This window comes from Paenibacillus sp. FSL K6-1096 (genome assembly GCF_037977055.1).
GTDB lineage: Bacteria > Bacillota > Bacilli > Paenibacillales > Paenibacillaceae > Paenibacillus_AQ.
The window spans coordinates 3,575,631-3,633,301 of sequence record NZ_CP150274.1; the positions used below are offsets into that span (position 1 = coordinate 3,575,631).

Annotated in this window: 59 protein-coding genes and 2 pseudogenes (2 of these 61 cut by a window edge); 19 read left to right on the top strand and 42 right to left on the bottom strand. The window is 48.8% G+C overall.

All coding sequences use genetic code 11. The features are described 5' to 3' along the window. The 6 genes from MHI24_RS15860 to MHI24_RS15885 all read right to left on the bottom strand — a co-directional run. Positions 1–171, bottom strand: the start of a protein-coding gene (locus MHI24_RS15860) for a Type 1 glutamine amidotransferase-like domain-containing protein (RefSeq protein WP_340026552.1). It extends 492 nt beyond the left edge of the window; only the first 171 of its 663 coding nucleotides appear in the window; it begins with the start codon at positions 169–171; its stop codon lies off the left edge, out of view. A 21-nt stretch (positions 172–192) separates the two neighbouring features. After that, a complete protein-coding gene (locus MHI24_RS15865) occupies positions 193–360 on the bottom strand; it encodes an HTH domain-containing protein (RefSeq protein WP_340026553.1) in 168 nt (55 codons plus the stop codon). A gap of 5 nt (positions 361–365) precedes the next feature. Continuing rightward, complete coding sequence (locus MHI24_RS15870) at positions 366–1,574, bottom strand: TerD family protein (protein WP_340026554.1); 1,209 nt, start codon at positions 1,572–1,574, stop codon at positions 366–368. 74 nt (positions 1,575–1,648) lie between these two features. Continuing rightward, complete coding sequence (locus tag MHI24_RS15875; protein WP_340026555.1) at positions 1,649–2,587, bottom strand: alpha/beta hydrolase; 939 nt, start codon at positions 2,585–2,587, stop codon at positions 1,649–1,651. 99 nt (positions 2,588–2,686) lie between these two features. Continuing rightward, positions 2,687–3,463, bottom strand: coding sequence for a TetR/AcrR family transcriptional regulator (locus tag MHI24_RS15880; protein ID WP_340026556.1), 777 nt, complete (start codon positions 3,461–3,463; stop codon positions 2,687–2,689). A gap of 83 nt (positions 3,464–3,546) precedes the next feature. Then, a complete protein-coding gene (locus MHI24_RS15885; protein ID WP_340026557.1) occupies positions 3,547–4,077 on the bottom strand; it encodes an endonuclease V in 531 nt (176 codons plus the stop codon). A 114-nt stretch (positions 4,078–4,191) separates the two neighbouring features. Here MHI24_RS15885 and MHI24_RS15890 point away from each other — a divergent pair, with 114 nt between their 5' ends. Then, complete coding sequence (locus tag MHI24_RS15890) at positions 4,192–4,674, top strand: hypothetical protein (protein ID WP_340026558.1); 483 nt, start codon at positions 4,192–4,194, stop codon at positions 4,672–4,674. Positions 4,675–4,728: 54 nt separating this feature from the next. On the opposite strand, the gene MHI24_RS15895 is transcribed toward MHI24_RS15890, so the two are convergent. Beyond that, entirely contained in the window at positions 4,729–5,823 is a 1,095-nt protein-coding gene (locus MHI24_RS15895) for an L-dopachrome tautomerase-related protein (RefSeq protein ID WP_340026559.1), read from the bottom strand. Positions 5,824–5,954: 131 nt separating this feature from the next. Between MHI24_RS15895 and MHI24_RS15900 the strand changes: the two genes are divergently transcribed. From MHI24_RS15900 to MHI24_RS15920, 5 genes are read left to right on the top strand one after another with little or no spacing between them, the layout of a single operon-like run. Further along, positions 5,955–6,197 (top strand): spore gernimation protein GerQ, encoded by a 243-nt coding sequence (locus MHI24_RS15900; protein WP_340026560.1) that lies wholly within the window; start codon positions 5,955–5,957, stop codon positions 6,195–6,197. 13 nt (positions 6,198–6,210) lie between these two features. Next, entirely contained in the window at positions 6,211–6,597 is a 387-nt protein-coding gene (locus tag MHI24_RS15905; RefSeq protein WP_340026561.1) for a spore coat protein, read from the top strand. Beyond that, a complete protein-coding gene (locus tag MHI24_RS15910) occupies positions 6,594–7,730 on the top strand; it encodes a zinc-dependent alcohol dehydrogenase (RefSeq protein WP_340026562.1) in 1,137 nt (378 codons plus the stop codon). The genes MHI24_RS15905 and MHI24_RS15910 overlap by 4 nt, the downstream gene beginning before the upstream one ends. A 31-nt stretch (positions 7,731–7,761) precedes the next feature. Further along, entirely contained in the window at positions 7,762–7,962 is a 201-nt protein-coding gene (locus tag MHI24_RS15915) for a hypothetical protein (protein ID WP_340026563.1), read from the top strand. 11 nt (positions 7,963–7,973) lie between these two features. Beyond that, complete coding sequence (locus tag MHI24_RS15920) at positions 7,974–8,270, top strand: spore coat protein (protein WP_340026564.1); 297 nt, start codon at positions 7,974–7,976, stop codon at positions 8,268–8,270. A gap of 70 nt (positions 8,271–8,340) precedes the next feature. Here the strand turns inward: MHI24_RS15920 and MHI24_RS15925 are convergent, their stop codons facing one another. The 5 genes from MHI24_RS15925 to MHI24_RS15945 form a co-directional block, all read right to left on the bottom strand. Continuing rightward, complete coding sequence (locus MHI24_RS15925) at positions 8,341–9,108, bottom strand: ABC transporter permease (RefSeq protein ID WP_340026565.1); 768 nt, start codon at positions 9,106–9,108, stop codon at positions 8,341–8,343. Further along, positions 9,109–9,879 (bottom strand): ATP-binding cassette domain-containing protein, encoded by a 771-nt coding sequence (locus MHI24_RS15930; RefSeq protein ID WP_340026566.1) that lies wholly within the window; start codon positions 9,877–9,879, stop codon positions 9,109–9,111. Between the two features lie 102 nt (positions 9,880–9,981). After that, a complete protein-coding gene (locus tag MHI24_RS15935) occupies positions 9,982–10,647 on the bottom strand; it encodes a TetR/AcrR family transcriptional regulator (protein ID WP_340026567.1) in 666 nt (221 codons plus the stop codon). A gap of 155 nt (positions 10,648–10,802) precedes the next feature. Further along, entirely contained in the window at positions 10,803–11,135 is a 333-nt protein-coding gene (csaA, locus tag MHI24_RS15940) for a chaperone CsaA (protein ID WP_340026568.1), read from the bottom strand. 265 nt (positions 11,136–11,400) lie between these two features. Further along, positions 11,401–11,715, bottom strand: coding sequence for an NUDIX hydrolase (locus MHI24_RS15945; RefSeq protein WP_340026569.1), 315 nt, complete (start codon positions 11,713–11,715; stop codon positions 11,401–11,403). Between the two features lie 86 nt (positions 11,716–11,801). Here MHI24_RS15945 and MHI24_RS15950 point away from each other — a divergent pair, with 86 nt between their 5' ends. Then, positions 11,802–12,401, top strand: a complete 600-nt coding sequence (locus MHI24_RS15950) for a hypothetical protein (RefSeq protein ID WP_340026570.1) — start codon at positions 11,802–11,804, stop codon at positions 12,399–12,401. 115 nt (positions 12,402–12,516) lie between these two features. Here MHI24_RS15950 and MHI24_RS15955 read toward each other — a convergent pair whose 3' ends face one another. Together MHI24_RS15955 and MHI24_RS15960 are read right to left on the bottom strand one after the other, a co-directional pair. Next, on the bottom strand, positions 12,517–13,359 hold the full coding sequence (locus MHI24_RS15955; protein ID WP_340026571.1) for an alpha/beta hydrolase: 843 nt from the start codon (positions 13,357–13,359) through the stop codon (positions 12,517–12,519). Positions 13,360–13,788: 429 nt separating this feature from the next. Beyond that, positions 13,789–15,411 carry an amidohydrolase family protein gene (locus MHI24_RS15960; RefSeq protein ID WP_340026572.1) on the bottom strand — a complete coding sequence of 541 codons (1,623 nt, stop codon included), beginning with the start codon at positions 15,409–15,411 and terminating at the stop codon, positions 13,789–13,791. A gap of 140 nt (positions 15,412–15,551) precedes the next feature. Here MHI24_RS15960 and MHI24_RS15965 point away from each other — a divergent pair, with 140 nt between their 5' ends. Then, entirely contained in the window at positions 15,552–16,109 is a 558-nt protein-coding gene (locus tag MHI24_RS15965; RefSeq protein ID WP_340026573.1) for a TetR/AcrR family transcriptional regulator, read from the top strand. A 90-nt stretch (positions 16,110–16,199) separates the two neighbouring features. On the opposite strand, the gene MHI24_RS15970 is transcribed toward MHI24_RS15965, so the two are convergent. The 3 genes from MHI24_RS15970 to MHI24_RS15980 are packed head-to-tail and all read right to left on the bottom strand — an operon-like array spanning position 16,200 to position 18,346. After that, positions 16,200–16,895 carry a transglutaminase family protein gene (locus MHI24_RS15970; RefSeq protein WP_340026574.1) on the bottom strand — a complete coding sequence of 232 codons (696 nt, stop codon included), beginning with the start codon at positions 16,893–16,895 and terminating at the stop codon, positions 16,200–16,202. 41 nt (positions 16,896–16,936) lie between these two features. Further along, entirely contained in the window at positions 16,937–17,701 is a 765-nt protein-coding gene (locus MHI24_RS15975) for an AraC family transcriptional regulator (protein ID WP_340026575.1), read from the bottom strand. 15 nt (positions 17,702–17,716) lie between these two features. Continuing rightward, entirely contained in the window at positions 17,717–18,346 is a 630-nt protein-coding gene (locus MHI24_RS15980) for a nitroreductase family protein (RefSeq protein WP_340026576.1), read from the bottom strand. 111 nt (positions 18,347–18,457) lie between these two features. Between MHI24_RS15980 and MHI24_RS15985 the strand changes: the two genes are divergently transcribed. Continuing rightward, a complete protein-coding gene (locus MHI24_RS15985; RefSeq protein ID WP_340026577.1) occupies positions 18,458–18,820 on the top strand; it encodes a winged helix-turn-helix transcriptional regulator in 363 nt (120 codons plus the stop codon). Between the two features lie 922 nt (positions 18,821–19,742). Here MHI24_RS15985 and MHI24_RS15990 read toward each other — a convergent pair. The 4 genes and pseudogenes from MHI24_RS15990 to MHI24_RS16005 all read right to left on the bottom strand — a co-directional run bounded on the left by MHI24_RS15990 (position 19,743) and on the right by MHI24_RS16005 (position 22,258). Beyond that, the gene (locus MHI24_RS15990) at positions 19,743–20,180 is read right to left on the bottom strand and encodes a hypothetical protein (RefSeq protein ID WP_340026578.1); all 438 of its coding nucleotides are present in this window, start codon (positions 20,178–20,180) and stop codon (positions 19,743–19,745) included. A 222-nt stretch (positions 20,181–20,402) separates the two neighbouring features. Further along, on the bottom strand, positions 20,403–20,774 hold the full coding sequence (locus MHI24_RS15995; protein WP_340026700.1) for a putative quinol monooxygenase: 372 nt from the start codon (positions 20,772–20,774) through the stop codon (positions 20,403–20,405). After that, positions 20,757–21,716: pseudogene (locus tag MHI24_RS16000) on the bottom strand (WYL domain-containing protein); the annotation flags it as partial. The gene MHI24_RS15995 and the pseudogene MHI24_RS16000, both read right to left, overlap by 18 nt. A 44-nt stretch (positions 21,717–21,760) precedes the next feature. Next, positions 21,761–22,258 carry a DinB family protein gene (locus MHI24_RS16005; protein ID WP_340026579.1) on the bottom strand — a complete coding sequence of 166 codons (498 nt, stop codon included), beginning with the start codon at positions 22,256–22,258 and terminating at the stop codon, positions 21,761–21,763. A gap of 219 nt (positions 22,259–22,477) precedes the next feature. Here MHI24_RS16005 and MHI24_RS16010 point away from each other — a divergent pair, with 219 nt between their 5' ends. Beyond that, positions 22,478–23,581, top strand: a complete 1,104-nt coding sequence (locus MHI24_RS16010) for an IS4 family transposase (RefSeq protein ID WP_340020563.1) — start codon at positions 22,478–22,480, stop codon at positions 23,579–23,581. 9 nt (positions 23,582–23,590) lie between these two features. Here MHI24_RS16010 and MHI24_RS16015 read toward each other — a convergent pair whose 3' ends face one another. From MHI24_RS16015 to MHI24_RS16025, 3 genes are all read right to left on the bottom strand, one after another. Beyond that, positions 23,591–23,908: a DUF2834 domain-containing protein gene (locus tag MHI24_RS16015; RefSeq protein WP_340020564.1), complete on the bottom strand. Its 318-nt coding sequence runs from the start codon at positions 23,906–23,908 to the stop codon at positions 23,591–23,593. Positions 23,909–23,942: 34 nt separating this feature from the next. Beyond that, positions 23,943–24,383 (bottom strand): hypothetical protein, encoded by a 441-nt coding sequence (locus MHI24_RS16020; RefSeq protein WP_340020565.1) that lies wholly within the window; start codon positions 24,381–24,383, stop codon positions 23,943–23,945. 181 nt (positions 24,384–24,564) lie between these two features. Next, a complete protein-coding gene (locus tag MHI24_RS16025) occupies positions 24,565–25,509 on the bottom strand; it encodes an MBL fold metallo-hydrolase (RefSeq protein ID WP_340020566.1) in 945 nt (314 codons plus the stop codon). 188 nt (positions 25,510–25,697) lie between these two features. Between MHI24_RS16025 and MHI24_RS16030 the strand changes: the two genes are divergently transcribed. Then, positions 25,698–26,111, top strand: a complete 414-nt coding sequence (locus MHI24_RS16030; RefSeq protein WP_340020567.1) for a MerR family transcriptional regulator — start codon at positions 25,698–25,700, stop codon at positions 26,109–26,111. A 139-nt stretch (positions 26,112–26,250) separates the two neighbouring features. Here MHI24_RS16030 and MHI24_RS16035 read toward each other — a convergent pair whose 3' ends face one another. Next, a complete protein-coding gene (locus MHI24_RS16035) occupies positions 26,251–28,494 on the bottom strand; it encodes a U32 family peptidase (protein ID WP_340020569.1) in 2,244 nt (747 codons plus the stop codon). 123 nt (positions 28,495–28,617) lie between these two features. After that, the gene (locus MHI24_RS16040) at positions 28,618–29,073 is read right to left on the bottom strand and encodes an EVE domain-containing protein (RefSeq protein ID WP_340020571.1); all 456 of its coding nucleotides are present in this window, start codon (positions 29,071–29,073) and stop codon (positions 28,618–28,620) included. 177 nt (positions 29,074–29,250) lie between these two features. Here MHI24_RS16040 and MHI24_RS16045 point away from each other — a divergent pair, with 177 nt between their 5' ends. Further along, positions 29,251–30,093 carry a sialate O-acetylesterase gene (locus MHI24_RS16045; RefSeq protein WP_340020572.1) on the top strand — a complete coding sequence of 281 codons (843 nt, stop codon included), beginning with the start codon at positions 29,251–29,253 and terminating at the stop codon, positions 30,091–30,093. A gap of 113 nt (positions 30,094–30,206) precedes the next feature. Here MHI24_RS16045 and MHI24_RS16050 read toward each other — a convergent pair whose 3' ends face one another. After that, on the bottom strand, positions 30,207–30,644 hold the full coding sequence (locus MHI24_RS16050; protein WP_340020573.1) for an RloB domain-containing protein: 438 nt from the start codon (positions 30,642–30,644) through the stop codon (positions 30,207–30,209). Between the two features lie 216 nt (positions 30,645–30,860). Continuing rightward, positions 30,861–32,204, bottom strand: a complete 1,344-nt coding sequence (locus MHI24_RS16055) for an ATP-binding protein (RefSeq protein WP_340020574.1) — start codon at positions 32,202–32,204, stop codon at positions 30,861–30,863. Between the two features lie 505 nt (positions 32,205–32,709). Between MHI24_RS16055 and MHI24_RS16060 the strand changes: the two genes are divergently transcribed. Continuing rightward, entirely contained in the window at positions 32,710–34,485 is a 1,776-nt protein-coding gene (locus MHI24_RS16060; protein WP_340020575.1) for an RNA polymerase sigma factor, read from the top strand. Next, entirely contained in the window at positions 34,482–35,615 is a 1,134-nt protein-coding gene (locus tag MHI24_RS16065; protein ID WP_340020576.1) for an extracellular solute-binding protein, read from the top strand. The genes MHI24_RS16060 and MHI24_RS16065 overlap by 4 nt, the downstream gene beginning before the upstream one ends. Before the next feature lie 41 nt (positions 35,616–35,656). Here the strand turns inward: MHI24_RS16065 and MHI24_RS16070 are convergent, their stop codons facing one another. From MHI24_RS16070 to MHI24_RS16080, 3 genes are all read right to left on the bottom strand, one after another. Then, entirely contained in the window at positions 35,657–36,343 is a 687-nt protein-coding gene (locus tag MHI24_RS16070; RefSeq protein ID WP_340020577.1) for a CD3324 family protein, read from the bottom strand. 11 nt (positions 36,344–36,354) lie between these two features. Continuing rightward, positions 36,355–37,059 carry a hypothetical protein gene (locus MHI24_RS16075; protein WP_340020578.1) on the bottom strand — a complete coding sequence of 235 codons (705 nt, stop codon included), beginning with the start codon at positions 37,057–37,059 and terminating at the stop codon, positions 36,355–36,357. 320 nt (positions 37,060–37,379) lie between these two features. Then, positions 37,380–38,312, bottom strand: coding sequence for a chlorophyllase (locus MHI24_RS16080; RefSeq protein WP_340020579.1), 933 nt, complete (start codon positions 38,310–38,312; stop codon positions 37,380–37,382). A 270-nt stretch (positions 38,313–38,582) separates the two neighbouring features. On the opposite strand from MHI24_RS16080, the gene MHI24_RS16085 reads away from it, so the two are divergent. From MHI24_RS16085 to MHI24_RS16095, 3 genes and pseudogenes are all read left to right on the top strand, one after another. Beyond that, positions 38,583–39,203 carry a TetR/AcrR family transcriptional regulator gene (locus MHI24_RS16085; protein WP_340020580.1) on the top strand — a complete coding sequence of 207 codons (621 nt, stop codon included), beginning with the start codon at positions 38,583–38,585 and terminating at the stop codon, positions 39,201–39,203. A 101-nt stretch (positions 39,204–39,304) separates the two neighbouring features. Further along, positions 39,305–39,448: pseudogene (locus tag MHI24_RS16090) on the top strand (hypothetical protein); the annotation flags it as partial. An 83-nt stretch (positions 39,449–39,531) separates the two neighbouring features. Beyond that, complete coding sequence (locus MHI24_RS16095; protein ID WP_340020581.1) at positions 39,532–40,626, top strand: NADH:flavin oxidoreductase; 1,095 nt, start codon at positions 39,532–39,534, stop codon at positions 40,624–40,626. A 96-nt stretch (positions 40,627–40,722) separates the two neighbouring features. On the opposite strand, the gene rlmH is transcribed toward MHI24_RS16095, so the two are convergent. From rlmH to MHI24_RS16135, 8 genes are all read right to left on the bottom strand, one after another. Continuing rightward, positions 40,723–41,202: a 23S rRNA (pseudouridine(1915)-N(3))-methyltransferase RlmH gene (gene rlmH, locus MHI24_RS16100; protein ID WP_340020582.1), complete on the bottom strand. Its 480-nt coding sequence runs from the start codon at positions 41,200–41,202 to the stop codon at positions 40,723–40,725. A gap of 127 nt (positions 41,203–41,329) precedes the next feature. After that, positions 41,330–42,508: a DUF4179 domain-containing protein gene (locus MHI24_RS16105; RefSeq protein WP_340020583.1), complete on the bottom strand. Its 1,179-nt coding sequence runs from the start codon at positions 42,506–42,508 to the stop codon at positions 41,330–41,332. Between the two features lie 47 nt (positions 42,509–42,555). Beyond that, entirely contained in the window at positions 42,556–44,637 is a 2,082-nt protein-coding gene (locus tag MHI24_RS16110) for a M56 family metallopeptidase (protein ID WP_340020584.1), read from the bottom strand. A gap of 2 nt (positions 44,638–44,639) precedes the next feature. Then, complete coding sequence (locus MHI24_RS16115; protein WP_340020585.1) at positions 44,640–44,765, bottom strand: hypothetical protein; 126 nt, start codon at positions 44,763–44,765, stop codon at positions 44,640–44,642. Positions 44,766–44,830: 65 nt separating this feature from the next. After that, complete coding sequence (locus tag MHI24_RS16120; RefSeq protein ID WP_340020586.1) at positions 44,831–46,009, bottom strand: DUF4179 domain-containing protein; 1,179 nt, start codon at positions 46,007–46,009, stop codon at positions 44,831–44,833. Between the two features lie 43 nt (positions 46,010–46,052). After that, positions 46,053–48,149, bottom strand: coding sequence for a M56 family metallopeptidase (locus MHI24_RS16125; protein ID WP_340020587.1), 2,097 nt, complete (start codon positions 48,147–48,149; stop codon positions 46,053–46,055). Further along, a complete protein-coding gene (locus MHI24_RS16130; RefSeq protein ID WP_340026701.1) occupies positions 48,146–48,553 on the bottom strand; it encodes a BlaI/MecI/CopY family transcriptional regulator in 408 nt (135 codons plus the stop codon). Before MHI24_RS16130 ends, MHI24_RS16125 begins: the two co-directional genes overlap by 4 nt. Positions 48,554–48,794: 241 nt before the next feature. Then, on the bottom strand, positions 48,795–51,350 hold the full coding sequence (locus MHI24_RS16135; protein WP_340026702.1) for an S-layer homology domain-containing protein: 2,556 nt from the start codon (positions 51,348–51,350) through the stop codon (positions 48,795–48,797). A gap of 252 nt (positions 51,351–51,602) precedes the next feature. On the opposite strand from MHI24_RS16135, the gene MHI24_RS16140 reads away from it, so the two are divergent. Next, entirely contained in the window at positions 51,603–53,948 is a 2,346-nt protein-coding gene (locus tag MHI24_RS16140; protein ID WP_340020588.1) for an AraC family transcriptional regulator, read from the top strand. 11 nt (positions 53,949–53,959) lie between these two features. Further along, entirely contained in the window at positions 53,960–55,609 is a 1,650-nt protein-coding gene (locus MHI24_RS16145) for an extracellular solute-binding protein (RefSeq protein WP_340020589.1), read from the top strand. 31 nt (positions 55,610–55,640) lie between these two features. Here MHI24_RS16145 and nikE read toward each other — a convergent pair whose 3' ends face one another. The 3 genes in view from nikE to nikC are tightly spaced (at most 20 nt apart) and all read right to left on the bottom strand, a layout consistent with a single transcriptional unit that may run on beyond the window. Continuing rightward, positions 55,641–56,477: a nickel import ATP-binding protein NikE gene (gene nikE / locus MHI24_RS16150; RefSeq protein WP_340026703.1), complete on the bottom strand. Its 837-nt coding sequence runs from the start codon at positions 56,475–56,477 to the stop codon at positions 55,641–55,643. A 20-nt stretch (positions 56,478–56,497) separates the two neighbouring features. Further along, positions 56,498–57,322 (bottom strand): nickel import ATP-binding protein NikD, encoded by an 825-nt coding sequence (gene nikD / locus MHI24_RS16155; RefSeq protein ID WP_340020590.1) that lies wholly within the window; start codon positions 57,320–57,322, stop codon positions 56,498–56,500. 19 nt (positions 57,323–57,341) lie between these two features. Further along, positions 57,342–57,671: the 3' end of a nickel ABC transporter permease subunit NikC gene (gene nikC, locus MHI24_RS16160; protein WP_340020591.1), read on the bottom strand. It continues 501 nt past the right edge of the window; only the last 330 of its 831 coding nucleotides appear in the window; its start codon lies off the right edge, out of view; its stop codon occupies positions 57,342–57,344.

Here is a 57,671-nt window from a genome sequence, read left to right on the forward strand (position 1 = left end):
CCAAGTCCATTCTGGAATATCAGCAAAATCAATCTGTTCCCCTTCGCAATTAGACAGCTCAGCGCTAATCATCACCAGCGATTGCCGGTCCTGAATATCCTCATGCAGCCACCCGGCCAGCCTGTCTGGTAAGCAATGATTAAACCAACTGAAATAGTAGTGAGTGTTCAAAAGTTATGGCCTCCAAAAGAATTAATTTGCCGCTGGACGCTGCAACCGGTATGCCGCTTCGCTGATTTTCTCAATATCCCGGTAGATCGTCCGCAAGGATACCTCGAAATGCTCGGCAAGCTCCTTGCCCGTCACCAGCCCTTTACCGGAGATAATCAGCAGCATAGAGAGCAATCGGTCAACTCGCATGATCCCTATTTATAATCATTTAAGGGCCCCTGATCCATGATCACTTCTACCATATTGGATTCCCCTACCTTAAGAATCGGCCTATATTCTGAATTCGGCCTGCTGTAAAGCTCCAGCGGACTTATGATTACACCATTTGGCGTATTATGAAGTATTCCGGGTACACAGGTATAAATCTTATCGTTATTATTGGCATTCTTCGCGGATATCGTAACAGAGGTTCCATTATGATTATCTATACTCATGGACACCTTATATCTGTAGAATGAACCGGTTCCATTGGATTGCGCTGAATAAACTACAGGAACAACGGCAAGAATATCATCTCTTAGTCTTAACTTGATGACCTCTGTTTTCTTTGATTTTTTGCCTCTCCCCACATCGCCCATATGTTCCACTGTACCATTGCCATAATTTTTGAGTGGAGGTACTCCCCTCGCCCCAAACATAGCTACATCAATCTGCTCTTCAGCCTTAGTGTAGACTAGAGCATAAATGTCATAATCCGTTCCAGTCTCCCAAGATACAGTAGCCGTAATTTCCGGTGTTTTATCTATGATAACCGGCTTCTGCCCTTTATCGAGATTGATCTTACCCTTTACCTTCTCAAGGTTGATGGACATAGCCGGAACAGGCTCTTTTGCTACAGGCTCTTGAATAACCTCAGGTTTGGAAGGTTGACATGGCTCATCCGCTTCAACCTCAACACCATAGTTTTGGCATAACCCTTCAAGCCCGGAATCAAATCCGCGCCAGATTGATTTCACCTTGGTCTGACCGTTCCTTAAATATAATTCCAGAACTACAATTCCATTCTCATTCGTGAAGCTGGATGGTGATAGCTGAATAACCGTATTGTGCGTACATATCTCTGCTGCCAAATTCTTCACATTCGCAAATCCCGTGCTGTTATCCTCTGTCAGAGTTACAGCTATTTTTGTGATACCTTCAGGGACCTTACCCATGTCGAAATTAAGCTTATAAACCTTGGTATTCCCCACCTGCTCAGATGGTAAAAGCGTAGCTACACCCGTGGAACTTGTGGGCTGATTATAGAAGATGATTCCGCTGTCTCCCTGCACCTTATCCGCATCGGTTAAGAGGAAAGCTGTTAAAGAAATGTCTACCAGAGTAGAAGTTTCGTGGCTAATCGTAATGCTGCCTTGTTCGGCACTTAAAGTTGTATTGGCTCCCATTTGCAGAAATTGATTCACTTCAACCACTCCCATCCATTTAATGGCTCGTGCTGTCTCAATTATATTAACACAGGGAGGAAATACTTGGGATGTCATAGACCGCGATCATTTAGTGTATCTACGGCCTTTATCACCTCTTCCGGCTGATTGTGCGGAATCATATGCGCCGCAGCGGGCAGCACCTTAAGCTCAGCATGAGGTAATATTCCGTTAAGCTTAAAGCTATGCTCCTTTGTCGGGAAAGGATCTCGTTCACCAACCAGAATAACCGTGGGAAGATGGATGCTGGAGTATCGTTGCTCCATGTATTCTGCTGCCGGGACGAATTGAAGCACATCCTCCCGGTTCGCTCTGAATTGCGCCGGCCTCAGCCACAAGGCATACACCTCTTCCTCATAACTTGCCGGCACAGGTTCCGGCGCAAAGGTGGCCTTCATTGTGCTTCGCACCATGATTTTGCCAACCAGGGGGAATAAAATGTTCATCACCAGATGACCCACAACAGGCATCATCACCAACCGGGAGAGGGGATCTCCCTTTTCTGCAGGATACCCTTCCTTAAACAACCCGCCCGCCACCGTGACAACCCCTGCCACTTGTTCGGGATATAAAGATGCATACATTAACACCAATAGCGCGCTCCAGGAATGGCCGACCAGAACCGGCTTCTCTACACCCATTTCCTTAAAGGCCATATGGAGCCATTGTGCCTGATCCATAAGGGTAAACGGAGCTTTCCCGTTCTGCGGGCGCTGGCTATAGCCATATCCCGGGCGGTCCAAAGCTAACGTGCGGTATCCGTTGGATGCCCCAAGCTTCATTACCTTGCAAAAGTCATTGCCGCGAAGAACTCCCCCATGCAAGAAAACAATCGGCCTCCCTTCACCCTCTTCCAGGTAATGTACTCGAAGGCCATTGACCCTGACAAACTTCCCCGCCGGGGGGAACCGGCTTTCCCTTTTCTTGTAGCTATAGCGGTTGTATAGATATAAGACAAGTAGCAATACCAACACGATGATAACGATCAGCACAACAAACAGCCTCCCTCAAATTGTGATATCAACATACTAATAAGTATGTATAAGTTACAACATAGGGCTTCAATCCTCTCACAGATGAAGCCCTAATCCTTACGCTATGGTTAAGCTGCTCCAGAGCAATTGCGCGATATCCTGCGCAATTTCCTCTATTCCTCTATCCCGGGGCTCCATAAGCAAGGGGAGCACAAGGCCGCTAAGAATTGTTTGCACGTATACTGCCAATGACTGCGCCTGCATATCTTTTCGGATGATCCCCTGCTCTTGGAGACTTTGGAACAAATGTATGATGGTCTTGTTAAATTCCTCAAATAACCGGCCGATCTTCTCCCGGGTATCAGGCTCACGGCTCAAGGTATACACATCAAAGAACAATAAGGACCGCCGCGGCAACAAAATACCTTCCTCCATATGCCTCCGTAACCATGCGGCCAAGGCCTGCACCGGGTCCTTTGACTGGACAATCTCCTGAATCTGCCTTGGAAGCACCGCCGCCTGCTGTTTCAGATTCCGCTCACATACAGCCAGGTATAAATCATCCTTGTTGGTGAAATGCCAGTAGACCACGCTCTTCGTTTGCCCCGCTTCAAGTGCGACCTGATCCAGGGTTGCGCCGGAATATCCATGCATGGCAAATACCCTAATCGCTGCATCCATCACCCGGGTACGCGTATCGGAATGCAGCTCCCCTTGTTGCTGCTGCCAGCGGGACAGCAGCTCCTGCAGTTCCTCTTTGCCGCCCACATGTCTTCTCACGGTTGTCCAATGGACATCTGCTCTTTTGGCGATACTGGAGTAGCTGATTTGGTCCATGGGATACTTGGCAGCAAGCTCCTCAACAGCCCGCATAATCTTGTCATAACTGCTCATGGCGCCTTCATCCCTTTAACCATATATATAATAAAAACAAACTTGTCGGTATGCGTTTATTATATTCACTGCTGGTCTTTATGTCAATTTTGCGGCAGTTTATCTCCGGCTTCCTTCGTATGCTTATCCAGCAGTTTCAGCAGATAGGGGAACCGATAATCTCCGTACATCCTCTGTATGTGCCGGGCAGCGGCGGCTAACTCCATGCCAATAGAGGTGATATACAAAGGCTTGGTGCTGGTGCCCCGGTAAATCTTTTTAACGAACGCCTCATTGTCGTTGTCGTGAAAGGCATTCTTGGCAACACCGATCACTGGGATTCTTCCTGAAAAATTGGTGTACACATAATGTCCGAGCCCCGGCTTCCCCTCTTGGTCTAAGTACACGTAGCCGTCAACCACAATGGTGTGTATTTGGCTCATATCCGTAAGCTTCAGCAGCTCCTGTATGCAGGGAAGCTCCCGTTTGTAGAAAGAACCAGGTTCGTATGCCTGAGGGTTCTCTGTATACGACACGATGATGTCCAGCGGTGTAGAGTCTTCCCAGTTTTGAAAGATAACCCCCACCGATTTTGCCTGATTCTCTTCGTAATACACATCGACTGCAATAATCATGGGTAGTAATCACAGCCCTTTCCTTTAAGACTGATCCAATATAATATAAATAATAGAAAATAATTGGAAACCGTACAAGATGTTAAATTCGGAATAGGCCTCAGGAGGATGGAAATGAAAGTCATCAATACATTCGTGGTTATTGTTGTTATAGTTGCTATTGCGCTTCCGGTATATATATGGAAGGAAGCAAAAAGCTCTGTCTCTCACAAAAATCAATATGAGCATAATTGGCAGCTGCAACTACCTTCCAAATTCAAGGAGCTTGATCAATATACAAACCAAGGGGGATTTCGCGGGGAAGGAACACGTTATACTATTTTTAGAACGGAAGAAAAACAATTGTCTTCCATATTAAAGCCATACAGTGGAAGAAAGGTGATTGAACAATATTCCGGGGATAGTCTTCATGATAATGAAAGAGATATTCAAAAATATGTTGAGGATACATTACTGAGTTTAGATGTTCCTGAAGATAAAGTGCCAGATTTTAATGGAGTATATTCGTGGCAAGACTTCAATTACGAATCTGACCGATTAGTTGTCCTCTATTTTCCTAATAAGAAAATCTGTTATTTTGTGGAGGATTTAAGATAAAGAGCTGCCCCTAACAGCCATTTCCCGGCTTCTGGGGCAGCTCTCTTTGTTTTACTAAAAGGTAGGAGCCGGCAACTCGCCTATATTCATACGAAGTAAACTATAAGGCTTCTGCCGCAGGTCCTTGCCATAATGAAATCTGGGCTGCCGATTTAATTGGTTCACGATGAAATACAAGCATTGATCGGGACCAATAGAGAACGTATCCGGCCACAGAATTCTCGGGTCATGAGCAATGGTTTCCATGATTCCGTTCGGCAAGATTTTGCGGATACTATTGTTTTCATAGTCGCCCGCGTACACATTCCCTTTCGCATCGGTAATCATTCCGTCTGAAGCGCCTTTTTCTCCCCAATACTGCACATAAGGCTGTAAATTCATATCAGGTATGTTGAGGTCTCTTAGGACTTCAGTTGAAATCGAGTATAGATCGCGACTGGACAGAGGGCAGTAATACAACATCTGGCCGTCCGGGGAGATCGCTATACCGTCGGATGCCAATTGGAAGGGAGAGGTGGACCCGTCCGGGTTGCGGTTGATCAGGATTTTGCCTTCCACCTTCGGTAAGAAATAGGGGTCGGGTGAAGTGGAGTATGCTCCATTTAACCTTCTCCAGGCATGACCGGTCTCTAAATCAACGACAATAATCGCTCCGGGTCCCCGGGAAGATGAATCTGTGATATACGCATACCCTGCCCTACCCGCACGGAAATCAAACCGGACATCATTCAGATAAGTCGTGGGCAGTACAACCTCTTCAGTAAATGTAATTACGCTTCTTATGGAATTCGTATTTAAATCTACAGCAACTAACTTCGCTCCTCCGGGGATGGGCTCTGAGAAATTAGGAGCTCCGGTATCCAGTACCCACAGCGTTCCCCTTCCATCCGCAACAACACTTTGGACACTGATGAAGGATGTTGTGATATTCGATTGGTTTACCATGTTAGCCTCTAAACTGGGATAAGGCTCTAATGCGCCGTTAACGATCTCAGCCACCGTAAATTTAACGTCATCCCCCCATTTTGGAAAGCAAATGAAAATACGCCCGGTTTCCGAAACAGTAACCCCTGTAGGCATGGCTCCGTAAAATAAAAAAACCGCTTCAAACTTACCGAAAAAACGTTCACTCGGCAGCTTTACTTGCATGATATCCTCCTTAAAGGTCCGAACTGCTATCACCCATATATATGCCAGAAGGCGCTGTCCCAGTCTAGAATAGAAAACCAATACGCAGGAAAATCTAACTCCGATGAAAGAAAGGAAGGGATAGTGACTCAATGAATATGCCAACACTAGCGCCACATGAATCGATGGAGCTGCATGAAGCGTTAAACTTCAAAACACTCTGCCTCGCCAAGTCCAAACTAATGCAAGGCTTGGTCTTTGACCAAGAGCTGAAAGCGTTAATGCAGAAGGACGTCCTGATCTCCACGCAACAGATCGCTGAACTCCAGGCCATCTACGCAAGAGCTCCTTTCCAGGCACCTGTACCGAATAGCCCGACACCTATCACTCATTAAAAGGGGAACGCCAATGAACACCGATTATTTAGACCCGATTAACTCACTAAATATGCCGGAGATGGCAGATATGACATTTGCCATGGACTTCCTTATTCGTGCCAAGGAAGGTGTGCGAAATTTGTCCATCGCGCTGACGGAGACGGCTTCTCCCGATGCCAGAGCGCTGCTGCGCAATCACCTTATGCAGGGAATTGCCCTGCACCAGGAAATCTCGGAGCTGATGATCCGCAAAAAGTGGTTCCATCCTTATGAGCTCAACGAACAGTACCAGCTCGACCAGCTATCAGCGAAAAACACGGTGATGATCGGGCAAATGAATTTGTTCCCGGGTGACACGTCGCGTAAAGGGATGTTCGACCGGACCCCAGATGAACACATTGGAGGACACAACGCATGAAGGCAGTAACGTACCAAGGGATTAAGAATGTAGTGGTCAAAGAGGTGCCGGACCCCAAGATAGAGAAGCCGGACGATATGATCGTAAGAATCACAAGCTCCGCCATATGCGGCTCGGACCTCCACCTGATTCACGGGATGATCCCTAACCTTCAGGAGAACTATGTTATCGGGCATGAACCCATGGGGATTGTAGAAGAAGTAGGCCCCGAAGTGACCAAGGTTAAAAAAGGCGACAGGGTGATCATCCCGTTCAACATCGCTTGCGGAGAATGCTTCTTTTGTAAGAATCATCTGGAGAGCCAATGCGACAATTCTAACGAACACGGAGATATGGGTGCATATTTCGGCTACTCCGGAACCACCGGCGGGTATCCTGGCGGGCAAGCCGAGTATCTACGGGTTCCGTATGCCAACTTTACGCACTTCAAGATTCCCGAAGACTGCGAGCATCCGGACGAAAAGCTAAGCTTAATTGCCGATGCCATGACGACCGCATTCTGGAGCGTAGACAACGCCGGCGTCAAGAATGGAGATACGGTTATCGTGCTTGGCTGTGGTCCGGTCGGACTGCTGGCCCAGAAATTCTGCTGGCTGAAGGGAGCCAAGCGGGTCATCGCCGTTGACTATGTGGATTACCGCTTACAGCATGCGAAGCGGACCAACAATGTGGAAATTGTAAACTTTGAACAGGACAAGAACATTGGCAACACACTCAAGGAAATGACCAAAGGCGGAGCCGATGTCGTGATTGATGCGGTAGGAATGGACGGCAAGATGAGTGATCTTGAATTTCTGGCCAGCGGGATGAAGCTGCAGGGCGGCACCATGAGCGCATTGGTCATTGCATCGCAGGCTGTCCGCAAAGGCGGGACCATTCAAATCACCGGGGTATACGGAGGACGCTATAACGGATTCCCTCTCGGCGACATCATGCAGCGCAACGTGAATATCCGCTCCGGACAAGCCCCGGTCATCCACTACATGCCGTATATGTACGAGCTTGTCACATCCGGCAAAGTGGACCCTGGAGACATTATTACTCACGTCATTCCGCTCAGCGAGGCCAAGCGGGGTTATGAAGTGTTCGATACCAAAACGGATGATTGCATCAAAGTCATCTTAAAGCCTTGAATATGGACAGATACACGGGAGGACAACCTGAATGAATTCTAATTACGCTTTGCATGAGCTGCTTGAGGTCCATGAAATAGCTGCGTTTAAGACGGTTTGCTTAACGAAATCTCAGACCATGCAAGCTCTGGTAACCGACCCGGAGCTTACGCAAATTTTGCAGCAGGATGCCGCATTGTCACAACAGCAGCTTCAGGAGCTCAGTGGAGTGCTGTCTAAAGTAACTGTATAGGAGATAAAACAATGAACCCAATAGTAGAACACATGACTGGTATGAATACGCTGACCGATGAGGTAATTGCAATGGACCTGTTGATCAACGCCAAGAGCGGTGTCAGAAGCTACGCCATGGCTGTGACGGAATGTGCCACCCCCGAAATCAGGGAAATCCTGATGAAACAACTAAGCGAAGCTATTAATTCCCACGAAAAGATAACAGACTACATGATGCAGCGGGGCCTATATCACCCCTACCATGTTCAGGAGCAAATTCAGCTGGATCTGAGAAATATTCAGACCGCGATGAATATTCCGTCCTGACGCCCTAGTCACCAACAAACGCGCTAAACCATCCTGGTTCAGGCGCGTTTGTTGATTTTAGCGGACCTCCTCACCCCTGCCTTTTATACGCCTTCATTGCGAAAATATAAGCCACAATCATAATTCCAACGCACCACGCAAGCGCGATCCAGATATCATTGCCCACCGGCTGACCCGACAGCAATGCGCGGATGGCTTCCACGATCGAGGTTACCGGCTGGTTATCGGCAAAAGCACGAACGGCCTTCGGCATCGAATCGGTCGGTACAAAGGCCGAGCTGATAAACGGCAGGAAGATTAGCGGATAGGAGAACGCGCTTGCCCCTTCCACCGATTTGGCGGACAGTCCGGCAATCGCCGCGATCCAGGTTAGGGCAAGTGTGAACAGCACGAGTATACCGGCTACGGCAAGCCAGGGCAGAACGCCAGCTGACGAGCGGAAGCCCATAAGAAGCGCTACGATGATGATGACGGCAAGAGAAATGACGTTAGATACCACCGAGGTCAACACATGCCCCCACAGTACGGTGGAACGCGAAATCGGCATGGTATGGAACCGCTCAATAATCCCCCGTTGCTTATCCAGGAACAACCGGTAAGCTGTATAGGCCACTCCGCTTGCAATCGCAATCAGCAGGATACCAGGCAGCAGATAGTTCACATAGTTATCCGTACCGGTGTGGATGGCGCCGCCGAACACATAGACGAACAGCAGCAGCATCGCAATCGGAGTGATGCAGACCGTAACGATGGTATCCATGCTGCGGAAAATATGGCGCATCGAACGTCCGAGCATAACCCCCATATCGCTGAAAAAATGTTTCTTTACCGTTTCCATTTACATTGCCTCCTTGTTGCCGATGATGGCGAGGAATATTTCTTCTAGTGTTGGCTGTTTCTCAACATACTCCACCTTTGCCGATGGGAACAGCTTCTTAAGCTCCTGGAGCGTGCCGCTGGCGATAATCTTGCCCTCGTGCAGGATGGCAATTTGGTCGGCAAGCTGCTCAGCTTCCTCTAAATATTGCGTGGTCAGGAATACCGTTGTGCCGCCTTCCGCCAGCTCCTTGACAATTTTCCAGACCTCAATACGGGCCTCCGGGTCAAGTCCGGTAGTCGGCTCGTCAAGAAAAATAATCTGCGGTTGCCCCACCAGGCTCAAGGCGATGTCGAGTCTGCGGCGCATACCGCCCGAGTACGTAGCTGCCTTCCGGTCTGCTGCATCCGTCAAGCCGAAGCGCTTAAGCATATCATCCGCAATCTTACGCGGATTTTGGAGATGACGCAGCTTGGCAAGCATGATCAGATTTTCCCGGCCAGTCAGAACCTCATCCACCGCAGCGAATTGCCCGGTCAGACTGATCGACTGCCGCACATGGTCCGGCTTGGATGTAACATCGAAGCCGTTAACCGTAACACTGCCGCTGTCCGGCTTGAGCAGCGTGGTAAGGATTTTGACAGTGGTTGTCTTGCCTGCTCCGTTCGAGCCAAGAAGAGCGAAGATACTGCCCTGTTCCACCTCGAAATCTACGCCCTTTAGGACATGAAGCTGCTTGTAGGTTTTTTGCAGTCCTTTTACTTGAATGGACTTGGTTTGCACAGTTTTCATTGGGTAACCTCCCGTTTTGTATTAAGTGACTATCCTTTTGATTAGTTGTACATACCTACCGTTGGTATTAATAAGGGGAAAAATAAGCTGCCTTGCGGCAGTTTATTTTTCTATCCTGTCTTCCCTGGCTGACAAACGAAGCAGCTCCTCGAATCGTTGAATCATTTGCTCCTCGAACAGGTCAAGCCCCAGCCCTTTCAGCATTTCATCAAAAAGCCTTAACTTGCGCAGCAATGTCTCGGGCGTAGCTGGGATGACCGCCGGGCTCAGCCAAATGTTGGTGAGAACCATCAACGCCTCGCTCAGCTCCCTTGGATAGTCGGTTTGAATGGAGCCGTCCCGGACACCCTCTTCGATAATGGGCTGGATATATACGGGTACGGCTTTTTCAATAATATTCTCAATCTGTGCCGCCAGCAGCTTCGGATTGCGCAGAAGGTTCGGCGCTGCTGTGGCCAAGTCATTCTGGGCGGGATTGTCGAGCGAGACGCGGGAAATCTTGCGGAGCTTCTCCAGGCCGTTCAGCCTCTTGTCGTCCCGGACACCGGACAGCATCTCGTCAACATCTTTGAACAAATGGTCAGTGACAGCCTGCAAGATCTCCTCTTTCGACTTGAAGTGATGGTATATTGCCCCTTTAGTGAGCCCGCCCAGCTCGTTGATGATATCCTGAATAGAGGTCTGCTCATACCCTTTTTGCATGAACAAGTTATGAGCCACAGTTAGGATTTGGTTGATTGTTTCTTCAGGGTATTTATTTCTTGCCATTCCCTCTCCTCTTTCATACATACGGTTGGTATGTAAAGAATATATCCGATTCCTCTATCGATGTCAACCCCCAAATAAAATGCCTGGCAGCCTATCCCTTTTGTTTCCTTTCCCAATCACAACACAAGGAATAGGCAGAGGCAAATTCAGTGATTTTACGCAATAGGAGTACCATTAGGGAGTTCAGTATCCGGCTTCAACAGAATAACATCTCCTTTTTCCGGGACTCCTCCCAAGACCAGTACCTCCGACTTGAAGCCCGCAATGCGCCGGGGAGGAAAGTTGACGATGGCTATAATTTGCTTCCCTACAATTTCCTCAGCCTTGTAACGCTTCGTTATTTGTGCACTTGAGGCTTTCATCCCGATCTCGGGTCCAAAATCAATCTTGAGCTTGATCGCCGGAATCTTTGCTTCCGCAAAAAACTCCGCCTCCATAACCGTTCCGACACGAATATCCAGTGCTGCGAAATCATCGATCGTTGCCAAACGTGTGGCCTCCTCTACTCCATTCTTTGGTTTACTGCGCTGGGCGGAACGGCTGCAGGAGCCGAATCCACCAGAACTGCGAGATGGGCTTCATACCTCTCTTTGCAGCTTGACGCTACAATCGGACGTTGTTGTGGTAGTATACTCTATGAAATTTACAAAGCCTTTAAAGTTCAAGTAAGCTTCATACCGTAAGCGGATGGCTGGCAGGGTAATGAAATCCAGAACATTCTCCTTGGCCACCCATCTGCAAACACTGGTTTCATTAGAAGTTGCTAACTCTCCACCCACAGCTTTGCACACAAAATACAAACATTACCTTCGTTGGAACATCAGTTACTCCATCATACCACTTATGAACTGCTGTATTTGAGATAACATTGATTAAATGGCTGACAGTGGCGTCTATTCCACTTTCCTCTTTGATTTCACGTATCACGCCATCCATAAGGTTCTCTCCAATTTCAGTTATCCCGCCAGGATACACCCAGCCATCATCATGGGCTTTTACCAATAGGATATTCCCCTTCCCATCCTCAACAATTCCACCTGCCGACACAATATGCGTTGGAAATGCCATTTTGCAACCTCCATTATGAAGTGATTGAAGCGCTCCAGAGAATGATATAATTTCAGTATTCTGCTGGATACGATTGGAGTGACGAAATGAAAATCCTTATTACTCAACCCCGGTTAGAACAGACCATTAATCAACTTGAGAATGAATTACGGAACAACAACTCTGCAGATATAGCGATATTCCCAGAAGGGTACTTGAATGAGAATGTTGAAGCAGCATGTGCTTTGGCCAAACAATTTAATATCATCCTCATCGGTGGCTATCGGAGAATGAATGATAGACCGAAGGATAGAGCCATTATTATCGATCGTTCAGGGACGGTTATACTGGATAGAATAAAATATAGCCCCACATCCTTTGTCGAGGTAGAAGGACTAACCATGGGTCACATTCTGTGTGATGAATTAATTGTTCAAGGAATTAAGAGCGAAAGCGAAACAAATATAGATTTAGTGGTCCACCCGATTGGTGTAGGAATGTTTAGTGAAGAACAATTTCAGGAGTGGATCGATAAAGCCCGGAAAATTGCAATCACTTATCATACGATGATCATTGGTACGAGTCACGCAGACGGCTCCTACGGCGATACTGGCATATCCATACCCATTTCATATTGCTTCGATAAGAATGGAGAGGAGATTTTCATCGCTAAAAATGACGTTCGATCCCGGCTATTGAATACTTGAAAGCTTCCACATGGGGTAACAAAACTATTATTTCTGAATTGATTTATCTTCAAAAGAAGACCACCGCAGTAATCGGCGGCCTGGTTCGCGGTTACTGCGGTGGTCATCATTTATTTTATTTTTGTATTGAAGTGTGCTTCGCTAGCGAATCCATTACAATGTCCCAGTCATCGTAATGAAGCTCATGTCCGGTCCCCTCCAATGCCAGTAGCTTGGAACCCGGAATTTCGTTAGCCAGGTTGGTTCCATGTACAAAAGGGATAATAGGGTCCTCTGTTCCATGTATAATCAAAGCGGGCACACCGATTTCCCCCGTTCTGACCAGATAGGATTCACCGCCAGACAGCAAGGCGTGATTAGTCATACTAGCCGGGTTTGTACTCCTTGTAAATTCTTGTTTAGCCAATAAGCTAACCTTATTCTCGTCGAAGCGATGTTTCGAGCCTACGAGAATTTTGGATCTGTCCACCGCATACCTGACTACCGATTGTTCGTTTGTCCAGTCAACGGCCTCCATATTCGAGAAAAACTCCATAACCTTCTCCTCCATCGGAGGGAGCTGCGGGGCAAAATTGGACGTGGACAGCAGGGTAATCGTTAGCACTCTCTCCGGATGCCTCAGCGCTATCATTTGAGTCAACATACCGCCCATGGACATGCCGACGATATGCGCTTGCGCAACCTTATAGGCATCCAATACTCTAATGGCATCATCCGCCATATCTTCAAACGTATAATCCGGTTGACCCGGTGTACAGGTTGTTGAACGCCCAACATCCCGGTTATCGTAACGAATGACAAAACGGCCTTCCTCCGCCAGGCGCTGACAGAATTCCTCTTCCCACCAAATCATTGAGGATTGAGCCCCCATAATCAATAAAACGGCCGGCTTATCCTGCTCTCCAAAGCTGTCCGTACATAATTCAATTCCATCTATCCTGATGAATTGTTCGTTCATATCGAATCCCTCCAAAGGTCTGTAATAAAAGAAAAAAACACAGGCTATTGGCCTGTGCATATATAATCGAATAAGAACTGGAGAGCCAAGCTACCACTGTCCTCCAATACATATAACTAAATAGGGTTACCGTGAAGGCAAACCATTCTTCGATTATTATGCACACTAAATAGCCTTAAACCACTATTTATTCCCTTGTGCAAAAAATATCGAAGAATTAGTTTAGCACACGTAACCCCTCCGTTCGTATCAGTTAAGTGTATGCTAGCATGGGATAAAGTTGGATGTCAACATTTAAAGATCACGGCTGTTGGGGACCATAACGCTCGCGGCTGCTACAGGCATTAGGCAGAAGCTATAAGCCTTGAACCGGCTGGCAATTGAGGTAACTTCTCAACAACGTTACTGATCAATGGGCCAGCCCCGTTTTTATTCAGCGCTCATGTCTTCCTTAATGGCATCTAGTCCGGTCTTATCGTGATAGGCACCGGCACGTACAACAGCATGAATCTTATGAAGATTTTGTACACTCTCTATAGGATTTGCATCCAGGAGTACAAGATCAGCATTCTTACCTGCTTCTACAGTGCCCATATCATCCAAACGTCCCAGGAACTCAGCCCCGTTAAGGGTAGTCATCTGGAGAACATGAAGAGGTGAAATATCCGCTTTCTCAAGCTCGTCAAATTCCTGATGTATAGAGTTACCGGCATCACGCCAAATATCTCCGCCGCCGCCATCTGTACCAGCCAGCATCTTAACGCCTTCCGAATCGTAGGTCCTTACCAGTTGCAAATAAAGATCGTAGAGCTCCTGCGAAATGGACTCACTCCCATTAGCAAAGAGACCGGCATGTATACGGATTAGAGTTGGGGTTTGCCATGTGTTGTTGTCAACAAATAGATCTGCAAGCTGGATTGCCTTTTCTGCACTATAAGTATCAATTAATTGTTGTAGTTGTGCCGGATCCTTTTCCCCTCCTGAGGTTTTAATGGCCGCATTCATAACTTGTGTGTTCACAAAATTTTGAAGCCCCTTGATCTTCATGAGTTGAACGAAGATTGGATTTGCCGTAATTGAAGGAACCGCGGTTGCCTTTGCTCTTAAGCTCTTCTCGTCAGTTGAGGCAGAGATCAGGGCCCCGTGGTTAATTCCAAAGTGTTCGACGCTGCGGATTCCATTTTCCGCCGCCATTCTTAAGTCCATGTCAGGGAGCACATGTCCGACAACCGGAATATTTAGTTTCTTCCCCTCCGCCAGAACGGCATTAAATACATCCGGCAGAACGCCCCCTATTTTAATAAAGTCCGCCCCTTCCTTTTGCTGCTGGCGGACATAATCCACGGCAACCTTAGGCGTGGGTGCATTCATCGGCGTTAGGACATCACCAGGCATCGAGAGCAGTGCCGGTTGATCCGTAGAACTGGTAAAAGCGCCGGATCTCCATTCCTTCAGAAGCTCTGGTGAACCGCTCATCTGTCTGAATCCGGTCACGCCATTTGCCAGCAACAGACTCATCGCATCTGAGGTGTGCTCCTCCCCGATCATATGCATATGCATGTCCAGGTACCCGGGAACCGCATACTTTCCGGTAGCATCCACAACCTTCGTGTCCTTGTCCGCTTTGATGCTTCCAGCCGGAGCAATCTCTGTGATCTTCCCCCCGGCAGACAGAAGGCTCACGTTAGAAGTTAAATTACCCGTGCGCGTATCCACAACCGTTACATTGTTCAGCAAAAGCTTATAAGAAGCACTGGGCTGTTCCAGGTTCACAGCGGTGTAAGGTTGAATCTCCACCGGAGGCTGGCCGGCAAACAGACCGCCCCATGCGATGACCAGCGCTAAGATCCAATACAGCGGGACTCGCCAGCCATACCAGAATTTTGTTCTTCTCAGCATAATAAGCGAGCCGGCGCAAGCAGCCAGAATCAGATACGCATACCAGCGTTCATCACTGCTGATCATTAACACCAGAACGATTCCGAAAAGAATCACTGATAACATCACAAATCCAATAAAATTTAGAAGCTTGCGTTCTGTTTTGTGCTCCATGGTGTTCCCTCTCTCTATCCGTATTTATACTTCATATGATCGGCCACAGCTTGCTATAAAACTTTATATTGTGATACAAATGTATCATATATTATAGTGAAAACAATACGAAACCGAGAAGTGGAACAGGAGCGATGGTAATGTATCGCATTGGCAAGGATAAGCGGAAAATAAAGTCTGCCCAGCTCGTCTGCATAGGCATGGAACAATTGATGACAATCCGGGATTATAACGACATCTCTGTCACGCAGATAATCAACGCATCCGGCGTCGGAAGAGCTACCTTTTATCGTTTATTTGATGATAAATCGGATGTTGTATTGTACCAGATGGAATCGGTATTCGATGAATTAATCCAACGCCTGGGGGCCCGTACCGATCCCAATGTGGTAATCAAATCTCTATTTGAACTTTGGCTTTCCCAAAAAGAGCTATTTTTATCACTGCTCAAAGCAAATCTCTATGGGGAGTTTCAAACACGGCTTTCCTTTGTAGTCGGGGAAAAACTGAAGTTCATTAAAGAAAGCGTTGGTCTGGATGACAGGAACTGGGAGTATTTTATACACATCCGCGCAGCCATGCTCTTCGCTGCGTTGCGGGTAGCGATTACTCAGTTTAACGAGGATAGTCCGCTGGATATCTCCAATACGCTGAACGACCTTTTCGGCAAACAGCCAACAATATTTAAATCAAATTAGCGCTCAGGGGCAATCCCAAAAACCACTATCAGGGTCGATAGTGGTATCAGTCGAATCTTAGTACATGCTTATCATTGTAATATGGATTGGCTATTTCATCCTACCCTGCCTGATGTGATCAACGTTCCGGTTCATCAGATGCCGGACCACCCGGCTAAAGATTATTTTCTTGAACGGGCTGAGCCCTTGCGGATGAGCCGCGAAGAAGGCATCGGGGCTGTCATAAATTCCGAAATCCTGAACGATGCCTTCTTTTTGGACGTAGGTATCATTTTCGTTCCAATAGATATCCGGCTTTTGAAAATTATCCGTGGCAACGCCATACCCGCAAAATGAACCCGTACACTGTTCAAATTTCTGCTGAAGCTTGGTCAAATAGGGAACATCCAGTATAAATCCCTCAATATTCAACCACTTATCTTCATACAGCACTTCAACCCAGCTATGAATGATCTCCCGGGGGGACAGCTGGTAATACCATCCTTTCATGGCCCCTTTCTGCAGCTTCTTATCAATGGCAAATCCATGCATCCGGCATGGCACGCCCACAGCTCTTAGGAGCGCCATAAACAGCACACCTTTTGTATTACACTGGCCATAGCCATCCTGTAAGACTTCCGAGGCCGGAATATCATCCGCCCGGTTGTAGCCGAACCGGATTTCGTCACGAACGTAGTTATAGATGCCGAGAATCTGGTCCTTTCTGGACATCGCATCCCACCGGCGGCCATGAATAAGTTGCTGGATCGACGGGTGAGAATAGTTCAGCAATCCGGTTTCCTTCAAGTATGCACTCATGGAACACACCTCCTGCACCCATTGTACGGTTAATGCAGACAGGAAACTTTTAAAAAGACGCTATCTTTGCGGATATCCTTCGCCGTCATGCCCAGCAACTGCTTGCTGGTGGCAGCTAAGTGGGACGGACTGTCAAAGCCGGCGGCCATCGCCGCATCCGTAATGCTAAGCCCCTCAAAAATGAAATAGGTTGCCTTCTGCAGCTTATGCAGCACCATGTACCCGCTAAGGGCAATGCCTGTATTTTCTTTGAAGAGATGCGACAATCTGCTGTTGGACAAGCCTAACTGCCCGGCGTATTGACTGACGGAGTGTTCGGAGTCCGTGCAATCTTTGATCAGCTGAATAAATTCTCTTATTCTCGGATCAACAATGGCGGTATTCACCTGCTCTACGCCCAATAGCCTCATAAGCTGTCCCAGAAAAGAACGATAGCTGTCCGCGTCCTTAACGCCAGCATACTCTTGTTGCACAAATTCGCGAATGCTCTTCATCATTCCTTGCGGAAACACATAGTACTGCTCCCCCACCAGAACCCGCTTAAAGCTCGCAGCCATCTCAGAGGTGCTGTCGATCAGAAGGAGCATCAACGGATGTCCCGCCTCTTTTAACCGATGAACGACGTTCGAATTGATAATGATCCCTGGACAACTCAAACCTTGCCCAGCCACCTCAATGTCAAATTCGCCCGTTAATGAGATCGTCACCTGTAAAAAAGAATGCCGGTGGTCTTCCGCATCAATCGAATCCGACACCACCATCAAATGATGCTCCGCTCCATATAAATTCATCATGCTCTAATCACTCCATCACAAAGGTACCCGATCTATAAACGTTATCTCCTCAATATCATGTCTTACAGTAGAATGCCCCTCTTGAATCCCTCTGCCCACACTTAGTAACATAATGTCTTCATAGTGCTGGGGAATGTTGAGCTCTGCAAAAAGAGCAGCTTTATCATAACCTGACATTGTGATGGTCTGGTACCCTTTTTCGTTCAAAATAAGGACTAAGCTCATTGCAGCCAGACTGCCGTCGCGGACCAGCTCCTTTAAATAATCCTGATTAGACATGTTCTGATAATAATCAATAGCTGCATTCGTTAAATACGTTTTCGTCTCTTGAGTGAAATAACCTTTCTCTAGAGCCTGTTCTTGAATAGCTTGGATATTCTCAGTATGAAAAGCACGGTAATCCCCCAAGATCAAAATCAAATAACTGGAGGTTACAACCTGCTCCTGGTGATATGCAATGGGTTTAATTTTAGCGCGTAACTCCTTATCTTCAATGATTAAATAGCGTGTACTCTGAATGTTATTTCCGTTTGGTGATTTGGCTGCCAGTTCAATCGCATCAAGTATTTCCTTTCTTTCAATCGCATAGTTTGGATCATAATGTCTGACTGATTTCCTGTGTAAAATAATATCCTGCACACTCACTTTAACGCCCCCCATAGCTTAGATTTGCTATAATCATCTTATCGGGAGCGTCTGTAATTGAAAATACTGCACTTTATAGTCACTAGGTTACTTCCGAGTAAGGAGGATATCATGAATAAAATAAATACAGGATTTGATGTAGTACAAAATATCATTAGCGGTAAGTGGAAAAGCATCATCCTGTATCAACTGGGATATGAGCAAAAGCGTACCAAAGACTTACTCCAGATTTGTGAAGGCGTCTCACATAAAGTTCTAAACGAACAATTAAAGCAACTGCAACAGGATGGATTAATTCATCGCGCGGTATATGCAGACGAGGTTCCCATTAGAGTAGAATACACCATATCAGACTACGGCCGGACATTCCTTCCATTATTAAAAGAAATGTGTGATGCTGGCGATCACCATCTCGAAAGACAGGGGATCACCGCAGGTAACCCTAAAATCTGCGAGCATTCTAAATCACTGTGAGCGGAATACGAAGGTTAAGAGCCAGGTTTGATCATTAAGTCTATCTTGTCAACATAAGGGGTGAGCTCCTTTAATAACTTTTTTGATTCTGTATCTCTTCAGTGGAAAGCCGGTCCATATGGACACTTCCATTGGAATCAGTTACCTTGGCATTATGAGGTTATAGCACAAGCTACAACCAATCAGAGCCCAGTAAATCTCGATGATACATTGCCAAGAAATGGCTTCACTTGGTGGATTCAGGATAAGCCTAGAGCTATTTCAGAAATAGGAACCACCCTCCCACCCGGGTCCTACCAAATGCTAGGAATAACTGGATGTGCCTGTTTGGTTATTCCTGAACACCGGTTAGTTGCGGTTAGAATGTACAATCAAGTCGGTCCAAACCCACCAGGGTACGACTACTTGGAGGATATTAAGGCATTTGGAGACAAAGTCTTATCGTGCACTTTGAACTAATTATTCATTCCACTCGTCGCTTTACCACTATATATGATACGGTTCAGCTTAGCCGGTCTACCGGCGATAAACAAAGAGCGGCCTGGAAGGCCGCCTCTGTTTCTTAAAAAGATATTCACTCATTAATATGCAGGTCTTTTAAACCAAATAGTAGCTCATCAAATCTAAACGTGTGAGAATTACTTTAACTCATGGCTTGCTGAGGGTTTATCTCGCTCCGATTAGGCTGCAAGGGGTTGTCTTAATTGCAATTCGTACAACTAAATCATCCGATGTGCCGCCAAACCTCCGTTTAGATGTAGTTCGTGCAATTAAAATGCCCCTATACCTGGATTTTCACCGATACGGGCAAATTTAGTTGTACAGACTACAATAAGAAGAGAAAGTCCATCCGTTTCACTGTTTTTAGTTGCACAGAATACACTTATCCCTGTTCTTTTCGATACGAACCCACCTTCATCCCTTACCAGTTTTCATCATTTAAGGTTTTACCTAAGAGCAACGAATTGGGATAATTTTTATGAAATTCTGCTTCATCTACTTTTAAAAAAAACGCTCCTTCAAAAATTAGTTGATTCGTATTAGGCCCGATTTCATCTATGGTTCTTGCTATCTCCGATTCCTTAAAGATACTTTGTTCATCTGCTCGCACGAACATGCCATGAGGTGTATAGAATTGACTAGAGTACCCTTTTGCGATTTTTGATTCTACGGATTCTACGTTTTTTACTAATTCTACGGATTTCACGTTATTTGTTGAAAAATTAGTGTTAACAGGATTTTCAACTGTCTTATTTACGGCTTCCATTTCTGGATAGGCGTCTGCTTCTAAATTAGATATTATAGCCACTCCTGAAATAATAGTCGCTGCAAAGGCTATTAAATACATTTTTTTAAACATATTATTCACGCCCTCTCTATACCAACAATTATTTCCTGCTTTAAAAGATTATATTCGCTGAAATGTAGAACAAATGGATAAGGTCCATAAAGGAAAATATCGAACTATAAATGGCCGACGAACGCGGAACCACCCACGTGGAGTTGGACGAGAGTGGAGCGGCATTTGAGCCGGACGCGGATAAGTACGCCCCGTCGGACGGCTGATTTTACGGCCAACTCTTTATAAGTCTAACCCCTTGCCGCCAACGGGACGGAGCCGAACCGGTTCTGCGCCTGCGATTAAAGGACGGGCGCGTTGAATGACGGCCAGCACTTCTTCGTTCTTGAGCGAGCCGGCATGAGCCTCTGCATCGCTCCACAGCTCAGTGACCCAGATCGTATCAGGGTCATCTACGGATTCATTGATAATGTAGAGCTCACAGCCCGCCATATCCTTCAAGCTGCGTGAAGCTTCCAGCAGTAATGAAACGAGTTCATCCCGTTTCCCGGGGCTGGCCGTCAATTTTCCGTACATCGCAAATTTGTTCATATCCACTCTTCCTCCCTTCTTATCCGCTGATTTTATTTGCATCGCTTCGAAGTGTTTATACATTTCGAGGCTGACCTCAGCCATTCGATTGATTAGTATTTGCGGCTCAAGTATCTTGAGAGACTTCCCATAAGGAAGAAGAAAGTACGGGACATAGGTTTGCAGCGACAGTTCTCCTAGTTTAAAGAGAGCTTCGCCGGGCTGCCCGCGTTCGATCAGCGCATGTCCAAACAGCCAATGCTTGCATAGCTCGTTAAGCGCGTGTTCGTGTCCCTGAACCCTTACGGTGACTAGCGTCTCGGCTTCGAGCGAATCCGGAAGTAAAGAATGCAAGAGAAAATCCCTCGCGGAAAAGGCGGCGGGACGTTCGAAACGGGTATCCGCCGCCTCCAAACGGACGATGCGATCCACCCGGAAGCTTCGGATCTCTTGCCGCAACCGGCAAAACCCTGCAACGTACCATATTCCCTTCCAATGCACAATGCCGTAGGGGTCGAGAACCCGATGGCTGGGAGTAAGCTCCGGTCCTTTGGCATAGTCCATGCTCAGCGACTCTCCCCGGGCTACGGCCTCCTCTAACCGTTTGAGCAATTCAAGTTCTCTCGCGTCCGTGGGTGTCTGGATGACGGCAAGCCCGCTGCTATGTCTATTAATCCGCTCAAGCTGCTCTTCATTCGTGTATCGCTTCAGCTTATCAACCGCCCGGGAGAGCGCATCCGTGAACGGATAGCCCGCTTCCCGTGCGAAGACGGATGCATGTACGAGCGCCTTCTGCTCTTCGGAATCGAAGAGCAGCGGAGAATCGACGAATTCCCCGAGAAGCCGGTAACCGCCGTTCGGACCGGCATCGGAAATAATCGGGGCTCCGCTCGCGCACAGTGAATCAATGCACCGGTATACGGTACGAATATGAATCTCCAAATCGTCCGCAAGCTGCTGCGCCGTCACCCGCTTTCCCGAACGAAGCAACCATAGTATGGACAGCATATTATCCGCTTTTGACAAACCGTTCTTCACTCCCTAGACCATTTGTTTCATTGTAAAGGAACTTAGATTAGAGGCGCTATCCCTTTCTCGGCCCAAGTATCGTAAGTCGGACCATACACATCAGGCACTCGAAGTCCGGCCTGGCGCATGAGAACAGTCATCTGTCCGCGATGATGCGCTTGGTGCATGACCGTATAACGAAGGGAACCTCCGTTCTGCCAAGCTTCCTCGTGTATCATGACCGACTCGCGCAAAGATTCGTCATTCCACTGCGTTCGAACCGCATTCAGTAGATTCTTGCTGACCCGCCGATACTCCGAAGCTATAAATGCAGCAGAATCCGGAGCTTCTTCGCCTCCGGAGGGAGCTTCGAACGTGAGTCCCAAAGCTGTCATGTAGTGCAGCGATTGAACCAGATGCCAAGCGATTTGTCCAAGCATTCGCCGGCCTTCGATAACCTCCTGGCCAAGAGAAGCATCCGTAAGAGCATCCAGTACAGTAGCAGTTAATTCCGCCTCGCTAGCCCATGCCGCAACAAAGTCTTCGATTTTTGTAAACATTTCTTGTTCCTCCAGTCCATTATTGGCTAACACATGACAAGCATACAAAAAAAACACTGACAGTTACGGTCAGTGTTTTTGACTCAACCTGAAAAAAATTATTGGGAGACATGTTTCTCCAAGTGCAGGCCTGTTGATTAGCCAAAAAAAGGTAGCAAAAAGGCCGCTCATTCGGTAAAGTGTTTGTACCCCTACAAACATCCGAAACGAGGCGACCTCATGAAAAAGTCTACTTCAATCTCGAACATTCTGCAATTAGTGATTCCTGAAGAGAAACTCTCACCGTTTCTTCAAGAACTTGAATATGTCGATACAGCAAGAAAGTTTACCGTCTATGACCTCTTTTTATTCTTGGCGGAGGCTTCGTTCCAGCAGTGGGAGGGATATCGGGATGGTGAAGTACGCATGGATTCCAGCGGCCTTAGACCCGTAGACCATTCAACGCTTTCCAAAAAAGCGAAAGATGTTCCCTTCGAGCTTTTTAAGCAATTGCTGAACCTCATGATTGATCTGTGTAATCGCTCGACCCGAAGACATTTAGGGATTCCCAAAGCCTTACTTCTCGTCGATTCCACCAAAATTACCGTCGGGAAAGAACGGCTTCCTTGGGCTCCGCTGAAAGGCGAACGCGCAGGAATCAAATTACACGTGTCGGTGGTGGCCGATGAAGGCCGGCTCTTTAAGGTGACCGAGACCACAGGGAATTCCCATGATTTTAAAAGCTGTCCCGAGCTGATCGACAAACGGTTTATTATCGTAGCCGATCGGGCGTATGGCAGTCACAAACGATTCGATGAGTATCTGGAGCAGCACCAATGCTTTGTCATTCGGCTTCGGGACAACACGCTCTTTCAGTCCCCGGTTGCCCGGATACGAAGCGAACCCTTCACAGGAACTCTCGAACAAGATTTCACCTGCCAATTAGGAAAAGGACAACGGCTTTCCAAGAACCGTTTTCGCGTAGTAATTCTAAGAGACCCACAAGGCAACCCGGTGATTCTTGCTACGAATCTGCACTGGCACTCCGCTGAGCGGATTGCAGAAATTTACAAGAAGCGGTGGCAGATCGAAGTGTTTTTTCGCTGGATTAAGCAGCATTTAAACATTCCAACCTTATTTGGGACCACACCCAATGCTGTGTACGGACAGTTGTATACCGCTTTACTGGTTTATGTGTTATTGAAATTCCTCTTTGACAAAGGAAATGCAGTGGTTCATTGGAGCGCCAAACTAACGTTTGCCGATTTTGACCGCTTATTTACGCTGCAACGATTACCCGTAGAATGGATTACTTTTTTGACTAATAATCTTACATTCCCATAATTTAGCTAATCAACAGGCGTGCTCCAAGTGTAATTGTCGCAGCAACAAGAACAAGGGAAGACCCAGTGAAGGACCTACCAGTAGGGTACCTGCAACCGGCAGCCATAAATATTTCATTCTCTTTCGATTACCTTCTACCACAATGAATCCTATAAGCACGATCGCGGTCACTAAAACATCCATCCATGCAAAAGCCCCGATACGATTACTGGTTATGGCTTCAAGGAGGAGAGGCAAATCGAGGCCGTTGCGCACGACCCAAGGAATGAATTGCGAATAGGGCAAAATGAGTCCAAGCAAAGATAATACTCCGTAAAAGTACTTCAATTATGACCCTCCACTATTTTGTGATTTGTGAAAGTTACGGAAAATCCAGTTCATCATCAATGACACGGAATATCTCCCTGCTCCGCACCGGATACCGGGCATCGAGTTCTTCCCACTGCCGCTTTGGTAAAATCAAAAATTCGTGCGTATCGGAAAAATACGAGGCCTCAAAAAGCCGGATTTCGTATTTGTCTCGAACCAGCTCCTGAAAGCCGCGAATCGTGATATAGCGGTCAGCTCCGGTAAAGGTAAGCGCAATCGAATGCACTTGTCCATTGTAGGTAATATCCAATCCTTTGTCCGTAGTTGTCACCTCAACCGTTTCATCGGGAAGCCGTTTACCGAACAACCGGACGATCTCCTCGTCCTCTTCTCTCCAATCTATGGTGGCGCTGTACGCAAAAGCAAATTGCTCAAGCTGTTGCCCGTCTCCTTCAAATAGCACTGTCAGCTCGCTGTCGCTTGGCATTTTCATCCCGGTATCCTCCTTATTGTTCACTACCAGAGTAGCACATTCCCTGCTCTATGTCCGAATATCAGGTCACTATAAACGGTAAAGATGGACCTACGGGAACCTTCACCGACCGCAAGGGCACAATGCCATGGTGATAGCATTTTTCTAGGTTCAATCGGTGTCCGCTGGGTTGCTGGTTGACTCATCTGTTGTTTTGAACAAGCATACTGTTAAAAAGCCAGCGAAGGTTCCATTTGAAATACTGGGGCAGATGCCAATCCTCATACCCTTTTAATACACCTTGTTCCAGCCAGTAAGACTCTGATTGCCCGCTGCTTACAGCCCTAGAAACATAAGCGATCATTTTCTCCAAAAAGTGTATGACATCTGTGATTCGATCTGAATCAGATATATCTCCGTGCCCTGGAACGACAGTATCGATCTTGAGATCTTGCTGCATGCGTTTAAGGATGCGTATCCAGGCGTACGGATTACCGTAGGGGATGACCGGAATCGTCTTAGCCGATACTAAATCACCTGTAATCAAAGTCCGCTCCTCTGGAACGTACACCACAGCATCACTTAAAGAATGGCCGCCTCCGTAAGACAGCACCTCGATGGTCCGCTTTGTTCCCCGAATCACGAGTTTATCGGCAAAGGTTATCGTGGGGATCACCCTGCGCAGGGAAGGGATCGTATCATACAGCGCACGCTGCACGGAAAGATCATAACCGATTTCAGTGAGCATATGAGGATCTCTTTCCTGTGAACGCATGTGATCTAGGCTAGTTATTAACTTGCGAATATTTTGTTGTATGACATTAATATTCACTTCACCCATGTCAGTAAGCAAATCTCTTGTCCACACAGTAGATATCAATTCGCTCGTCATAAATTCCTGATTACCGTTGACATGATCTCCATGGAAATGGGTATTCACTACGTATTTGACCGGCTTGTTCGTTAGTTGTTCAGCAGTATGACGTAACAAAGCACCAGAATGCGGCAGGTTGGTTGTATCCACTACCACGGTTAAATCTCCAAGATCAATAATTGCTGCATTCCCCAGAGAGCCGCTGCCTGGAACCGAAATAGCTCCCCAGATCCCCTCCGATGCTTGTTGAATCGTGAAATATTCGTTGTTCATTATTACACCCCGTTAGTGTTTATTCCTCTATTCGAATGAGTAACGTTAACTTACAAGTTAGAGTCAACTGGAAGTCAAGAGTTTATTCAGTACAAGGTTGGGGTGAATGTACACATTGGCTTTGAGCTAACTAAAGGCTGTATAATATCTTTCAATATCAGCTTTCATACAGGAGGAACAGAAATCCGATGCTCACCATCAGTCAAGTGTCAGAACAAACAGGACTAACTCCGTATACCATTCGTTATTATGAAAAAATCGGCGTACTACATGAACCCATGCGTAGCAGTGGAGGGGCACGTGTCTACCAAGAAAGCGAGGTTTCCTACATTCAATGCCTGAATAAACTAAAACAATTAGGCTTATCGCTTGAGGAGATTACGGAATTTACTCGTGAGGGCTGTGTCATGGATAAAATTCAACAAGGGGAGAAGCCTTCTACTTATAGTCCTACTTTAAAAAAGCGGATTGAAATCCTTGAGCAGCATCTGATGGAACTGGAATCCAAGCGCCAAGAGATTGATTACATGATTTCTCTCGCCGCAGAGAAGCTTACCCTATACCAAGAACTTACGAAAGAGGACATAGTAAATACTAGATAATGGCCAGTACAATAAACCCGCAGAAAGCCCGTTTACGCATCATTCCGACCAGAGTGTGACTCCCCTGCTCCTATCGTCGATATGCTGTAAATATAGGCTCCTGCGAGCTTTTCTTCGAATGGCCTTCTTTCAAACCTACCTACACAATCTCTTTATTATAATGTCCTCTTGTATCTGTGTCCTGATTAAAGACAGCATGATTCATTGTGCCATTTAATTTGCCTGCGGCCATATGAATGACGTTCATAACCTGCTCTTTAGATTCAACGGTGAAGTTTAACCGGAGCGCCTCGATTCCTTTGATGTCCGGCAGCTCATCCAGAAGATTAAGCGTCTTCCCGTTAAGAAGAGTCGCTGTACAATCCTCATGGGACAGGATCGGGAACGTTCCGTGTTCATCTTTTAGCTCATAGCTCTTCGTTTTGCAGACTCTGCATTGATTCATTTTTCTCATCGGACAATATTTGGTGAACATCAGAGGGGTCTTGCCATATACGATCATTTCAAGTGCAGGATAGCCGTCATTTTCTTCAACATAGGCATTCATCAAATCTTCAATTTGACTCTTATTCAATTCATACGACAAAGTGACCCGCTTGGCACCTAATTTATATAATTCATAGCAACTCGCCGCATTAACAACATTCAGAGAATAGTCCGTAACAAACGGATTGGTTGCTCTGTAGTGATGAATTCCGCCATATCCGCCGATCAGCAGCTGCCCTTCCTTTTCCTCATAATCATTCTGATTCCTTCTAACCACATTGTCAAAATAGATCTCCTTAATTCCACAGCTCACGCAAGCATCATACTGCTCCTGATTCGTTACAGAGGCCGTAAGGTATGGTTTTACAGGGGTAAAGCTGATTTTTTCTTTTGCAGGCACAGCCTTGGTTCTCTTCTGCTGGCTGTTAAGCTTCAAGTCATATAAGCCCAGTACAATATCCCTTCTTGCGGCGTTTAACAGTTTAGCTGGAATAAATGCATTGCGCTCCTCATAATCGACTTGATGAAGCTCGAAGATCGTATCATTTAATCTGGAGAATTGCTTGATGACCTGGTCTTTGGTGGTTGGATTATTAATGGCTTCGCCCAGTATTTCCTCGCTTTCATAGGAATATTCGAAGCCTAAGCCCTCCGCAGCTATGACAAGCTTTGAATCTGGATATGCATATACTCTAATATTGAGTTTAAACCGCTTAAATTCTTTTTCCAGAGATGCTTCTAATTCTTTGGTATAGAAATAATCCTTCGTTTTATAGACTACATCGCCTATAGACATCTTTTCTTTGATTTTGATATAGCAGACATCATCTGCTTTGTTGATTAAGCCGCCAGCTTTATCGTACAGTTTGGCAACGGTCAGATTAATATCTTCACTGTTGTGACTGATGCGAATGGTATCGTTCTGATTTATAGGACGGGTAAGTGTTATTTCATAGGTATCTTTAGTGATCTTGCTGATGGTTCCAATCTCATAACCAAAGTTATTCGGTCTAGAGATGTTTGTAATATTTCTCCGGTCTTCGTGAAACAAATACCCTTTCGTAAAGGTTCGATTGAAGGTTTTTTTCAGATGCTCTTTATCTTCTGCGGTGATTTTATGATCTAAGGCCTTACGATATTTCGATACAACATTAGCCACATACGTCGGCACTTTCATTCGGCCTTCTATTTTCAGAGAATCAATTTCTTGTAAATCATCGGTATAATCGATGGTGTTCAGGTCCTTAGTCGATAAAATATAGCTTGTGCCTAAAGAAGTATCTTTGGTCTTATCAATCAGGTCGTACGCCTTACGGCATGAACCCACACATCTTCCGCGATTTGCGCACCTGAAGCCGGTTAGTCCAGACATTAGACAGTTTCCCGAATAAGACACACATAGCGCGCCGTGAACGAAAATTTCTAAAGGAATGTCCGCTACTCTTTTGATCTCTTTAACCTTTTCAATCTTAACCTCACGGGACAGAACAACTCTTTTCGCACCAAGCTCTTTAAATAATAAAGTTCCGTCTACATCGTCGATTCCCATTTGAGTGGAACAATGCGCTTCCATATCATGAAAGTTGTTAACGATATAATCGAAAGCTGTAAGATCCTGGACGATAATGCCATCCACACCGATTTCATTTAACTCGCGGATCTGCTCCTTCATCTCTTCAACTTCGTTTTCGAACACGATGGTGTTCATCGTAACATAGATTTTAACTTCCCTCAGGTGCGCATACGTCACAGCCTCTTGCAACGATTCCAGATCAAAATTAGAGGAGTATGCGCGTGCACCAAACTTTTGCATCCCTAAGTATACGGCATCACAACCGTTAGAGATTGCCGCCTTCAAAGCTTCCATATTCCCTGCCGGCGCTAATAATTCAGTCATAAATGATCCTTACCTCCTGCTTCAATAACCGCTCCAATTAAGCACCATTAATCATAAAATAAGCACGAAACTGAAGCTGCGGCAAAAAGCACAAGTGTAACGGCAAGTTAAAAGGCCATCTCTTTATTCGATGGCCGCATGCATCGCTTCAGCGATAGTAAAGAAATCTTCTTGGTTGATCTCAAAGTGGCCGGTACGGAACGGGTAGCCCCAATTCCGCTTGCCGCGGGTGAAGGACAGCCGGTCAAGTAAGCCTTTGATTCTTGCTTCTTGGCAAGGAACGTATTCGATATTCCGCCTGTAGGGTACGAACGTCGCGGACATCGCATATTCGTACACATGGTCGTCCATAACCCGGCCAATGGCGGTGAACGCCTGCAACGGCTTGCCGTCTCTTATCTCCGTTCGAGGAGAATAGTACACAAGCCAATCCCCAGGCTGCATTCTGCGTAAAGGTGCAGATTTACCGTGACACATTTGGGCGAAGCCGCCACTAACCCCGCGTTGTACATGCGATGCCGAGACGACGCCTATCCAATAGGAAGGCATTCCCCTCTCGAACAAATCCTCCGTATTCATTGCTGAACCCAGCTCCTTTTTCTTACGCTGAATCCAGCTTACAACAACGCTACTGACAGCGGTCTGTCAGTAGCGTTCGGGCACACAAGGCATAGTCTCATTAATTGATTTTAGTCTAATCAGACAATATAATGATTCAATTAGACTATAATCGTCAGGTAAAGGAATGAAGAATAAATGATAAAATCATTTTTAATGCTGGGTCAATCGAATATGGCAGGCCGCGGATTCTTGCATGAAGTCGACCCTATCTATAATGAAAAAATAAAAATGCTGCGCAATGGACAGTGGCAGATGATGACAGAGCCGATGAATTATGACCGTCCGGTCTCCGGTGTAAGCCTGGCGGCGTCTTTCGCCGATGCCTGGTCGAAAGCTCATCCTGATGAAGAAATTGGTTTGATTCCCTGTGCAGAAGGTGGCAGCTCGTTGAAGGATTGGCATCCGGAGTGCATCCTGTTTCAGCATGCTTTGTCCGAAGCCCGCTTCGCCTTGCGGTCCAGTCAAATCTGCGGAATTCTGTGGCACCAGGGTGAGAGCGACAGTTATCAATCGCTGCATGAAACGTATTACGAGAAATTAACCCTGATCATTGAGACCCTAAGAAGCGAATTGAAGCTTGATGAGGTGCCGCTCATCATTGGCGGACTTGGTGATTTCCTTGGGAAGACTGGTTTTGGACAGCAAGCGACAGAGTATAGACAGGTCAATGAACAACTACAGCGCTTCGCTAACGAACAGCCAAATTGTTATTTTGTAACGGCGGCGGATTTGACCGCGAATCCTGATGGAATTCATATAAACGCGGTGTCGCAACGCAAATTCGGCTACCGCTATTTCGAGGCGTTCTCGAACAAGTATCATGTCCTGGAGCCCCTCCCGGGGGAGGAGCAGTCACTGAAAGTGGAGCGTGAATATTCGAGAACAGAACAGATCTACCTCCATAGCATGGATTTAGCTTTGGGTAAAATCACTTACGCCGAATTCGAGGCGCAGATGGCGAAGATTATGCAGAATTGATTCCGTTAGCTTATACGGTTCTATCGGCGAAAACAAAGGGCGGCCTGCTAGGCCGCCACTGTTGTTTATACTATGAATAGATTTGTGTCACGATTCCGTTGAAAGCTATACAATTAGATCAGTCCACAATCCTTCAATATTTTCTCGATCGACTCGTGAATGGTGAGCGAAGGATTGTCTTTAAAATATTTAAAGCCCTTGTGCTGTAGCACTTGCAACTTGTTTTCTGTATTCCGCTGCATTATTGTCTTGGCTCTTCTTACTGCCGCCTTTACATCGTCCAACGACAATTTGCGAAGCATTCGCTTGAAGTTGTCCTCTTCCTTGTAAGTGTTAAGCTCAGTAAATCGCTCATTGAAGGCGTTATTGATGTGACGCAGATAGTGAGACCGATGTTCGGCATACGCGTTAAAATTATTTTTGTGCAAAGCCATCCAGAGCTCAAAGGTTAGGTTGCTATAACCCATGAGATATTTAATCTGTTTCCCCCTGATACTGTTAGCCTCTTTCAGAAGATCCAAGGTCTCGAGGAACTGTTTAACATGCACCATTTCATGACTTTCGTAGTCGAACAGATGAGTAATTTCCACTTTGTGATGATCGGAATACTTTTAGCATACTTTAGTGGATTCTTTTCTACCTTGCTTCTTATCGATACTTTAATATTAGCTGACGGATCAGCATCTAGATTAGCATTAATTTCATCTTCAAGCCAATCTAAATACCATTTCTCAGTTTCACCCTCTACGGTATAAAAGTACTGCTTATTATCCCTCCGATTTGCTACCATCTTCGACTAGCTCACCTCTGCTCTCCAACAGATTTTCAAAAACAGAGGTAAAGTCGATATCCTTAATTGCTCCGTACTGGTTAACGAAATAATTCTTCATATATTCACTGCCGTTCCTTACTCCGTTCCTGCCAGAGGTACCGAAGTCGGACAGCGAGTAGTGAGTGCTGCAGAAGGATTCATCATCACGTTCTACAAACTTGATCTCATCCCTCCTAAACAAATTCGAGTTAAGGAATATCGGATTATGGGTGTTAAAGATCAGCTGTGATTTTTTCTTATTCACCTCATCATTATGAAATATGTTTACAATACTCATCAAAGCCATCGGATGCAGGGAAGCATCAAACTCATCAATAACCAGAGTGCCACCATTGACTAATGCACTCATAACGACGGGAAACAAATTGACGAAGCGAATTGTCCCATATGACTCAAATACTTCTGCCTGTACGGGCATATTTCCGTTTTGGCCACCTACAAGGGAAACAAGTTTAGGTTCAGAGTCATCATCATTCGCAAGATATCCCAAAGCATTGGAGTTGATCCCGAAAATACGAGCTGCTTCATTAATCGTTGAGTTGATATAGATTGTTGCCTTCTTAGAGCTTAAAGGCAGAGACTGAAGAGAATCTGCTCGGCAAAAGACCATAAACTTATCTTCAAGCCAGTTTTTAATAATATCTGAAAGCTTCGAACTAAACATGATCTTAAAACCATTCATCAGGAACAACTCTGATGGATTTAAATTATTCTTGGCCAAGTTAAACAGGCTTTCTTCATTTCCCTCAAACCCAACAATGACGTACTTCTTAATAACATTCAAATCCCCAAACTCTAACGAAGGATTTCTCGAAAAGACTAGTTTCTCATTAACACTGAGTGTCTCGGATACGACCTTACGCTTGTAATCCTCATCAAGAAAACCACCCAGATCAAGAGACAGCTTATATTCAAACATTAAATCATTTGCAATGAATTTAATTTCAAAATCAACTGGTGTTTTCTTTTGTAAAGAGCGGTTAGGAATCAACTCCAACTGACCCGCAGCAGGGTTCGCTTTTGACTTACTGTCCCCATTACGAATATGCCCTCTTAAAATAATGCTTTTAAGGACATCCATTGCACCAATAATGTTGGTCTTTCCTGAAGCGTTTGGACCGTAAATAACTGCTGAGCTCAAACCCTTATATTCCTTTGAACCAATTTTTTCCTTTAAAATACTGTAATCCAGACCTTTTTGCTTTGGTGCTGGAGTCATTGAGAATACCAGTTCATCTTTAAAGGATTTAAAGTTCTTGGTTCTAAACTCAAGGAGCATAATATCACCTCCATTTTGCATTTATTTTGCAAAATAACATCTATAATATATGCTATGGTAGCCAACAGTCAATTATTCTATACCATTTTGCAACAAAAACGAAAAATAAATTTCGAATGCTTTCATGTCAGTTCCTTCATAATCCTGGATAAAAGCTTCGTAGGCAATCGTTAGAGGTATGATACCTGACTCAGAAAAGAATGATATCATGATGTCATGGGTAACATTCATGTTTTTAACAGTGGAGATGAGTAAATTCTCCTGACATTAGCTATGTTTCGAAGTACTCTTCAAGTGATCAATCTGGGCAGCTAGAACTTTTCACTTTTTTAAAATACCTGTTAAGAGAACATCTCCCTGTGGCATCTCCTTTAATGGAAGGCTTATATTTTTTGAGCATGCAGGTCAACCGGAGGACGTGATGCAGTGCCACACCACCGGGCTGGGAGCTCAGCGGAAACGCCGTATGGTGTAGAAGTGTCGCACGGTCAGGAGGGGAAGCGTTATGGATCGTTTGGAGTTAGGGGTAACGAGCGCAATACGGGAGGATCAGGAAAACAAGCGTGACAAGGAATTGGCAGAACGGGCGAAAATGGGCGATACCGAAGCGTTCGGCGAGCTGATTCAGACGCACCGGGACCGGGCGAAGCGATGGGCGGAACGGATGACGCAAGATTCGCATATGGCTGACGATATCGTGCAGGATGCGCTTGTCCGCGCATTTTTGCATGTGGGAACGCTCGCGGACACAAGCCGTTTCCTGCCGTGGTTACACAGGATCGTACAAAATCAGGCAAATATGCGGCTGCGTCGGGGAGGCCCCTACAAGCGGGAGCAGCCTATCGGCGGATGGCAGGAGAACGAATACGGCGGAGTGGACCCCATCCAATGGGATAACCTTGACAGCCTGCTGCGCCACCTGACCCGGATGAGCGCAATGTCGGCGGCACAGAAGACGGACCCCGCAGAGCAATTGCTGCGCAAGGAGCTGTTCGAGACGATCCATGTGCTGCTGCGCGCGCTCAATCGCAGGGAAAGAGGTATCTTCGAGTCTTATTTTTTCCGACAGCTGTCCCCCGACGAGATCGCACAGATGTACCATACGACTACCGGCTCCGTACATACGTATCTGCACCGTGCCCGGCGCAAGCTCCGTCAGGCTCATGTCCGGGTTATGCTCGGCCTTCCTCCAGAGAAAGGAGGAGAAGATATGAATCAAGCGCGTATTGTGAAGCTGGCGGAGTGGCCTCAGACTTCCTCAACACTAACAACGTTCGTAGACCGGATCGGGCATATGCTGGCATCGATTGGTGATCAGCGGAATACGCAGGACCTGATGGGTGAGTCCGGATTTGCTTTCCGGATGAAAATCTCCAACAAAACGACATTTGCGGACGGAATTTATATTTTTGACTGGCGGCAGACATTGAAGACGATTGTGGAAGATTTGGGATATGAGATCAGTATCCTCTGCGGACAGCTATCGGAAAAGCCAGTTCCGCTGCTTGCCGCATCGGAGCGCTTTCCCGTTGTGCTCCCGATCGAGGAAGCGATTCTGCCGTTTATTCGCAGGTATATTAACATGGGTAAACCAGTGCTGTATTTCGACACAGTGGCGTCTTCGCCTCATGTTCACGAATGGTCACTCATCTACGGCTATGACGATGCTAAGCGGGAAGTATACGTTACCGACCTAATGCTGCCGGAGGGAAAAACGCTTAATTATGATGATTTGGCAGAAAATCCGTTAAGGTTTCTGGCAGGGATCGACGGGAAAACAGCAGAATCCGTCTCAGGTAAACGATCTGCCGAGGATCGTGCGATTGAAGCGATACAGTTCGCGATCCACTATGGGCGAAAAGGGTGCAACTACTGGCCGATGACCGATTATTTGTCATATACATCGGGGTTAATGGCTTATGATAGGTGGATCCATTACATGACGGACTCCGGAATCCTGCCAAACAGATACGGTATGGGGCAGCTGGCAGCGGTGTATTCGGAGACCAGGAAACATGCGGCGCTGTACCTTAAGTCAGTCCCGCTCAAGGGTGAGGCAATGCGCCTTGTGCTGCTGGCATCGGAGGCGTATGTACAAGCTTCGGAGGAGTTGCAGCGTCTAAGCACGCTTGTGCCGTTTATCCGCAGCTCATCCCTGCTCACCACGGAAGTCCGGACGGAATGCGCTTCATTGCTGCAGCAGGCCAAAGTGTTCGAAGCAGCTGCGATCGGTTATTTGGAGAATGCCATGAGCTTAATATTGGGGAGGGAAGAAAGATGAGTCACATTCAATTGAAATTATTGACCCAGCTTGAGCATATCGGAGAAATCATGGCTTCGAAGGCGTCATTCGAAGCCGCCAATCCCGGTGTCGAGATCATCCTTATTCAAGCGGCTGACAATTATGAGTCGTTACAGGCATTCCACTCGGAAGAGCCGGATTTAATGGATAGCGGGGGCTGGTGGCTGTTCAACCAGAAGGGGCTCTTCATCGATCTGCTTCCGTTTGTGAGAGCGACACCGGGGCTGGAGGAGGATTTGAATCCCGGCATTATGAGAGTGGCAACGAAGGATGGGACGCTTCCCGGCCTTCCTGACGGCGTATCTATTCCTTTGATTATGTACAAAAAAGCGATGCTGGACGCGTCAGGACTGCCATACCCGACGGATGACTGGACATGGGCCGAGATGATGGAGATGGCCCGCAAGCTGACGATTCGGGACGAGAATGGTGTGGCGACGCAATTTGGTTTTGCGACAGGACCGGATATTGAGTATTACGAGCCATTTATCATGCGCAACGGTGGAAGTTATTTATCTCCGGACGGGTCGACGGCCCACGGATTTATCGACAGCGAAGCGACGATCGAAGCGTTCCAACTCGTAATTGACATGTACCGTGAATTCCATGTGTGCCGCAAGCCTGACGAACCGTCCAAAGCAGGCGAGTTGCATCAAGGCTTTGCGTTAATCAGTGCGTTTACGTGGTTTGTCGGCTCGGTTGAAGCTGAGGGCATCGGGGAAGAGTTCGACGTCGTCGGATTACCACAGATACCCGGAGGCGTGCAAGCGAATATGGTCTATATGGGGGCGACCGGAATCACGACGAAGTGCAAGCATCCTGAACTGGCCTGGGCATTCCTCAAGCACCATGTATTCGAGCGGCCGGAGCGTTTCAGCCATCCCTGGACGCTGCCGATTACCCGATCGGTTGCAGAACAGTGTGGAATGACCTCGCGCCGACTCTGGTCCCGATATATACAAGAAATGGATGTCGTCCTCCCAAGCGGTTTCTATTTGAACGAAAAGTGGAATTCATCGAGACAGCTGATTAACGAGGATATCGTTAAAATGATCGTCGACGGCGCCGATGTGCGCCAGACGCTGAAGTCGTGGACCCGGTTTGCGTAGTTATTTAGGGCCATCCCTGGCGGGATGGCCCATTTCATGCTTTATTTGACGAAAAATAATACCGTTCCAAAATGATTCGTAAACCTCTTATAATCCGTAACCTCCCGCAACACGATAATGGTCGGGTACGAATTAACCTTGCATTGGATCAGTCCCGCCAATATCTCCTTCTGTTCAGTACAGTAAAACTTCCCTTGATGATACTCAATGATAAGAGGCTGTAGAGCGGAATGATCTTCGGTTACATTCACATGGGAGTTACCGGTATCGAATTCATCCCTTTGAATAAGACGCAAGGGAAACTTGACGACCCCAAAATAGATTCGGTCTGCAATGGAATTTTCCGTATGGACAGATGCGTTTTTGGAAAGCTGCCAGTAGCAGTACATCCACTCTTCAAGTATCCCGCCGTTCGCATATTCCACGGCTGACTCAATAGTCGGTGCATATGCTGCGTAGTCAGCCTGTTTCTTCGAGTATAGGATTTTTTTAATTGAATCCAAAGACAAGCAGTACTCGTCAGCAAGCTCCGACACGGTACGTCCATGGGCGTACTTGTTGCGAATCATACGATTTCTTCTCTGTAACTGCTCCCGGTAACCGGAGGCTGCACCCCAAGCTTTCTTTTCCTCTCCAGCGGGGATGTAAATAAGCTTACCTGAGGCGTACTTTTGAACTTCTCTCAATAGTTCCTCTGGAAGGATGTCGCTGCCATTCTCATATTTCATGTTATCACCGTCTACAAAGCGTAAATTCGATCTTTTAGTTCGCTGATAGATTTCATCATGGATGTACACGATTCTGTATCGTCAATCGATGCGTGCCAGCGCAATCCATCGATCCCTTTGTAATACGCCATACATAAGAACCTTTCCTTGAAGTCGGGAATGATGATTCTCCGATTCTTGCAGTACTCCATAAGAAGCTCCGGTATTCGCAGATAAGGTTTGTTTAAGTCCATGATTGCAAAATCGATCAGGCAGTCTCCAATACCAGAGTAGCTCCAGTCGGGAAACCCCACCGTGGTTTTACCATCCGTAATCATGTTGATGAAAAACGCAAAGTTATTTACTAAATAACGTCTGCCCTCGCAATAAGGAATTCGCGCCTCCATCTCTTTGTAGTAGTGTTCAAAGAAATCCCGTTGCAAAACCGTTGTTCCGAACATGTCCCTCCAATTATACCAATACCCTTCTTTGTCCTCAGCAAACGTATCGGTCAGAAAATCTCTGCAGCTCTCATATTCCGGTGTGCCATCCTCATTGAACCGTCCGTAGCCCCCTATTCCCGATATGTCAGACGTATGAATTTCAAATAGACTGTCAAATATCAGCTCGTGGCAATCCTTGAATTGTTCGGGGCTTAATTGATCGGCTACGAACCCACTCGGGGTCATGTTGACCTTGTCGGATAGCATGGACCGCAAAAAATCATCTTTACTCATCTGTTCATCTCCTTGCGCATCTGATATGTAAAATCATAGCATTGGATAGATTTAGGGAATAGGCAATCAATGGCTTAAATCGACTTTACACTGGCTAAAAACTTGCCGTTACTTGTGATACGTTTCACCTTATCACTCTGACAGCGAAGTTCCTTTCACCGCGGCGCGGGGGGGTGTGCTCCCATACTATTCATACATTTTCACAGACAATAAACTTTGGTTTGGTTACGCAGTTAAACGCTAAAAAGCCATCTATGCAGGTGCACAAATGGCTTCTGACCTGATTCCTGATCAGCAGATCAGAAATTTCGTACCAAATCTTATTTGGATTCAATTCTACCAATTGGATTTACATCTTCTGATAGAGACTTTTGAACTGCCAACCAGCTGTCATGTTCAATATCAAGTGCATGTCGAAGATAAGCTGACGTTACTCTCTGAATCAAGGCAACACGCGCTGGATTTTCATCAGTTGTCTCCTTAACCTCGTAACCAGAGATTCCGCCAAGTAAGTGTTCTGCACCAAAGAGGGTGAGCAGACTCTCGGCTCCTGGGCTAAGGAGGTAAGGGTCGTACATCCAGTCTGGGCCACGGACGGTTAACTGATACTTTTGCGGGAGGTCGTCCTGGTCACCAACAATAACAAGGGTGCGCGTGGTCAAGTGCGTGAAACTTACGTTAAGGTGCGGCAAATGCTCGGCGGCGAATGGTGTCAGGCTATCTCCACCTAACCCAGCGGTGGCGAACAGTACGCCTGCTTTAATGCGTGAGTCAGACAGGTCTTCTTCTTTTTTGGTTTCTGGATTTAGAACTCTCAAGCCCAAAAGATTGCCCGCTGTCTGACCGCCAAAAGAGTGTCCGGCTGCAGCTATGCGGCTTCGGTCAGTACGTCCGCTGAGGCCTGGCACAGCAGCTTCAATAAGATCTAACTGATCGAGAATTCGCTTCATGTCATCGACTCGAAAACGCCAAATTCGTGGCTTACGAGGATCGTCATGAGCAAGGTTCACAGTTCTCGAATCAAGGAACGTAGGTTGAATGACCACGAACCCGTGTGAAGCCCAGTAATCGGTTAAAGGTGCATAACCGTCAAGCGACGATCCATTACCGTGTGCAAATAGAATGATTGGCAAATTGTCACCAGTGGTTGGAGCAGATATTTTAACTAACAAATCCTCACCACGTTCTGGGGATTCTAGAGCTATCGACTTCACAGAAATGATGGTAGAGGGTGCACTAACATTGGTTTTCATACTGAAATACCTCCCTTTCTCCTCAATCAATTATTATGAGTGAATCCGCCTTTGTTCTGCTATAGCCAGTCATAAACGGAACGTTGTTCCTATTATATACGGAACGTCGTTCCGTTTGCAAGAGGGTTTTTTTCTCCTTTTTGAAGAATGAAATGGACACCTTTCGAAAGATTTAATTACAATGAGTTTATAATTCCTACGCTAATTTTAATTGTGTCGCTTACTTCTATTGATGTATAAGGGAATTGAATTGAGGGGGATATTACTAAAATGAAAAATAACAATACGGGAGATCGCATCGAAGGAATGGAACCTCGTCAGCAGACAACTCGAAACATGCGTGCCGATGCGCAGCGTAACATTAATGCGTTACTTCAATCAGCAATGACAGTATTCGAAACTTCGGGCGTTGACGCTCCAGTTCGAGAGATTGCGGATAAGGCTGGTGTCGGAGTTGGAACTGTTTACCGCCACTTTCCACAACGATCAGACTTAATTGAAGCTGTTTTTCGTCAAGAAATTGATGCTTGTGCACATGCTGCCGGAGACTTAGCGGCTAGATATAAACCTATCGAGGCACTCGAGCGATGGATGTTGCATTATTTGGAGTTCATAGCGACTAAGCGAGGGCTAGCTGCAGCACTACATTCTGACGATCCGGCAAATGAAACCTTAACGATCTGCTTTGTAAAGGAATTAAGTCCGGCTTTAAAAACGTTGATTGATACAGCAACAATTGCAGGTGAAATACGTGCCGACGAGGTTACACCGGATGAATTGTTGTGGGCAATGGCAAGCCTCTGTACTGCAGTAAAAAACGGTGATATAGAGCATGCGAAGAATATTGTTCATCTTCTCATAAATGGGTTGCGTTACCGTGCGGGGAGTTAACGAACTATTTGTTTCTTATTTGAACAGCCTGTCTATGGCAGCTTTGGAGATAGCCAGAGACAGGTTGTATTACTTATTGAACATTAAAGGTTATTGTGACGATGCCGTCTCCAAGGAAATCCCACAAAGATCATGGAGGAGAACTTCATGAATCCCGTAAATCTAAGCTCGTATTAATTACAGGTGGAAACAAAGGGATCGGTTTAGAGACAGCAAGACACTTGGGAACTATGGGGTATGAGATTTTAATAGGAGCAAGAAGCGAAAATAAAGGACATGAGGCCGTAACGTTACTTGAAAAGGAGACACTCCTCCAAGTGAACTGGAATTGTCTGTTTTCAAGAGTACCTATGAGACAAACGTTTTCGGTGTATTTTCTGTCACTAAAACAATGCTTCCACTTCTCAGAAATTCTTCTGCCGGAAGAATCGTTAATCTGTCCAACGCATTAGGTTCCTTAACCTTGAATTCAGACTGTACACATGTCCAACGAAACGGGATTGGCACTACGAATGAATTTTCAGCCTACGATGACTCCTATATTCCTAGTTTGAAAAAACTGGCCGATGCAATTAAAAGCGGAGGCGCTCCTGCTATTCTGCAAATTTTTCATGCTGGAGATAAGGCAGCTGCAGCTTTAATCCCAGATGGGGATGTAGTTAGCCCAAGTGGCGTTTACGATAGGGTGTCTGCAGATGCGCCATCGCCTAGAGAACTTTCAGATCAAGAAATCATGGAGATTATTCATGCATTCGGAGAAACAACCAGGCGTGCTATTGAGGCTGGTTTTGATGGCATTGAATTGCATGGAGCTCATGGCTTCTTGCTGCAAAGCTTTTTATCTCCGTATTTTAACAGACGTCAAGATCGTTGGGGCGGTAATTTAGAGAATCGCCTTCGTTTGCCCTTAGCAGTTGTGCACGAAGTAAAACAAACAATTGATAAGCAGGCAAATAGACCTTTCATCCTAGGGTACCGTATTTCTCCTGAAGAACATCAAGAAGATGCACTTAGAGTGGAGGATACTTACGCAATGATTGACAGGCTCATTGAAGAAAATGTCGACTATGTTCATTTTTCTTTAATGGATGCCCATGCTGCAAATCCAAGATATGGAAACAAGGATAACAAGACGTTTCTAGAATTATTTGTCGACTATATTCATGGTCAAATCCCAATCATTGCAGCAGGATCATTGGAAAGTCCAGAGGATGATTCTCTTGCCATACATAAAGGAATATCCATGGCTGCAATTGGACGAGCATTAATTATGGACCCCGATTGGGTTCAAAAAGTTTCTGAAGGTCGTGAAGCGGAAATTCAAACCGTTATGAAGGCAGCTGAACTTGATAAGCTAGCGATACCTCAGAAACTATGGCAATTCATCTTATCATCAGGTTCCTTTTTTAAAGTTGAAAATTAAATAGATTAATAATCAAACAAACCCGTCAGATTTCAATTCTGATGGGTTTGTTTGGTGATTTTATCTATTGGGGCAATGTCACCCTGATTTTTCGCCCTACTTATGATACGGTTCCCCCCGATTAATCTTCACCGCCCGGTAAACCTGCTCCACCAGCACCAGCCGCATGAGCTGATGGGGCAGCGTCATGCGGCCGAAGCTCATGCGCTGCTGGGCGCGGCGCATCACCTCATCGGAGAGGCCATGGCTGCCTCCGATGACGAACACGACGTGGCTCGTCCCGTAGGTGCCGAGCCGGTCGATTTCGGCGGCAAGCTCCTCGGAGCTCCAGAGCTTGCCGTCGATCGCGAGCGCAATGACATGCGCCTCGCTCTTAATCTGCGCGAGGATTCGCTCCCCCTCGCGCTGCTTCACCTGAACAACCTCTGCGTCGCTGAGGTTGTCAGGGGCCTTCTCATCCGCCACCTCAATCATCTGGAACTTGAGGTAAGGCGTGAGCCGTTTTGCATATTCCGCGATGCCGAGCGTCAGATACTTTTCCTTCAATTTGCCTACGCTTATCAGTTGAATTAACATAATTCCTCCATCGGTCTGATCTGGTTATGTCCCTGTATTTTATCACATCCATGCCATAACATGCCCTGTAACAGCAAGAAGAGCCATCCGTGAAGGATGGCCCTAAGACACTTCAGATGCTCTGCATTTATGGGTTAGTCAAATCAATGATCATCTGCTGCGTAACCTTATTCTCCTTCAGGTTCTTGAAGTCCAGGCGAAGCGATTGCGGTTTGTCCAGCAGGAAGTAGTTTTCCGATACAATGGTCAGCTTATGATCTGAATATGTATAAGAAGAAATACCCTCTTGCGGTTTGTACTCCCCGTTCCCGCTCATCACCAATAGGGATAGGGAGTAATCCTTTTTAAATTTCTCATTAAATTCCTTGTCTGTAAACAAAACCTCATCTGAGGATAGCGTCGTGATTGTTGTGAATGGTGTCAGTTCCATGTTCACCTTAATCTGATGTCCAGCTATATCCACCGTCTCTTCCGGCGTCAGGGTAAGAGATTCCTGCTCCCAAGCCTTAGGATCGATCTCGAAGACTGCCTTCAGCGGCGGACTCTTCTTCACTTTGGCCTTCAACGCGTTATACTTCTTCAGCAGCTCAGGACTGGTTTTGGAGGTTTTGTCCTTGGGATTAGCCTGATAGGCTTTTTTAGCCTCTGCCATCATCTGCGCTTCCATCGCTTCTAACTGTTTCAGCTCATTGCCAGTTAACGATGTTAGCCGAAACTCAGCAGCTACTTTTTGGGGCGGCGTGGTCAATGGACTGCTTAACGGAATTTTCGCAATTCCATGCATGACATGATTTTGCTTAGCCGGGCTTACGCCTTGAACTGCAGCATCATTCATTTTCTTGCCGCTGATGACCTTCCCCGTAATGACATCCGTCAATTGCATTTCATGACCTTGTGGCGCCTGCGATGTGAATGCCAGCTTGCTGTCAGCCTGGGCGGTAAAAAGAATAATCAGTTCATATTTGTCGGCGATAAAACCGTTAACCGTCAGCTGGTAGCCGTCTTTTTTGACAACTGTATTCAAGGGCTGGACCAAATTATGCTTGATCGCATATTCGACCTGCTTATAATTCTGAAGCTTCGGGTTCACAAAAGGGGCCAGCGCTGCCTGCGGCTTCGCGGCGGCCGCCGGAGCGGCCAACGCCTGACCCGTCACGGCAAAAGGACTCAGCACCAGTGCTGCGGTTGTCATGACTGCGACAATAGCGGCTGACAGCTTGGGTCTGGAGGACCGCCGCTGATCTGCTGCCGGGCATTGCGTCTGTGCACCTTGTAGCTTCGATTCATTCCGTTTCATTCTAATCATAGTTACACTCTCCTTAATCTTAAGTGGTTGTTCTGCTGAATCAGCGCTCATTTCTGTCCAGTCAGGTCAAAAGCCAGCTCATACACCGGCTCGCGCTTCTGCAAGCCTGCATTGCCTGCGGGCCTCTTCGTGAAATCCAGCCGCAGCGACTGTGGCTCATCCAATGAGAAATAGCTTTCCGTAACCATCTTCATCTCATAATCTGTATACGCAATGGATATATTCCCTGACTGCTTCGTATAATCTCCCGCTCCGCTCTTGCTCCACCACTGTGAGGGGGAGCCGTACTTCTCATGGAAGGCTTGTAAGAACTCCTGATTCTTAAAGACAGGCTCATCTGAATAAAAAGTGGCTATCGTTGTGAGCGGTGTCAATTGCAGCTTCACTCTAACCTTGTGTCCGCCTGCCTCAAGTGTATCCTGCGGTGTGAGCGTCTGCATCTCTTGCCTCCAATCCTGGGCCTCCACGTCAAAAGTGGTCTGGAGCACCGGAGATACCTGCACCTTAGACTCATCACCCGCATGTGAACGCAGCCGGAATTCTGCCTTGATCTTAGGGGGCAGATCTGTAAGTGGCGAATCGAACTGAAGTCTGGCTAATGCAAGGGTAACATTCTTCTGCGGACTGCTGGTAATGGTCATGGGGTGGCTTCGGCCATTAATCACCTTACCCGTCACCCCATCCGTAATAATGCATTCTACGAAACGTGGATCGTCAGATGCGAGTGACCTCCCGCCGTCCACTCTTGCAGTATAGAAGAGAGTCAACTGATTCTTATCTGCCATGAAGCCCGTCACGGTGACCTGATAGCCGGCTTCAGCAATCTCTACATTCATCGGCTTCAGCAGATGATGCCGGTTCACATATTCCGTCTGTTGTACAGCCATGTTTACTAGAGGCACCACGGCCGCCCCTTGTTCCATTGCCGGTTCTGCACGTTCTTCTCCAGGAACACTTTCGGTAAGCGTGCCAGCAGGATTAGCCTTGGTAGCCTTGTCAGGAGAGTCCCCGGGCTTCCCGGATGCCCCAGTAAGCGTCACGATGCTAAGCAGGGCGACCAGAATTACGGCTGATGCAGAGATGCGGTAGGAGCCTTTGCGGAAAGATTGAATCATGCTGATTCTTCTCCGGATCTGTTGCCGCTGATGCGGATTAGAGAAATAGAGATGTCCCCTCCGCTCCCGGACCCGTGAGAGATGTTTCAGGAACTCTACCAGCGTAAGCCCGTAATCGATGGCCTCCTCTTCTCCCAATACCTCCAGTACATAGGCATCGCAGGCCACTTCACGGTCAATTTTCATCCGCCGAATCATCAGCCAGATCAGGGGATTGAACCAATGTATCGTTGCCGCTAAGCTCCCCAGCAGGTTCCACAGCATATCCCGCCGCTTGTAATGGGCAAGCTCATGCGCGAGGATATGCCGCAGCCGGGAAGCATCCAGCTCCTGCAGAGCTTGCTCCGGAACGAAGATCCATGGACGCATTAGTCCCGACAGATATGGATTGTTAGCCGAACCGCCGGTATAGACAGGTACCGCTCTCCTTATTCCAAACTGGCGTCTGGTGGCAAGAACCACCTTAAGAACTTCCGGGGTATTCACCCTTCTAAGCCGTCTCCGCTCGCGGCGCATCCGCCGGATGTACAGCAGTCCATTGAGCAGCATAAGCATAGTCCCCAGCAACCAGATCACGGTGCCAATCTTCATCCAGAGCGGATAGCCTGCGGCTTGCACAGAAGTGCGGTTAACGGCTGCTGGTTCATCGATCTGTTCGATTGGACCTGTCTGCCCCGCATCATTCAGGACTTTGTTATTAGCCGGATATGTAGTCTTAGCTCCCTCCCCTGGCGGATGCTCCTGATCTTCACCCGTAGAGCCTCCAGGGTCTGGAACCTTGTCCATCACGGATGTCAGGAATGGTCCGCCAGAGCCGACAATATGGAACATACTGAACGGGCTGTCCGGCACGGCAGGCAACAGCAGCCGGGCGATGACCAGCAGCCACAGGAGATAACGCACCCGGGCGCTGATGAACCTCCGCAGCGCATATTGGATGAACAGCACAGCCAGAATCACCATGCTTGCCGCCAGTGTCTGTTCTGCTATACCGGCAAACCATCCGTAGAGCATATTCATTCCTGCTTACCTGAGCAGCCGCCTGCACCGTGCGACTTCTTCTCCCGGAGCGGATGATGCTCCCAGATAATCTTCATAATCTCCCATTCCGCTTCGGAGATCTTCGGCGTTATACTCATCATATAAGCTCCATTCAGTGGCAGCGTCATTCAATCTACAAGTATAGATTCAAGGATAACCTGCACTATTAGTTCGACAAATCAATAATCACCTGCTGCGTAACTGTCTTCTTGATCACATTCTTGAAGTCTATACAAATCGATTTGGGCTGATTCAATTGGAAATAGCTTTCCATCATGATCTTCATCCCATTATCCGTATAGGAATTTGCAGTTCTTCCTTGATGTAATGTATATTTGCCGTTTCCGCTATCCACCATGAGGGCTGGATAATAGTCCGCATTGAATGTCTTCAGAAATTCTTTGTCTTTAAACAAGCCCTGCTCATCGGAAGATAACGTTATGATTGTAGTGAATGGTGTCAACTCCAAGTTCATCTTAATCTTATGCCCTGCCACATCAAGCGTTTCTTCCGGCGACAGCATCTGGCTCTCCTGCTCCCAGACCTTAGGGTTGATCTCAAAGGCCACCTTCAATGGCGGACTCTTCTTGATCTTGCCCTTCAGCGCATCATATTTCTTCAGCAGCGCTGGACTGGTTTTGAAGCTTGTGGTCTTAGGATTAGCCGCAAAAGCCTTCCGGGTCTCCTCAAGCATCTGCGCCTGCACCGCCTCTAGCTGTTTCAGTTCACTGCCCGATAGAGAGGTTAGCACAAACTCGCCAGCTACCTTTTTGGGAGCCGTGGGTAACGGGGTCGTTAGACGGATGACAGCCGCTCCGTGCATGATGTTACTTTGCTTAGCCGGACTTACACCCAGAACGATCGCATCATTCATCTTCCTGCCGCTGATCACCTTCCCGGTGACGGCGTCTTTCAATTGCAGGTCATGGGATTGCGGACCCACACTTGTAAATGCCCGTTTGCTATCGGTTTGCGCTGTATAAAGAATGATCATACTATATTTGTCAGCGATGAAGCCTTTCAATGCCAGCTGGTAGCCGTCTTTTTTGACGACTGTATTCAGGGGCTGCACCAGATTATGCTTGATGGCGTATTGGATCTGCTCTTTATTCTGAATCTCCAGCTTCTCAAAGGGGGCCAGTGCTGCCGCCTGATTCGCCGCTGCTGCCGAAGCGGTTAGAGCTTGACCAGTAACAGCAAAAGGACTCAGCACAAGCGCTGCGGCTGTCATGGCTGCGACGATGGCAGTTGACAGGTTGGTTCTGGAGGACTTCCGTCTACCTGTTGCCGGGCATTGCTGCTGTGCCTGATGGGTCTCCCTTACTTTCCTCTTCGTTCTACTCATAGTTATACTCTCCTTCATGATAAGTGGGTGATTTTATGCGAATTCAGCTCTCAATCTGCCCGGTTATATCAAAATTCATTTGATATGAACTCTCAGGCTCTACCGATCCCCTCAGTACCGGTGGCTCCTTGACGAAATCCAGCCGCAGAGCTTGCGGTTTATCCATCAAGAAATAGGTCTCTGCAAGCATCTTCATCTCATAATCTGTATACGTAATAGAGGTACTGCGTGTTTGATGCGTATAGTCTCCCGTTTCTGTCTTGCTCCACCACAGCATTGGAGAACCATACTTCTCATTGAAAGCTTTTTTGAATTCAGTGTTTTTAAAAACCGGTTCATCAGAATAAAAAGTGACTATCGTTGTGAGCGGTGTCAATTGTAATTTCACTCTGAGCTTGTGTCCGTCTACATCAAGCGTTTCCTTCGATTGGATCGTGTGTTCCTCTTGCTTCCAGTAACTTGCCCCCACATCGAAGGTGGCCTGAAGTATCGGAGAATCCTTTGCCTTGGCTCCACTTGCTGCCACTGAGCGCAACCGGAATTGAACCTTGATCTTGGAGGAAGGGTTCATCAAAGGCGGATTGAACTGAATTCTGGCAGTCGTAGATTCCATATTCTTCTCCGGGCGGCTAACGGTGCTCCGCGGGTCAGTCTGCCCATTAATCACCTTGCCATTCACAGCATCCCTAATGATCCATTCTATAGAATGGGAAGATTTATCGAAGAATAGTGACCTGCCGTCATCCACGCTCGCAGTATAGAAGATAAACAATTGATTTCTGTCTGCCATGAAGCCCTTCACCGTGACCTGGTAACCGTCTTTAGCAACCTTTACATTCATTGGTTTAAACAGATGATGGCGGGTCACATACTCCGTCTGTTGCACATCCATGTCCAATAGTGACTCCTTGGCCTCCCCTTGCTCCGATGCCGGTTCTGCACGTTTCTCTCCCGGGACAGCTTCAGTACGCATAGCAACAGGGTTGACCTTAGTACCTTTGGCAACAGAGTCATCAGGCTCCCTAGAGGCACCCGTTAGTGTCACGATGCTGAACAGCGCGACCAGAATTACGGCTGATGCAGAGATGCGGTAGGAGCCTTTGCGGAAGGATTGAATCATGCTGATCCTTCTCCGGATCTGTTGCCGCTGCTGCGGGTTAGAGAAATAGAGATGCCCTCTCCGCTCCCGGACTCGTGAGAGGCGCTTCAGGAATTCCACCAGCGTCAGCCCGTAATCGATGGCCTCCTCTTCTCCCAGTACCTCCAATACATAAGCGTCACAAGCGACCTCCCTATCAATCTTCATCCGCCGGATTGCCAGCCAGATCAGGGGATTGAACCAATGTATCGTTGCCGCTAAGCTCCCCAGCAGGTTCCACAGCATATCCCGCCGCTTGTAATGGGCGAGCTCATGCGCGAGGATGTGCCGCAGCCGGGAAGCATCCAGCTCCTGCAGTGCTTGCTCCGGGACAAAGATCCATGGACGCATTAGTCCCGACATATACGGGTTGTTAGCCGAACCGCCGGTATAGAGAGGTACCGCTCTCCTTATTCCAAACTGGCGTCTGGTGGCAAGAACCACCTTAAGAATCTCCGGGGCACTCACCCGTCTAAGCCGTCTGCGCTCACGCTGCATCCGCCGAATGTACAGGAGTCCATTCAGCAGCATAAACACAGCGCCCAGTAACCAGATCACGGTGCCGATCTTCATCCAGATCGGATAGCCTGCGGCTTGCACAGAAGTGCGGTTTACGGCTGCGGGTTCATCGATCTGTTCGATTGGAACTGTCTGCCCCGCATCATTCAGGACTTTGTTATTGGCCGGATATGTAGTCTTAGCTCCCTCCCCAGGCGTATGCTCCTGATTTTCACCCGCAGATTCTCCAGTGCCGGGAAGCTTATCCAGGACAGAGGTCAGGAAATGCTCGCCAGAGCCGACAATATGGAACATACTGAACGGACTGTCCGGCACGGCAGGCAACAACAGCCGGGCGATAACAAGCAGCCACAGGAGATAACGCACCCGGGCGCTGATGAATTTCCGCAGAACATATTGGATAAACAGCACCGCCAGAATGACCACGCTTGCCGCCAGTGTCTGTTCTGCGATCCCGGCAAACCACCCGTAGAGCATACTCATTCCTGTTTACCTGAGCAGCCGCCGGCGCCGTGCGACTTCTTCTCCCGGAGCAGCTGTTCCAATTGTTCAATCTCCTGCTTCGACAGCTCGACATCCTCCAGGAAGCTCGTCACCATCAACTGGGTGGCTCCGCCAAATACACGCTGCAGGAAGGAGCGGCTCTCGGCCCGGACGCACTCATGCTCTGACACCAGCGGGTAGTAGAGATAACTCCGGCCAGATTTTTCATATCCTATCGCTTTCTTCTTAAGCAGCCGGGTAACGAAGGTCCGTACCGTCTGCTCGCTCCATTCCACAGATGCCGGCAGGAGCCGGGTCATTTGTTCAGAGGTGAGCGGATGATGCTCCCAGATAATCTTCATAATCTCCCATTCAGCTTCGGAAATCTTCGGCGTAGTACTCATCATAACAGCTCCTTTCAGTGGCGACGCCATTTAATCTACAAATGTAGATTAAAGCTCTGCTTTATAGATTACACTTGTAGATTGAATTTGTCAAATATACCCACACTGTGAGGATTGAGCGCGAAACGACACCCGGAGCCGTAACAAAAGCAAAAAGCACAAGCCAACGGCCTGTGCTCCTGCTCTATGCGACTTATTTACAGCCTGCTTGTCACTCCATTGCTGCTAACAATTTCACCGATTACAGCCCCGCAATCGCAGCCTTAACCGCGCTGTCGCTCTCCAGCGCGCGGATAATTACGGCCACCGCTTCGGCGCGGGTAGCCTGATTCTTCGGCGCGAACGCTGAAGCTGAGATCCCCTTCACCAGGTTAGCCGAAGCGGCCTGGCGGATGGCGTCTGCTGCCCAGTAGCTGCTGCTGACATCGGTGAAGCTTGCCGGGGTGCCGGTCTGAAGCGCACCGAGGTTCAGCACACGGCCGATGATCGTGACCATCTCGGCGCGGGTGATCGTCGCGCCCGGCTTGAAGCTGCCGTCCGCGTAGCCGGTTACGATGCCTTTATCGGCCAAGGCAGCGATATAGCCGGCCGCCCAATTGGAGGCGGTATCCCCAAATTTAGAGGCCGCCGAAGTGCTTCCCAGCCCGAAGGAACGGGCGATCATCGCCGCGAATTCAGCTCGGGTGACCGGTGCATCCGGCCGGAAAGAGCCGTCCGCATAGCCGCTGATGATCTGCAGCTTCACGGCTGTAGCGATGGTGCTGCTGCCCCAGTGGCCAGCCGTGTCCTTGAAGCTGATGCTCTGATTCTTCGTAGCCGCAATGGCTTCAGTGACGGTATTGTACACTGTCTCCCGGCTTACCACCCCGGATTGGAACGGATCCACTCCGCCCTGTGGCTGTTTCTCTGGCTCAGCAGGAGTAGTACCGCCGTTCCCTGGTGTAGTTCCAACGGTCCCTGGTACCGTTCCGGTATTTCCAGCCGGAGTCCCCGGCGTTCCGCCCGGATTGCCGCCGCCAGATCCGCCGCCGGAGCCCGGGTTCCCGCCGCTGGTCGTATCGCTAATGCTAAGCGCAATCTGATCGCTCAGGTAGACGACCTGGGCGTTATATTGGCTTGGCAGGCCTTCAACCTGCACGGAAGCAAACTGCCCGCTGCGCTGGCCGCCATGTGTCATGAGCGGAATCAGGCCGCTGCCGGGAACGTAGCTGTTCGCGAAGTTCACCTTCAGCTTCCCGTCAGCGTTAACCGCGCCCTTCACCTCAAGCACATCGTCTGCTCCGGTGAGGTTCAGCACAAGCGTTCCTTCGGAGGCCTGGGTGAAGCTGCCGCCGATCGTCATTTTACCGTAGACATTTTCTACGACAGAGCCGCCGGTATTGGTCACATTCCCGCTGCCGAAGGCAGTTGCCGAGTCTCCTTCCAGGACACCCGCATTCACCTCGGTGCCGCCGGAATACGTATTGCTGCCCGCCAGCTTAAGCGCGCCTGTACCCTCCTTGGTCAGCCCGCCTGTGCCGGAGATATCATTGCGCCAGCGGTCTGCGGCATGGAAGCCTCCCTTGGCAGTGTCCATCGTTACCGTTACATTCTCCGCGAATGCGCCGTACCCGTCCGCAGCAGCGAACAGATTCAGCCGGCCCCAGCCCTCGGGATCATCCAGCAGCGGATATCCGGAAGGAAGTGCCGTTGTTACGAGAACTGCTCTGCGCTGATCCGCACTCAGATAAGGCAGGCGGGTCTCCAGCAACACCTCCGCTCCCTTGGGAGCAACGGCCGGCACAGTTGTTGCATGAATCTGCGGGAAGCCATAGGTCAGCCGCTGGGCATACTGGGCCTTATTTTTGGCATAATCCGTGAACCGGTCTTCTGCCGTACCTGTCTGTGTAAGCAGCACTTCATGGGCCTGCGTGTAGGCCGCCTGCTTCAGCGCCGCATTATCCGGGTCGTTGAGAGCTCCCGCTGCGAAGGCCATGGCCGTTACACGTCCACCCATAACATCCAGCGGCGAGTGCATTCCGGCGACAACACGGTTGTTCCCCATCTCCGAGGCCCGGGTCATCAGCTCCTGGAAGCGCTCCGGTACAGCATAGGCCAGCGCCAGGGCGGCAAGATAGGAAGCATTCGTATGGCCGCTCGGGAAGCCGCCGTCTGTGGCAGGCGTACTGCTCCTCGCCGGCACGAGTGTCGGCACGATGACTGAAGTATCCTTCCAGCGGAATGGGCGCATATAGCTGTAGAATTTCTTGGCCTGGCTGGTAGATGCATAATCGCCGCGCACTTTACCGATCAGGTCGACCATTTTGCCCAAGCTTGAATTGGAATTTCCGGCCTTGTTACTGTCGTTGCCGTCATTGTATTTCACAGTAGTGGCATCCTCAGGGATGCTGTTAATGGTCGTGTAGGTTCCTGACAGCGAACGGTACGCCTCAGACCACGGGCCAAGCCCGTCCGCCGCCCCATAGGTCTGGTTCCGCCGGTCATCATAATACGCCGCCTGCTCCTCTGCCGGAGTCCGGGTCATGGCCAGATCGGCCACATACTGAATGTTATAATCCAGTACCCCGCTGTTCAGCTTCGTTCCGTTATCCCAGGAGGTGCCGGGTGTCCAGAGCTCCAGGAAGCCGGAGAGCACACCGATCGAGGGGTTGGAATACACCGCCATATTCACAGGTGTGTTATTCTTATAAGTATCTACGAAATGTCCCCATGCCGGGGCAGCCGGCAGCCCGGTTAAGGAATCGCCCGTGGCTGCTCCTGCAGGATATACCGCAAAAGAATTCGTAAGGAGTACCAGACCTGCCGTAACGGACAACAGCTTTCTTTTCGACTTCAAGCTCAATGTGTCAGCCCCTATCTAAGTTATTTTGAATTCCGGATCGGACTCAATATAGCACCTGCCTCCGCCGCCGCTCAATAACACAATTTCGCAATTCTATGATTTTGGGATCAATTCTGCTATTTCCGGCTTTTTAACACAGATTTAACATGAATCCCGAACAGACCTGTTAGGGGCTAGTGTATAATCCGCCTGGGAGGGGAATACGTCTTGCGAAAATGGAACTCTGCCTTTGCCGCCCTAGCTGCTTCATACATCTCTGTTGTGCTCGTCATTGTCCTCTTGCTATGTTCAGCCTTCTATCTGTATTTCTCGAATCAATATAAGGAAGAGCTTCAGGGCCGCAACCGGCTCATCCTTGACAATACCGCCCGGACCCTTGAGGCTTCCGTGCTTCAGCGGGTCCAGCAGATCTATCTGGAAATCTCTCTGAATCAAAAAGCTGCGCTTCGTGTGCTGTCCGACACCTCCCTGCCAGCCAATCTCAGCAAAGTGAATAGCCTCCAGGAGATGCTGAACATGCAGGTGTCTAATCATTCGGACTTGATTCAAGCCGTGCATTTATATGCTCCCAAGCAGCGGCTTCTGCTGTCATCACTGCATGGGCTGAAGTTTGGGGCAGATCAGCAAGCGGGTGCCGCCTACTGGATGGACTGGGTGAACGGCATGAGCCGGAATCCCCGTAACAGCTTCTGGAGTGAAGCCCGGTTCGTGCCGGACGATATCGTCTCCAGCATCCCGGGCGGCAGCGGCAGCCAGCTGATCACCTATGCGCACAGCTATCCGTTCCAATCCTCCGGGGCAGACAGCGAGGTGCTGATCGCCATCGATGTGAAGGAGAGTGCGCTGCGCCTGATTCTGCAAAATATGATGCCCGCCCGCTATCAGAGCAGCTTCATTGCTACGCCCTCGGGCGGGATCGTGGCCGGCTCGAATCCGGATGCTGCGGCCCAAGCCGACACCTATGCGGCCAGCATCGCCAGTGCGCTGGCTTCTAATGAGACAACCGGCAGTTTAAGCCGGCAGATCGGCGGCAGCACCTACGTTATTTCGTATCAGGATCTGCCGTCAACGGGGTGGAAGCTCTTCAGCGCAGCTCCGGCGAATCTCTTCTATGAGAAGTGGAGCGTTGTGAAGAAGGTGATCCTCTCCCTCTGTCTGCTCGCTCTCCTGATCGGGATAGGCTTGTCCGGGATTCTGGCCAGAATCAACTATCATCCGGTCAAAAGACTGCTTCACACCATCCGCAGCCTCACCGGCCCGCTGCCGGGTCACGCTGTGAATGAGTTCAGCTTGATTGACTCTGCGTTCACCCGGCTGAGCGACAAAGTCACCACGCTGGAGGGCACCCTGGAGGCCAACAGTCCGCATATCCGGCAGAATATCATCCTGAATCTCCTGCAGAACAGCCCTCCCCCGGGCAGCGCGGCCGGAGATCCGGTATTCCTGGGGCTTCCCGCGGAGCATACCCGGTACTGCTGCCTGCTGCTCAACACCCGGGGAGCTTACGCGCGGATGAGTCTAAGCGGAATGCAGGCGGCCATGGACGGGTTGACCGGGACACTTGAGGCCATCCGGCTTCCGGGAAGCCGCATTCTGGCCGAAGAGCTGCCGGATAAGCAGATCGTGGTTATTGTCAGTGCACGGGAAGCCTCGGAGGCACTTCTCGGGCAGCTGTCGGCACGCATTGCCGCTGAGACCCGGCAGCAGTTCCAGCTCGGCCTTCAGCTCTCGCAAGGGGGCTGGGTGGATGCCGTCAGCCTGCTTCATACGAGCTATGCTGAAGCGCAGACGCTGATGAAATATGCTTATTTTCTGCCGGAGCGCCTGGTCTTGAAGGACCGCTCCCTGCTGGAGACCGAGCAGAGTCTGGACGAAATCCCGCAGCCTGTCCTGATGAGATTCAAGGATAAGCTGCAGACCCGGCAGCCGGGTGAGACGCTGGCCGCTCTGGAGCAGCTGCTATCCGTCATGCGGGAAGGCCGCTATCCGGCGGATTACTGCCACTTCGTTCTGGCGAATACCGTATTTATGTACTCTGATTATCTCAAAAGCATCCGCTATACCCCTTCCGCCTGCGGGCATCTGGATCTGTATAACGAATATATCGCCCAAGCGGATATCCGGCAGCTGCAGGAATGGTTCGCCGCCTCGATCAGCACCTTCATTGCGGATACGCAGAAGCGGAACAGTGACCGGGCGCTGTCTGCTATTGAATCGGCGAAGGCTTATATCGGGGAGCATCTGTCCGGGGATTTGTCGCTGGATGCCGTCTCCGCCAAGGTGTTCATCAGCCCGAAGTATCTGAGCAAGCTGTTCAAGGAGGAGCTGGGGATTACCTACACGGATTATATAACCGGCGTACGGATGGAAGAGGCCCGGCGGCTGATCGAGAAGAACAGCATGACCATTGAGCAGGTTGCCGCTACGGTCGGCTATGGGACCACTCCATACTTCATCAAGCGCTTCAAGGAAATCTACGGCTGTACGCCGGGGAATTACCTGCGTACCGTGCATACGGCGCAGCCGCCGCAGGCCGGGATCAGCATGGGATAAGGAGGATGACTATGTATACAAGATTCGCATTCCTGCTGCTCCTGATTCTGATCAGCGGCTGCAGCGGATCATCGGCACTCCCGTCTGTGTCCGGACAAGAAACGCAGAATACCTCCGCCTCCGCTTCGGCATCAGCTTCAGCAGCACCTGACCCTGCCCCGGAGTTCACCATCTCCTGGACCATGCATCAGAATCTGCCGGTTGCGGAGGATGCGGTCATGGTACAGAAGCTGGAGCAGAAATTTGGTGTAGATCTGGAGATCTGGAATCTGCCGAACAACAAGTATGAATCCCTGCTCGATCTGAAGCTGGTGCAGGGCAGCATTCCCGACCTGTTCCGGGTGCGGCAGACCCAGGATCTGCTGAAATATCAGGAGCAGGGCGTGCTTGCCCCTATCCCCGAGGACCTGCTGAATACCTATGCTCCTCATATTCTACAAGCGATCCGCGAGCACGCGCCTGCATACCAGGATATCGGGCGTATTAACGGAAAGTACTACGGAATTCCCGTCATTAACCCTACTAACATCTACCGGGTGCCTGTCGTCTACCGCCAGGATTGGCTGGACAAGCTCGGTCTTGCGGTGCCGGAGACGCTGGCCGATTTCGAGAAGGTGATCTATGCCATCGCGAACGGGGACCCGGACGGCAACGGCATCCGGGATACCTACGGCTTATCGCTGGAGGGAATGAATGTCGTCTTCGGTGCGTTCGGGCAGATGGTCTTCACCGATCAGCTTTATTTCAGCCGGAAGGGCCAGGGCCTTGTCATCGGCGCGCTGGAGCCGGACATGCAGGAGGCGCTGCGCTATCTGCGCAAATGGTACAAGGACGGGGTGATTGATCCTGAATTCATTACCGGGGAGAACAGCGGGGGCTATAAGCATCTGTCCCACGCCTTCATCAGCGGACGGATTGGCATGACCTCGATGGGTAATTATTATCACTGGATACAGGACGGGGATTACCTGGAGTGGAGCCTGGACAGCGAGAAGAAGGCCCGGCTTACTCCGGTCGGGGCTACCTTCAACGTGAAGGAGTTAACCGCCAAGCAGCCGCAGGCCAGGGTGGTGTTCGGGCGGCCGTTCAGCGGTCCTGACGGCAGACGCGGCTCCAAAGCCTATGACATGCTGATGAGCTTCACCGCCATCGGTGCGGATGCCGCCCGCGAGCCGGGCAAGCTGGAGACGCTTCTGCAGATGCTGGACTATGTCAGCGCCAATCCTGACCCGGAGGAAGCGGCTTCCCTGCAATACGGCATCCGGGGAACACACTGGGACTGGGCCGCAGCTGACAAGCAGGATATGATCCTGCTGCCGCCGTACAACGGGATATTCAGCTATCAGAATACGATTGGTGCCAATATAGGGATGACCCTGCCGGTTCTTCCTGCAGACCGGAGGGAGCAATGGGCGGCTACATTGGGGCTGGAGCATGACGGCATCTATAATGCCCTGGAGGTGGCTACCCCCGCTCTGATCCGGAACAGTCCGGGGCTTATCCGTCTGAGAGACCAGGCGTATATCAGCTTCATTACCGGGGAACGGCCGATTGAAGAATTCGGCGACTTCGTGGAGGAGTTCATGGCGGCGGGCGGAGAGGAGGTGCTGAAGGAAGCGAATGCCTCCTTCCAGGCACTTGCTCAAGCACCGCAACGATGAGCAGCAGACAAGATCAAGACCTGTCCTGTGCTCACCGGATTTCATTGTTATTGTGCCAGCCGGGCTTATCCCGGTGCCGGTTCCGCGGATGGTCAGCCAGCATCGAGTCAAGCAGCCCCCGGACCGCAGGGTGGGAGGACTCCAGGAATAGCTCCTTGCTGTCGTTATATTCCACAATTTTACCTTTGTCCATGACAGCCAGTGCGTCTGAGATCATACAGGCGGCCTTGATATCATGGGTGATGAACAGATAGGATAAGCCAAATGCGGACCGCAGCTCCCCCAGCAGCCGCAGAATATTCGTCTGGTTAATCATATCCAGACTGCTGACCGCCTCATCCAGCACAATGAGCTTCGGCTTCAGCGCAATCGCCCTGGCGATGTTGATCCGCTGCAGCTGCCCGCCGCTGAACTGGTAGGGCTGCTTCTGCATATCTGCTGCGCTTAGCCCGACACATTCCAGCAGCTCGCCCACCGCCCGCTTCTGCTCCTGAACGCTCAAGGACTCATAATTGGACAGCGGCTCGCCAATAATCTGCTCCGCTGTCATCCTTGGATTGACGGCGGAATAACAGTCCTGGAAGACCACCTGCAGATCGCGGCGGAGGCTCCTGCGCGCCTTGGCGTCCAGCATATACAGATCCAGACCCCGGAACAGCACTTGGCCTTCCCGGGGCTGCTCCAGGCCCAGAATGATGCGGGCCAGTGTGCTTTTCCCCGCTCCGCTCGATCCCAGCAGTCCCAGGCAGGTTCCCGCTTCAATATGCAGCGATACGCGGGACAGAACATCGTCCTGGCCGCGGGCATGGGAACGCCCCCACCTCCGGGATGACCCGTAGGCGTGGGTAACCTCTCTGACCTCAAGCATATATCTGTTCTCTATTCCTTTCATAGACGGCCCACCTGCTGCAAACCAGGCTGAAGCAGAGGCCTTGCCGCCAGCAGCTCCCGGGTGTATTCATGCCGGGGATGGTCGAACAGCTCGAACACATCGGCGGTCTCCACAATCCGCCCATGCTGCATCACTGCGACCTCATCGGCCAGCTCGGCAATTACGCCGAGGTCGTGGGAGATCAGCAGGATGGCGGTGCCCTGCTCCTGCCGCATCCGGTCGAGCTGCCTTAGCACCTGAAGCTGATTCGTCACATCCAGAGCCGTAGTCGGCTCATCGGCAATGATGACGGGCGGCTTCAGACACATGGTGAGCGCCAGCATCACCCGCTGCAGCATCCCGCCGCTCAGCTCATACGGATACTTCCCCAGCAGCGCGGCGGGATCGGGCAGATTCACATCGGCCATGGAGCGGATGGCCCGCGCTCTGGCTTCTTTTGTGCCCACCTTAAGGTGGATACGGATCGTTTCTGTCAGCTGCCCCCCAAGGGTATACACCGGCGAGAAGGCGGTCATCGGATTCTGCATAATCAGCGCGAGCCGGCTGCCGCGAAGCCTGCGCAGCTCCTTCTCCGGCAGCCCGTTCAGCTCACGGCCCTGCAGCCGGATACTGCCTTCGGTCACGCTCGTCTTCCGGTCCAGCATCTGCAGGAGCGCGAGCGATGTGACCGTTTTACCGCTGCCGCTCTCCCCGACAAGACCGAGCACATGACCCGGCTTCAGCTTCAGGTGAATATCCTCTACCAGGGTCCGCTTGCCCGCCGCCGTCTCCACCGCTACCCTCAGCCCCTGCACCTGCAGGACATATTCCGCTTGTTCCATGATTCGCTCATTCCTTCTTTCAGGAGCCTCGTTTGACACCATACCGTTCTGACAACGCCTCACCCAGCAGATTAAACGAAGCTACCACCATAATAATCATCAGGCCCGGATAGAGCATCAGCTCGGGATGGTTGCGGATGAAGGACTTCCCTTCGTTCAGCATCGCTCCCCATTCCGCTGTCGGCGCCTGGACGCCCAGACCCAGGAAGGACATCGCCGAGATGTCCATAATCGCCCAGCCCATCTCCAGCGTGCCAATCACCACAATGGACGGCAGGATGTTAGGGATAAGATGTCTGCGCATGATCTGCCAGGAGGTGGAGCCGCTGATCCGTGCTGCCGTAATGAA

Coding starts and splice junctions, on each gene's coding strand:
- MHI24_RS15865 (WP_340026553.1), bottom strand. CDS start 360: ATGCGAGTTGACCGATTGCTCTCTATGCTGCTGATTATCTCCGGTAAA.
- MHI24_RS15880 (WP_340026556.1), bottom strand. CDS start 3,463: ATGAGCAGTTATGACAAGATTATGCGGGCTGTTGAGGAGCTTGCTGCC.
- MHI24_RS15885 (WP_340026557.1), bottom strand. CDS start 4,077: ATGATTATTGCAGTCGATGTGTATTACGAAGAGAATCAGGCAAAATCG.
- MHI24_RS15890 (WP_340026558.1), top strand. CDS start 4,192: ATGAAAGTCATCAATACATTCGTGGTTATTGTTGTTATAGTTGCTATT.
- MHI24_RS15895 (WP_340026559.1), bottom strand. CDS start 5,823: ATGCAAGTAAAGCTGCCGAGTGAACGTTTTTTCGGTAAGTTTGAAGCG.
- MHI24_RS15900 (WP_340026560.1), top strand. CDS start 5,955: ATGAATATGCCAACACTAGCGCCACATGAATCGATGGAGCTGCATGAA.
- MHI24_RS15905 (WP_340026561.1), top strand. CDS start 6,211: ATGAACACCGATTATTTAGACCCGATTAACTCACTAAATATGCCGGAG.
- MHI24_RS15910 (WP_340026562.1), top strand. CDS start 6,594: ATGAAGGCAGTAACGTACCAAGGGATTAAGAATGTAGTGGTCAAAGAG.
- MHI24_RS15915 (WP_340026563.1), top strand. CDS start 7,762: ATGAATTCTAATTACGCTTTGCATGAGCTGCTTGAGGTCCATGAAATA.
- MHI24_RS15920 (WP_340026564.1), top strand. CDS start 7,974: ATGAACCCAATAGTAGAACACATGACTGGTATGAATACGCTGACCGAT.
- MHI24_RS15925 (WP_340026565.1), bottom strand. CDS start 9,108: ATGGAAACGGTAAAGAAACATTTTTTCAGCGATATGGGGGTTATGCTC.
- MHI24_RS15930 (WP_340026566.1), bottom strand. CDS start 9,879: ATGAAAACTGTGCAAACCAAGTCCATTCAAGTAAAAGGACTGCAAAAA.
- MHI24_RS15935 (WP_340026567.1), bottom strand. CDS start 10,647: ATGGCAAGAAATAAATACCCTGAAGAAACAATCAACCAAATCCTAACT.
- MHI24_RS15945 (WP_340026569.1), bottom strand. CDS start 11,715: ATGGCATTTCCAACGCATATTGTGTCGGCAGGTGGAATTGTTGAGGAT.
- MHI24_RS15950 (WP_340026570.1), top strand. CDS start 11,802: ATGAAAATCCTTATTACTCAACCCCGGTTAGAACAGACCATTAATCAA.
- MHI24_RS15955 (WP_340026571.1), bottom strand. CDS start 13,359: ATGAACGAACAATTCATCAGGATAGATGGAATTGAATTATGTACGGAC.
- MHI24_RS15960 (WP_340026572.1), bottom strand. CDS start 15,411: ATGGAGCACAAAACAGAACGCAAGCTTCTAAATTTTATTGGATTTGTG.
- MHI24_RS15965 (WP_340026573.1), top strand. CDS start 15,552: ATGTATCGCATTGGCAAGGATAAGCGGAAAATAAAGTCTGCCCAGCTC.
- MHI24_RS15975 (WP_340026575.1), bottom strand. CDS start 17,701: ATGATGAATTTATATGGAGCGGAGCATCATTTGATGGTGGTGTCGGAT.
- MHI24_RS15985 (WP_340026577.1), top strand. CDS start 18,458: ATGAATAAAATAAATACAGGATTTGATGTAGTACAAAATATCATTAGC.
- MHI24_RS15990 (WP_340026578.1), bottom strand. CDS start 20,180: ATGTTTAAAAAAATGTATTTAATAGCCTTTGCAGCGACTATTATTTCA.
- MHI24_RS15995 (WP_340026700.1), bottom strand. CDS start 20,774: ATGTATAAACACTTCGAAGCGATGCAAATAAAATCAGCGGATAAGAAG.
- MHI24_RS16005 (WP_340026579.1), bottom strand. CDS start 22,258: ATGTTTACAAAAATCGAAGACTTTGTTGCGGCATGGGCTAGCGAGGCG.
- MHI24_RS16010 (WP_340020563.1), top strand. CDS start 22,478: ATGAAAAAGTCTACTTCAATCTCGAACATTCTGCAATTAGTGATTCCT.
- MHI24_RS16020 (WP_340020565.1), bottom strand. CDS start 24,383: ATGAAAATGCCAAGCGACAGCGAGCTGACAGTGCTATTTGAAGGAGAC.
- MHI24_RS16025 (WP_340020566.1), bottom strand. CDS start 25,509: ATGAACAACGAATATTTCACGATTCAACAAGCATCGGAGGGGATCTGG.
- MHI24_RS16030 (WP_340020567.1), top strand. CDS start 25,698: ATGCTCACCATCAGTCAAGTGTCAGAACAAACAGGACTAACTCCGTAT.
- MHI24_RS16035 (WP_340020569.1), bottom strand. CDS start 28,494: ATGACTGAATTATTAGCGCCGGCAGGGAATATGGAAGCTTTGAAGGCG.
- MHI24_RS16040 (WP_340020571.1), bottom strand. CDS start 29,073: ATGAATACGGAGGATTTGTTCGAGAGGGGAATGCCTTCCTATTGGATA.
- MHI24_RS16045 (WP_340020572.1), top strand. CDS start 29,251: ATGATAAAATCATTTTTAATGCTGGGTCAATCGAATATGGCAGGCCGC.
- MHI24_RS16050 (WP_340020573.1), bottom strand. CDS start 30,644: ATGGTGCATGTTAAACAGTTCCTCGAGACCTTGGATCTTCTGAAAGAG.
- MHI24_RS16055 (WP_340020574.1), bottom strand. CDS start 32,204: ATGCTCCTTGAGTTTAGAACCAAGAACTTTAAATCCTTTAAAGATGAA.
- MHI24_RS16060 (WP_340020575.1), top strand. CDS start 32,710: ATGGATCGTTTGGAGTTAGGGGTAACGAGCGCAATACGGGAGGATCAG.
- MHI24_RS16065 (WP_340020576.1), top strand. CDS start 34,482: ATGAGTCACATTCAATTGAAATTATTGACCCAGCTTGAGCATATCGGA.
- MHI24_RS16070 (WP_340020577.1), bottom strand. CDS start 36,343: ATGAAATATGAGAATGGCAGCGACATCCTTCCAGAGGAACTATTGAGA.
- MHI24_RS16075 (WP_340020578.1), bottom strand. CDS start 37,059: ATGAGTAAAGATGATTTTTTGCGGTCCATGCTATCCGACAAGGTCAAC.
- MHI24_RS16080 (WP_340020579.1), bottom strand. CDS start 38,312: ATGAAAACCAATGTTAGTGCACCCTCTACCATCATTTCTGTGAAGTCG.
- MHI24_RS16085 (WP_340020580.1), top strand. CDS start 38,583: ATGAAAAATAACAATACGGGAGATCGCATCGAAGGAATGGAACCTCGT.
- rlmH (WP_340020582.1), bottom strand. CDS start 41,202: ATGTTAATTCAACTGATAAGCGTAGGCAAATTGAAGGAAAAGTATCTG.
- MHI24_RS16105 (WP_340020583.1), bottom strand. CDS start 42,508: ATGATTAGAATGAAACGGAATGAATCGAAGCTACAAGGTGCACAGACG.
- MHI24_RS16110 (WP_340020584.1), bottom strand. CDS start 44,637: ATGCTCTACGGATGGTTTGCCGGTATAGCAGAACAGACACTGGCGGCA.
- MHI24_RS16115 (WP_340020585.1), bottom strand. CDS start 44,765: ATGATGAGTATAACGCCGAAGATCTCCGAAGCGGAATGGGAGATTATG.
- MHI24_RS16120 (WP_340020586.1), bottom strand. CDS start 46,009: ATGAGTAGAACGAAGAGGAAAGTAAGGGAGACCCATCAGGCACAGCAG.
- MHI24_RS16125 (WP_340020587.1), bottom strand. CDS start 48,149: ATGAGTATGCTCTACGGGTGGTTTGCCGGGATCGCAGAACAGACACTG.
- MHI24_RS16130 (WP_340026701.1), bottom strand. CDS start 48,553: ATGAGTACTACGCCGAAGATTTCCGAAGCTGAATGGGAGATTATGAAG.
- MHI24_RS16145 (WP_340020589.1), top strand. CDS start 53,960: ATGTATACAAGATTCGCATTCCTGCTGCTCCTGATTCTGATCAGCGGC.
- nikE (WP_340026703.1), bottom strand. CDS start 56,477: ATGCTTGAGGTCAGAGAGGTTACCCACGCCTACGGGTCATCCCGGAGG.
- nikD (WP_340020590.1), bottom strand. CDS start 57,322: ATGGAACAAGCGGAATATGTCCTGCAGGTGCAGGGGCTGAGGGTAGCG.